Below are 57,671 nucleotides of genomic sequence, written 5' to 3'. Positions count from 1 at the left end.
CGGGGCGGGGGAGACACGGTATCTCCTCGACACGATCGATCGCTATTTCGCGCGCCGCACCACCGAGGCGGACATCGCATGGAGCTATGCCGGGATCCGGCCACTCTACGACAACAAGGCCGCGAACGCCTCCGCGGTGACACGCGATTACGTCCTCGACCTCGACACGGGCAGCGAGGGCGAGGAGCTCGCGCCGCTGCTGAGCATTTTCGGTGGCAAGATCACGACCTATCGCAAGCTCGCCGAGCACGCGATGCGCGACCTCGCACCGCTGCTCGGTGCCGCGGAAAAGCCGTGGACGGCGGGCGCCGTACTGCCGGGCGGCGACATCGCCGATGCCGATTTCGACCGCTTCCTTGAGACGGTCGAGCACGCCTATCCGGCCCTCCCCCAGACCATGCTGCGACGGCTGGCGCGCGCCTATGGAACGCGGGTCCGGATCCTGCTCGGCAAGGCCGCGCAGGTCGACGACCTCGGCACCGCCTTCGGTGGCGACCTGTATCAGGCTGAAATCGACTATCTGGTCGCGCACGAATGGGCGCGAACCGCGGAAGACATACTTTACCGGCGCAGCAAGCTTGGCCTGCACGTGCCCGCCGGAACCGCCGATCGGGTCGCCGCCTATCTGAAACCCGGGGCGCCCGCATGATCGCTGTCGGATCCGCCGACGTGGTGGCGGAGCGGCATGCGGCAATTCTGGCGATCGCACGCCACACCGGCAGCGTCACCGTCGACAGTCTGGCCGAGACGCTGTCGGTCACGCCGCAGACGATCCGCAAGGACCTGAACCTGCTCGCGCGGCGCTCGATGCTGGCGCGCGTCCATGGGGGCGCGGTGGTGACGTCGGGCATCGACAACCTCGCCTATGACGAACGACGGACGGTGGCCGCCGCGGCGAAGGCGAGCATCGGCGCCGCCGCCGCCGCGCTCGTTCCCAACGGCGCCAGTCTGTTCATCAACATCGGTTCGACGACCGAAGCGATCGCGCGGCATCTGATCGATCACCGCGACCTGATGGTGATCACCAACAACCTCAACGTCGTCGACATCCTGCGCGGTCATCCGACGATCGAGGTCATCGTCGCGGGCGGGCGCGTCCGGGCCGGCGACCGGGCGATCGTCGGCGCGCTCGCGATGGACTGCATCCGCGCGTTCAAGGTCGACTTTGCCTTGATCGGCGCGTCGGCGATCGAGCCCGATGGCAGCTTCCTCGACTTCGACCTCGACGAGGTGCGCGTGTCGCAGACGATCATCCGGCAGGCGCGCCAGGTCTTGCTGGCACTCGACTGCTCAAAGCTCGACCGCCCTGCCCCGGTCCGGATCGGCGGCATGGCGGACATCGACTTCCTCGTCACCGACCGCGCCGACCCCAGGCTCGCCGGCGCGTGCCGCGATGCGGGGGTGGCGCTGGTCGAGACGCTGCATGGCGGGCTGCGCTGACAATCGCTATTCCCCGATCCGCCGGCGCTGCGTAGGCAGGCGCGATGGCCGACAAGTCCTCCGCGCCGACGCCGCAGCGCCCGACCATCCGCGACGTGTCGCGGCTGGCAGGCGTATCGTTCAAGACCGTCTCGCGCGTCATCAACAACCAGCCTTATGTCAGCGCCGACAAACGGGACCGCGTGCGCACGGTGATGGCCGAGATCGGGTTCCAGCCAAGCCAGGCGGCGCGCGCGCTGGCCGGGCACCGCTCGCATCAGATCGCGCTGATCTGCGACAATCCGAACCCATGGTACGTGTTCGAAGTCCAGGCGGGCGTCCGCGAGCGCTGCGAGCGCGAAGGCGTGCGGATGATCGCCCAGCCCTATGACCGGGCGTCGCCGACGCTGTTCGACGACATCGTCGCGCTGATCGACCAGGCGCATCCCGACGGGCTGGTACTGACGCCGCCAGCCTGCGACGACCGGCAGGTCATGGACGAGCTGTCACGGCGCCGGATTCCGTTCGTCCGGTTGCAGCCCGGCGCGGCCACCGCCGGCGTGCCCGGCAGCGCGATCGACAACGAGGCGGCGGCCTATGACATGACCGCGTACCTCATCGGGCTGGGGCATATCCGGATCGGGTTCGTCGTCGGCGAGCGCAGCTATGCGACCTCGGGCCAGCGGCTTGCCGGCTATCGGCGGGCACTGGCCGAGGCAGCTATTCCCGACGATCCCGCCTGCGTGCGGCAGGGCGCGTTTGATTTCGGCTCGGGCAAGGCGGCGGCGGACGCGTTGCTCGATCTGCCCGATCCTCCGACCGCCATTTTCGCGGCGAGTGACGACATGGCGGCGGGCGTGCTGGTCGCGGCGCATCGTCGCGGGATCGCGGTGCCGGCGACGCTGTCGGTCGCCGGGTTCGACGATGCGCCGCTCGCGCAGCTGGTCTGGCCGCCGCTGACAACGATCCACCAGCCCGTTAGGCAACTCGCGGTGGAGGCGACGGATCTCCTGTTCGGCGAGGCCAAAGGTGTGCGCTGTCTCGCGCATGCCCTCGTCGTCCGCGAGTCGACCAGTTCGCCCCCCGGCTTGACGGATTCGACCGCAACGTGACACCGCTGCCTCAAGAAAATCGGAGAGGCCAGATGCAGGACCGCGTCGACGCACGGCGATGGGCGATTGTCGTTCTCGCCTTTACGGCGATCATGCTGAACTATGTCGATCGTCAGGTGATCGCACTCCTGAAGCCGATGCTGCAGGGCGAGTTCGGGTGGAACGACCGCGACTACAGTCACATGGCGTCCGCGTTCCAGTTCTGCGCGGCGGTGTCGTTCCTCGGCACCGGCTGGTTCATCGACCGGATCGGCCTGCGTCGCGGGTTCGCGATCGGCGTCGCGGCGTGGAGCATCGCCGGGATGGCGCATGCGTTCGTGACCAGCGTCGCGGGCTTCGTTGGCGTGCGCGCGCTACTCGGTGCCGCGGAATCGATCGGTACGCCCGCACAGGTCAAGACCGCCGCGACCTATTTCCCGCCCGAACAGCGATCGGTGATGCTCGGCATTGGCAACATGGCGTCCAATTTCGGCGCGGTTCTGGCCCCGCTGACGGTGCCCGCGCTGGCACTGTGGCTCGGGTGGCAGGCCGCATTCCTCATTACCGGCGGGCTCGGCCTCGTCTGGGTCGTCGTCTGGCTCGTCGTCACGCCGCGGACCGGCAGCGCGGCCGCCCCCGCCACCGACACGCCTGCGTCGCGGATCCCCTGGGGCGAACTGTTGCGCGATCGCCGGCAATGGGCGGTCATCGCCGCCAAGGCGCTGAGCGATCAGTGCTGGTGGTTCCTGCTGTTCTTCATGCCCGACCTGTTCCACCGGATGTTCGCGCTGTCGCAGGGCGAACTGGGGCTGCCAATCGCCTTCATCTACCTGCTCGCCGCGCTGGGATCGCTCAGCGGCGGGCTGTTGCCGACATGGCTGATGGCGCGCGGCGTTGGCATGAACCGCGCGCGCAAGGGGTCGATGCTGCTCTACGCTCTCCTGATCCTGCCCGTGCCGCTGGTCCTGTTCACGGGCGACGCCTGGGTCGCGGCGTCGCTGCTCGGCCTCGGGCTGTTCGCGCATCAGGGTTTCTCGACCAACGTCTTCGCGATGACCGCGGACATCTTTCCGTCGCGGATGATCGGCACCGCGATCGGGATCGGCGCCTTTGCCGGCAATCTGAGCGGGATGGCGATGATCGAAGGCGCGGGCTTCTCGCTCGACGCGGGCTATGGCTATGCGCCGATGCTGGTCGTCTGCGGCGGCTCGTATCTGATCGGTCTTGCGCTGGTGCACCTGCTGGTGCCCCGGCTGGTGCTCGCCGAGCCCGGCGCAGCGCGGACAACCGCGCCGGCGCATTGACGAAACCGGCCCCGGATCATGCCGGGGCCGCTCGGATCCAGGTCCCCGTCGTCAGAAGTTGATGCGCCCGGTGATCCCGTAATAGCGATCCGCATCGCGCGGGATCTGATAGCGGTACGAACCCGCTGGCCCGCCATTCTGGATCGCCGCAGCAAAGCTCTGGTCGAACAGGTTGCGGACCTGGAACGTCAGCCGGTAGCGGTCGTCCGCGTCGCCTACCCCCGCCGAGAGGTTGACCAGGCCATAGCTGTCGATCGTCCCCTGGCGCCGCTGGACCGCGTCGGGCGAGAACAAGGCGAGTTGCTTCGACTGGTAATTCCCCTGCGCGCCGAGGAAGAGGTCGACCGCGCCGCCGGTACGCCAGCGATAATCGGCGCCGAGCGACCCCTTCCACTTGGGCGCGAACGGCAGCGCGGTGCCAGCCGGGATCACCGCCGTGACCGCTGCACCGGGTGCCTGGAGGAACTGGTCGACGCGCGCATCGGTATACGCGATCCCGCCCGAGACCGAGAGATCGTCGACCGGGCGGAGCACGATGTCCGCCTCGGCACCGCGCGTCGAGACCTTCCCCGCATTGGTGAAGCGCGTCACGACCACGCCTGCGACCAGGTCGGGATTGTTCGCCTGGAAATTGTCGTACTTGGCGTAGAACGCGTCGAGATTGAGGACGAGCTTGCCGCCGAACAGCGTGTTCTTGAGCCCGACCTCGTAGCTGTCCGACGTTTCGGGCGCGATCACGTTCGTGCCGGTGGCGGTCAGGTTGAAGAAGACGTTGAACGCCGGCCCCTTATAGCCGCGCGTATACCCGCCATAGGCAGTCACGTTGCGTGTCACGTCGTACTGCAGCGACGCCTTGCCCGACAGGTTGGTGTTCGTCGTCTTGCCGGTGAACGCGGTTGCGGGGTTGCCCGTCCCGGTCGGCGTGGTCGGGAAACTCGGTTGGATTCCCGGCCCCGCCAGCGTCGTCGCACGGCTGTGAAAGACATCGAGCTGGTCGGCGGTCCAGCGCAGACCGCCGATGAAGCGGAACCGGTCGGTGACGTTCGCGGTCGCCTGACCGAAGGCGGAGATGTTCTTGAACACCGACCCGAAATCCGCACGCCCGAACGGCGTCGTGGAGGCCGGCGCGCCGGCGGTGTCGCACGACACCGGTTGTACCAAGCTCGTCGCGCCGTTGCAGACGATATCCGATCGCGAATAGATCCGTTCGGATTCGGCGCGCGAATAATAGAGGCCGACGACATAGGCGAGGAACTGGCGCGCGGGCGATGTCAGGCGCAACTCCTGGCTGAACGTGTTGCCCGTCTGCGGACCGGTATCGTGCAACTGGTTGAAGCCGACATAGGCGCGCGGCAGGAAATCGCCGTCGCGGATCTCGGTGTTGCGATAGTCGCGGTACGCGGTGATGCTCGTCACCGTCTGCGTTCCGAGCTCGGTATCGACCTGGACCGAGACGCCATAGCCCTCCTCCCTCGTGCGCGTGACGAGGTTCTGGTTGACGGTGCGCGTCCGGTCGCCGAGCGGCGTCGGCAGGACCGCGAAGACCGGGCTGGTGATCGGCGCGCCTGCAGCGTTGAGCGCGCCCGTGCCGATGACTTCGGCGCAGCAATTGTCGTCATTGCGGTGATAATCGCCGATCAGCGCGATCGTCGTGGCGCTGCTCGGGGTCCATTTGACCTGCGCGCGCGCGCCGTAATGCTCATAGCCGTTCACCCGGCCCCCACCCGTCGCAACGTTGCGGATGTTGCCGTCATAGCGGCCGTAAAAGCCGGTGAAGCGCGTCAGCAGATCCTCGCTGACCGGGATGTTCAGCGCGCCGCGGACGCGTCGCTCGTTGCCGTTGGTGAAATAGCCACCTTCGACATAGCCGCCCAGCTCGCGCGTCGGCTGGACCGACACGATGTTGACGACGCCCGCGGACGCGTTCTTGCCGAACAGCGTCCCCTGTGGCCCGCGCAGCACCTCGAGCCGGTCGATGTCGACAAGATCGCCGAACGCCTCGCCCGACCGTGCGAACACGACACCGTCGACCACGGTCGATACCGAGGGCTCGCCCGCGATCGAGAAGGTGGTCGTACCCACGCCGCGCAGGAACAGCGACTGGTTGAGCGTCGTGCCCGATTTCTGGAAATTGAGCGCGGGCACCAGCGTGACCGCCCCTTCGAGGCCCGGACGGCTGAGCGCCGCCAGCGCCTGCCCGCTGACCACCGAGACCGCGATCGGAACGTCCTGCAACCGCTCGCTGCGCTTCTGCGCCGTGACGACGATCTCGCCATTTTGTGCGGCAGGCAGATCCGCGGGGGGTGAAAGGGCGGCGGGCTGCTCGGCAGCGACGCCCGGCGCCGGTGGGGCCGCGGGTCCGGCCTGTGGCGCTGGGCTCGATGTCGGGGCCGATGGCGCGGCATCCTGCGCGTTGGCAGAGGCCGCGGTCAGCGCGGGGAGCGCCGCCCCCATCAGCATCAGGACCCGCGTCGTCGTCTTCATCGTCATTCTCCCCTGAGCCGCCAGCCGAGCCGCGACCTCCGAAACGGTCTCATACGCAGCACAGGCGAAGCCCGCGCCAAAGTATGTCTTTGGCGATCGCAACGTCGCCATTTCGGCTTTTCTTTACGCCCGTTTTTTCGCATAAGACAACGGTGTCTTATATCGCTCCCCCCGCTCGCACCGTCGCCCTTGGCGACACCGGATTGACCGTCAGCACGATCGCCTGGGGCATGTGGCGCTTTGGTGGAACCGATGTCGCGGCGGCGCGCGCACAGGTCGAGGCGGCGTTGGATGCCGGTGTCACGCTGCTCGATACGGCCGACATCTATGGCCTCGACAATGGCGAGTCATTCGGTGCGGCCGAAGCCCTGCTCGGTCGCGTGATGGCGGAATCGCCCGGCTTGCGGGACCGGATGGTGCTCGCGAGCAAGGGTGGCATCAGCATGGGCGTGCCGTATGATTCGAGCGCCGAATATCTTGCGAGCGCGATCGACGCGTCGCTGACGCGGCTCGGCTGCGAGCGGATCGACCTCTATCAGATCCACCGCCCCGACCTGCTCGCGCACCCGCAGGAAGTCGCGCGTGCGCTCGACGACGCGCGGTCCGCGGGCAAGATCGTCGCAATCGGCGTGTCCAACCATACGGTGGCGCAAACCGAGGCATTCGCATCGTTTCTGACCGTGCCGATCGCCAGTCATCAGCCCGAATTCTCCGCGCTCGAAACCGGTCCGTTGTTCAGCGGGCTGTTCGACCAGGCGATGACGCGCGGGATGGCGGTCCTCGCCTGGTCGCCGCTTGGCGGGGGTCGGCTTGCCGCGCCGCAGGACGCGCGGGCAAAGGCCGTCGTCGCGCTGCTCGATCGCAAGGCGGAGCAAGCCGGCGTCGATCGTACGGCGGTCGCCTATAGCTGGATCATGGCGCATCCCGCCCGGCCCATCCCGATCGTCGGGACGCAGAACCCCGCACGGATAGCCGCGATCGGCGATGCCTATACGCCGACCTGGACCCGCGCCGAATGGTATGCGGTTCTCGAAGCCAGCCTCGGAGAAAAACTGCCATGACGCGGCGCTGCGAGGTCAGCTGGTTCTCCGCGCTGTGCGATGACGATTACGAGTTTCTCGGCGTTCCCGATCCGAAGCTGATGTCGAGCTGGGAGCATTGCCGCGACATCGTGCTGCAGGCGGAAAGCGGCGGTTTCGACAATATCCTGCTGCCATCGGGCTATGCGCTCGGGATCGACACCACCGCCTTCGCCGCGGCGATCGCGACGATGGTCCGCCGCATCCGGCTGTTGATGGCGGTCCGGATAGGCGAAAGCTGGCCGCCGCAGCTGGCGCGCCAGATCGCGACGATCGACCGGATCCTTGGCGGGCGGCTGACGGTGAACATCATCTCCTCCGACCTGCCCGGCGAAACGCTGGCGTCGGCGCCACGCTATGCGCGCACGCTCGAGGCGATGCAGATCCTGCGGACGATGCTCGATGGCGAACCGCTCGATCACCAGGGCGAGTTCTGGAACCTGAAGCTCGATCCGCCGGCGGTCACCACGGTGTCGGGGAAATGCCCGCCGCTGTATTTCGGTGGCCTGTCGCCCGATGCGCGCGAAGCGGCGGCGCAGGGCTGCGACGTCTATCTGATGTGGCCCGACAAGAAGCAGGTCGTCCGCGAGATCATGGACGACATGACCGCGCGCGCCGCACGGCATGGCCGAACGCTCAAATTCGGGTATCGCGCGCACGTCGTCGTCCGCGATACCGAGGCCGAGGCACGCGCCGCCGCCGACAGGCTGCTGTCGAAACTCGACGCCGCGCAGGGCGAGGCCATTCGCAACAAGTCGCTCGATACCAACTCGGCGGGTGTCGCGGCCCAGGTCGCGCTGCGCGAAAACGCCACCGACGGCGGGTATGCCGAGGAGCATCTGTGGACCGGGGTCGGTCGGGCACGGTCCGGCTGCGGTGCCGCGATCGTCGGCGATCCTGACCAGGTACTCGCCAAGCTGCGCATGTATCAGGACATGGGGATCGAGGCGTTCATCCTGTCCGGCTATCCGCACGCCGCCGAAGCGGACCTGTTCGCGCGGCACGTGCTGCCGAACATGCAACATGGGCCGCTGACGCTCGACTGACAGCGCCGCACGCCGCACCGGAGAGACGATGATGGACGCCACGCCCCCCCGCCTCGACGATATTGGTGCTGCGATCTCGCTGCACCGCGCGGCAGCGGGCAATGGCTTCGACCTGTCGATCGGCGACACGCTGGTGATGCGCCATCGCACCGACGCGCCGGCGCTGTTCGTCGGGAGCGGACGCGCGGACGTCGACATGTACCGCGGGAATTATTTCCTGTCGGACCGGCTCGATGCGCGCATTCCGCTGACGCATGCGACGATCGACGGCGACACCGTGACGCTGTCCGCGGCAGCCGATACCGCGCCACGTCTGCGGATCACGATCGACGCCGCCGGCATTTGGTTCGCTGCGCTCGACCCTGCACTCAATCGCCTGTGGTTGCGCTGCGTTGCCGAGCCTGGTGAGCGGCTGTGGGGCGGCGGCGAGCAGCTGTCCTATTTCGACATGGCGGGACGACGCTTTCCGATGTGGACGTCGGAACCCGGCGTCGGCCGGGACAAGTCGACGCTGATGACGTTCCAGTGCGACCGGGACGGCCGATCGGGGGGTGATTACTGGAACACCAACTATCCGCAGCCGAGCTATGTCTCGTCGCGCCATTACGCGCTGCATTGCGATACGACCGCGTATAGCTGTTTCGATTTTCGCGATGCCGGTTTCCACGAGATCGAGGTCTGGGAGGTCCCTGAACGGATCGACCTGTTCGCCGCCGACCGGTTTGCAGGGCTGGTGTCGCAACTGTCGACGCGCTTCGGCCGCCAGCCTGTCCTGCCGGCCTGGGCATATGCAGGCGCAATCCTCGGCCTCAAGCAGGGCGAGCAGAGCTTTGCGCGGATGGAGGCGATGATCGAGGCCGGCGCCGTCGTCAGCGGATTGTGGTGCGAGGACTGGGTCGGCTTGCGCGTCACCAGCTTCGGCAAGCGGCTGTTCTGGGACTGGAAGGCCAACGAGACGCGCTATCCCGGGCTTCGCGACCGGATCGCCGCGCTTCGCGATCGCGGCATTCGGTTCCTCGGTTACGTCAATCCGTATCTCGCCATCGACGGCGCACTGTACCAGGACGCGCTGGCGGCGGGATATCTGGTCCGCCGGCTCGACATCGATGCGCCCTACAGCGTCGATTTCGGGGAATTCGATTGCGGGATCGTCGATTTTACCAACCCTGCCGCCGCGCAATGGTTCGCCGACGACGTCATCGGTCACGAGATGATCGATTACGGATTGTCAGGCTGGATGGCGGATTTCGGCGAGTATCTGCCGACCGACGTCCGGCTGCACGACGGCACCGAGGGGATGCTCGCGCACAATGCCTGGCCGACGATCTGGGCCGAGGTGAACGCCCGCGCGATCGAATCGCGCGGCAAAACCGGCGATGCGCTGTTCTTCATGCGCGCGGGCTTTACCGGCGTGGGTCGCTACTGCCCGTTGCTGTGGGCGGGCGACCAGTGCGTCGACTTTTCGCGCCATGACGGGATCGGCACGGTGGTGCGCGCAGCCCTGTCGTCGGGCATGCTCGGCAACGCCTATCACCACAGCGATCTGGGGGGATATACGAGCCTGTACGGAAACGTCCGGACGCCCGAACTGCTGATGCGGTGGACCGAACTCTGCGCATTTTCGCCGGTCATGCGCAGCCATGAGGGCAATCGTCCCGACGACAATCTTCAGCTCGACGGCGACCCGGCGGTGCTTGCGCACTTCGTCGCGATGACGCGCGTGCATGCGGCACTTGCGCCCTATGTCGCGACGCTGTGCGATACCGCCGTACAGACCGGACTGCCGCTGCAGCGCGCGTTGCTGCTCGACTGGGAGGACGACCGCGACTGCTGGGGGATCGAGACGCAATATGGCTATGGCCCCGACCTGATCGTCGCGCCGGTGATCGAACCCGGCGTCGACCGCTGGACAGCCTATCTTCCGGCTGGCGCAACCTGGGTTCATCTCTGGTCGGGCGAACGATTCACCGGCGGCAGCGCGATCGAGGTCGCGGCCCCGATCGGTCAGCCCCCCGTCTTCTGGCGCGAAGGCAGCGACCATGCCGCGCTGTTTGCGGGCCTGGTCGACGCCGCGTCCCGATGAGCGAAAGGTTCGCGCAGTTCGAGGCGGCGAATCTCTACAACGATCTCGATGACGAACCCCGCAGGCATTGGCGCGACCTGTGGCCGGGACTGAGCGTGGCGGTGCTGGCGACCATGGCCGCCGGGTTCGTCGCGGATCGCTATCATGCACCGCTCACGCTGATGGCGCTGCTGATCGGGCTGGCGCTGAACTTCCTCCGCGGCGACGCGCGGATGGCGCCGGGGCTGGGGTTCGCGTCGAGGACGCTGCTGCGTTGGGGAATCGTGCTGGTCGGCGCGCGCGTCACGATCGGGCAGATCGTCGGGCTCGGGCCGATGACGCTTCTCGCCGTCGTCCTCATCCTGCTCGCGACGTTCGGCGCGGGGATCGTCGTGGCGCGGGCGCTCGGGCTCACCGGTGCCTTTGGTATGCTGGCCGGCGGATCGGTCGCGATCTGCGGTGCATCCGCCGCGCTCGCGCTGGCGACGACGCTCGGCGAGCGGCGCGTCAATCAGGGGCAGCTGGCGTTCGTGCTGGTCGGCATTTCCGCGGCGAGCGCGGCGGCGATGTTCTTCTACCCGTTGATCGCCCATCAGCTCGGGCTGTCGGAACGGCAGGCCGGGTTCATGCTCGGCGCGTCGATCCACGATGTCGCGCAGGCGATCGGCGCCGGCTATTCCTTTTCGGACGATGCGGGCCAGATCGCGACCATCGTCAAGCTCACCCGCGTCGCGTTGCTTGCACCCGTGCTCGCACTGATCGCCACGTTCCTCCCCGCAGAAGGTGGCAAGCGGGCGCGGTTGTCGATCCCCTGGTTCGTCACCGGGTTCTTTGTCGTCGCGGCGATCAACTCGGTCGTCCCGGTACCCGCCATCGTCGGCCGGTCCGCGCAAGGCGTCGCGGCCGCATTCCTGGCCTGTGCCGTCGCGGCGACCGGGATCCGCGCGCCGATGCAGGCGCTGCTCGGCACCGGGACCCGGCCGCTGCTCGTGATCATGGCCGCGTCGCTGGTCGCGCTACTGCTGTCGCTGGCGGCGTCGGTGTTGCTGGTCTGAAGCGCGGGAAGATTTCTTCAAGACTTTCAGCGTATGTCGCGTCGACGCGAGACGCGGGCGTCGGCGCATTACGGGTTTTTCCTTAGGGATCCGACAATAGAGCCGAAACCATTCGACCGGCAAAAGCGGGGCTCACCGCCAGTCCGGGACGTCAAGCTATGTGGTCAAAGCGCATCAACGGCAGCATCGAGACCGAGACCTTCCCGGCTGCGCCCGATCTGGTGATGGTCTTCGGCCCGACCGAACGCCTTGCCGACCAAGCCTTCATCGATCGGCTTGCGCAGCGTTACGATGGCGCGATCCTGACCGGTTGCAGTTCGGGTACCATGGTCTCCGGCAACCAGATCGACGACGACGCGGTCGTCGTTCTCGGCATGGGATTTGACCATACCAGGCTCGCGCTGGCGGTGCAGCCGCTGCCCGACTCGGACCTGTCGTTCGCCGCAGGGGCTGGTCTCGCGCGGGATCTCGCCGACGATTCGCTGGCGGGGATTTTCATCCTGTCGAACGGCCTCAACGTCAATGGCAGCGCGCTGGTCGCGGGCATCCGCAGCGCGGTCGGCGATACCGTCGTCCTGAGCGGCGGGCTTGCGGGCGATGGCGCGCGGTTCAGCGACACCCGCGTGCTCGCACGGGGCGGGAACCCCTCGGACGTCGTCGCCGCGATCGGCTTCTACGGCGACCATGTCCGCATCGCGCACGGCAGCGCGGGCGGATGGCAGCCCTTCGGGCCATTGCGCACGATCAGCGATGCGGCGGGGTCTGAGTTGCGCGGCCTCGACGACGAGCCGGCACTCGCGCTTTACGAACGCTATCTGGGCGAGGAGGCGGCGGATCTGCCGGCATCGGGCCTTCTGTATCCGCTCGAGATCTGGGATCCGCAAAAACCCGACGACCGTGTCGTCCGCACGCTGCTCGCGATCGACCGCGACAAGGGCACGCTGACCTTCGCGGGCGACATGCCGCAGGGATGGAAGGCGCGACTGATGCGCGGGATGTTCGACGACCTGATCAACGGCGCATCGAGCGCCGCGCGACACGCCGCCGACCAGGCGGCAACATGGGGCGTCGCGCCATCCGCATGCCTTGCGATCAGCTGTGTCGGCCGCCGGCTGCTGATGGGGCAGCGCACCGAGGAGGAACTTGCGGCCGTCTCGACCGTGCTCGGCGCCGACATCGCGCTCGCAGGTTTCTATTCCTACGGGGAAATCGCGCCGCAAAATCTGACCGCGGTACCGTGCCTGCATAATCAGACGATGACGATCACCCTGATCGGCGAACGCACATGACCCTTTCGGCACTCCCGATACCGGTCGAACCGCCGGCGCCGCCGCGGCCGGCACTGCATCAGATCGCGGCGCGGCAGGCGGAGCGCGCGCGATTGCCCGATGGCGGCATCGATATCGATCGCCTGCTCGCGCTCGTCTCCGCGACCTATACCGAAACCGACGTCGATCGGCGCCGGTCGGATCGCGCGAACCGGTTGATGGCGGAGGAACTGGAGGTGGCGCTGGCGAAAAGCGCGCTCCAGAATCTGCGTTTCAAGGCCGCGCTCGACAACATGAACCAGGGGCTCGCGCTGTTCGACGCCGCCGGTCATCTCGTTCTGACCAACCAGCGGTTCCTCGACATATACGGCCTGAACCAGGCCACACCCGGGTCGACGCTCGACGAGGTTCTCCGCAGCAGCCCGTATCTGTCGGTCAGCACCGCCAGCGAACATCGTCGGCTGGTCAAGGAATATGACGGCGCCGCGTCGGCCTATGGAGCGAAGATCGAGCAGCGCTGGCCCGATGGGCGAACCATCACGATCGAACGCACGCGGCTGGTCGATGGCGGTTTCCTCGACACGGTTGCCGACGTCACCGAGGCCCGCAACGCCTCCGCGCAGATCGCGCATCTGGCGCGCCACGACGCGCTGACGGACCTGCCCAACCGGACGCTGCTGCGCGAGCGGCTCGACGAGATGATGCGCAACGCCCGCCGCGGCGATCGGTGTGCGATGCTGTGCCTCGATCTCGACCGGTTCAAGCTGGTCAACGACACGCTCGGCCACCCGGTCGGCGATGCGCTGCTGGTTGCGGTGGCGGAACGCCTCGTCTCCTTGGTGCGCCACCACGACGTCGTCGCGCGTCTCGGTGGCGACGAATTCTCGATCCTCGTTCAGCATGTGACGTCGGATCACGCCATCGAACAACTCTGCCGCCGCATCATCGACGAGCTGACGCAGCCGTTCGAGATTGCCGGCCACCATATCCAGATCGGCGCAAGCATCGGCGTCGAGACGGTCGATGTCGATTCGCTCGACCCCGACACGATGCTGCGCGATGCCGACCTGGCGCTCTACCGTGCCAAGAGCGGCGGGCGTGGCAATTACTGCTTCTATACGCCCGACATGCACGTGTTTGCGACCCGCCGCCGTGAGCTGGAGATCGAACTCCGGCGTGCGCTCAAGTCCGAAGAGTTCGAAGTGCATTATCAGCCGCAGATCGAGATCGGGTCTCACGCCGTCGTCGGCTTCGAGGCGCTGGCGCGCTGGTATCACCCCGAGCGCGGGATCGTCCCCCCGAACGACTTCATCACGGTGTGCGAGGAGATCGGTCTGATCGGCGCCGTCGGCGAGTTCGTCCTGATGCGGTCGTGTCGTGATGCCGCGTGCTGGCCCGAAAACGTCAAGATCGCGGTCAACCTGTCCGCACTGCAGTTCAAGTCAGGCACGCTGCCCGCCATGGTCGCCCGCGCGCTGCGCGTCAGCGGGCTCGATCCACGCCGTCTCGAGCTCGAGATCACCGAAAGCGCGATGCTCGAGGATACCGCCGGCGTGATCAAGCAGCTCCGCGAACTGAAGCGGCTCGGCGTGCTGATCTCGCTCGACGATTTCGGCACCGGCTATTCGTCGCTCAGCCATATCCGCAATTTTCCGTTCGACCGCGTCAAGATCGACCAGTCCTTCGTCCGCGACCTCGGTACCAACAGCGACAGCCTGGCGATCGTCCGCGCGGTGACCGGCCTCTGCGGCAGCCTCGGGATCATGTCGACCGCGGAGGGCGTCGAGACGCTCGATCAGCTGAACATCCTCGTCGCGGAGAAATGCGACAGCGCGCAGGGCTATTATTTCAGCCGCCCCGTCCCACTCGCCGACACGCTGCCGTTCGTCTCGCGCATGCTCGCGCTGCAATCCAGGGCAGCGTAAGCCCGTGACGGCGATCGGCCCGTATCGAACGTCGCCGTCCGGGAATTGCCCGGATAGTCCTCGCCCCCCGGATCGTGCAGACGGGGGCTGATGACGACGCTTGCCCGGCCCTTTGCACTGCCCCGCCCCTCTTCACGTCTTGCCGTGATCGTGCCGACGGCGGCGGACCTGCCCTGGCTCGCCGGATATGCGGTCGCGTTCTGGGTCGCGCATTACGTTGCCGCGGAATGGGGCGGCCGTGGCTTTTATTCGCTGCTCTATCCTGCGGCGGGGTTGCGCATGGCGTTGCTCTGGCGGCGCGGGCCGCGACTGGTCTTGGGCGTTGCCGCCACCGAAGTCGCCGTCCAGTTCGTCACCGGGATCATCGATCCGCTGTCGGCGGGCTTCGCCACGCAGCTCGGCGGCGTCGTGCGGCCCGCGCTTGCCTATGCGCTGGTCGTCCTGCTCGTGCGGCGGATGACCGATCATGCAACGACCAGCCTGAGCGTCGCGCCGATGCCGCTTGGGCTCGCATCGGTCGGTGCACCGGTTGCGGCGGCGATGGCCGCGCTGCCCTGGTCGCTGTGGCGCCCCGATCTCACCGGTGTATCCGGGATGCGCGAAGTCATCGCGTCGCTGACCGGGTTCATCGTCGGCGATCTGCTTGGCGTGCTGCTGCTGACGCCGCCGCTGCTGTGGCTCGCCGAGCTCGCGAGCGGCAGTGCGTCGCGCCCCGCCCGGCCGAACATCGCGGGCGTGGTCGAGGCGGTGCTCGTGCTGCTGTTCTCCTTCGCGAGCGAGGTCCTGCTCGCGTCGATCGGGCTGGGCACGCCGCATACCCCGCTGCTCCTCGCGGTGGCGTGGATCGGGCTGCGGTTCGGCCGTACCGCGAGCTGGCTCGCGATCGTCGCGGTCGCGGCGATGACGCTGCCGCAGACGGCGATGCCGATGCGCGTCGATGCGCGACTTGCGCTGCACATGAGCCTCGCCTCGATCATGGTCGTCGGGTACCTCGCCGGCAGCTTCTCAGATGCACAGGCGCGGACGCGCAGCGATCTGCAGCGCCGCGACCGGCTGTTGTTCCAGGCCGAGCGGTTGAAGACACTGCGCGCGATGTCGGTCGCGGTCATCCACGAGATCAGCCAGCCGCTGTCGACCCTCGCGATCGAAGCCAAGCACCTGCACGAGATCACCGTATCCGCCGATGTCGAGATCGCCAGCACCGCCGCGCTGATCGATCGCAAGGCAGCGGCGCTCTCCACGCTCGTACGCCGGCTTCGGCGCTTCGGCGGGCGCACGGTCGACAAGCCGACGCCGCTTCCGCTTGCGACGTTGATCGCCACGGCCGCCGCGCTCGCGGAGCCCGAAGCGCGGTCGCACGACGTCACGCTGACGATCGAACCCGTCGCCCCGGACCTCGTCGTGCTTGCGCAGGAAGTCGAGCTTGCACAGGCGATCGTCAATCTGGTGCGCAACGCGGTACAGGCCAGCGGCGACGGTCGTGTATCGCTCGCAGCGACGCAGGTCGGTGACCAGGCACGCATCGTCGTGACCAACCGATGCCGGCGCAATCGCCCCGATCAAGCCGGCATGGGGGTCGGCGTGCTGGTCGCGCGCGCGATCGTCGAGGCGCATGGCGGCAGCCTCGCGCGCGTCGGTGACGATATCGGCGAAGCGCGTGCGACGATTCTGCTGCCGCTGATCGGAGAGCCGCAATGACCGTGAGCGACGCACTGTCTGGCACCGTCTATGTGGTCGACGACGACGATGATCTGGGCGCCACGGTCGCGCGGTTGCTGTGCCGGCACGGGCATGTCGCCGAATCGTTTCTCGACCCGGTCGCGCTGCTTGACCTTTATCCCCAGGCGCCCGCGCACTGCGTGGTGACCGACGTGATGATGGGCGACATCGACGGGTTCGATTTCGCCGATCGCGTCCGGGCGCTCGATGCTGCGGTCGCGATCGTGTTCATGACCGCATGGCCGACCACCGCAAACGCGGTGGATTCGGTACGGCGCTACGGGGGCCTCGACTATCTGGAGAAGCCGCTCGACGAGGCCCGGCTTCTCGCCGCGGTCGCCGAGGGTGTCGCGTGGTCGCGTGCGCAACGCACCGCGATCGCGCGCACCGCAACGCTCACCCCGCGGCAGCGCCAGGTGTTCGATCTGCTCGTGAAGGGGCACAACAACCAGGCTATCGCCGCTGCGCTCGACATCAGTCCGAAGACCGTGGAGGACCACCGCGCCGCCATCGTCGCGAAGACGGGTGCGAACGGCATCGCCCAATTGATCGCGCTCGCCCGATGACCGTCGATCGCCACAGCCCGGCCGCAGGCCCGGACAGGCGGCGCGTGGGCATCGACGCCCGGTCGATCACGCCTGCAGAAACCGGATCGGATGTGTCGTGGCGGCGCTGAAGGAACTGTCGATACCGTGCCGGATCAACGTCGGCGGCAAATGGTCGAGCGGGTGCATTCACGACGTGTCCGACCATGGCCTGTTGCTGTCGAGCATCGCCCCGCCGCCGATCGGCACCTATGTCGACATCCGGCGCGGGACGCTGATCATCATCGGCCGCGTGAACTGGGTTGGCGGCAACCGCTTCGGCGTTCGCATGCAGGATCCCGTCGGTCTTGCCACGCTGCTGAGCGAACCCGTCCTCAACCGCCGCCCCGCAGCAGCCGAACGACGTAGCGAAACGCGCGACACCACCGTGCGTCGCACGGCCGAACAGGCGGATCGCAACCGTCGATTGTCCTCGACGTTTCAGTTCGCATGCCTCGTGATCATCGGACTCGGGGCCGCATGCTTTGCCGCGATGCAGTGCTACACGCTGCTCTCCAAGCCGCTGGTCGCGGTTACCGGCCTGCTTGCGCGGTCGGCGGCGTGATGCTGCAAACACTGAACGTAACGGGAACGAACGGCCTTGCGACGGCACCGCTTGCGGACTAGGACCCGCCCAGAAAGCGGGCAATCGCTTCGGCGGACATCAAACGGAACGCAAGGTGCAGAGGTAAGTCGTGGTGACGGACGAGGATCGAAATTACTATGAACGGCGCGCCGAGCGGGAAATCGCCATGGCCGCCGCGACCGACGATCCGAATGCGTGCGCGAGCCACTACGCGCTGGCCAACATGTATCTCGCGCTGGCGTTCGACGAGGAGCCCTGCGTAACGGGGTGACGTCGCGATCGATCGGCCCTCAGCCGCGCAGCGCGCCCGGCCGAAACGACCGGGGGGTCGCCGGGGCCTCCGCTTCCTCGCCACGATCGAACAGATGCTCGAGCATCGCGGCCATTGCGGTCAGACCGGTGTCGGTCAGCGTGACGTGGACGCGGCGATGGTCCTTCGGATCAGCATGCCGCGCAAGCAGCGCCGCCTGCTGAAGCCGGTCGATCCGCCGCATCGCGCTCGCCGGACTTTCCCCCGAAAGAAGGATCAGATCCTTGACGCAGAGCCGCTCGCCGGTGCCGGCGGCGATGAACAGGTCGATCATCATGTCCCACGCCGGATCGACCAGCAGGTCCTGCGGCAGGAACGCGCTCATCGTCGCACGCAGCCGACGCGCCTGGCGTGCCCGTGCAAGCAGGACCGGCGGGATCTGCGCGCGGTTCGTCCCTGGATCGGAATTGTGGAGACGGCGTGCGCTGTCGGTCATCGTTCGCGCAACGCCTCCTGTGCCCGGTTCAGCGGTTTGAGCAGATACTGGAGCACGGTCTTGCTCCCCGTGTGGATGTCGACGGTCGCAACCATGCCCGGCGTGATCGCGAACTGCCGGCCCGACTTGCTGGTCAGCGAATCCGCCTTGGTTCGCACGAAGACCCGGTAATACAGGATATCGGGCTTCACCTCGTCGCGGATCGTGTCGGGCGAGATGCTCGCGACGGTGCCGGCAAGACCGCCATAGATCGAATAATCATACGCGGTGACCTTCACGCTTGCGGGTTGGCCGGGACGGATGAAGGCGATGTCGCGCGGCTGGATGCGCGCCTCGATCAGCAGGCGCTCGTCGAGCGGGACGATCTCCATCAACTTGCCGTTGGGCGGGACGACGCCGCCGACGGTCGACACCTCGATGTTCTTGACGACGCCGCGCACCGGCGACCGGAAGGTCAGCCGTGACAGCGTGTCCGATCGGCCGCGGACGACGGGGGCGAGCGAATCGACCTGTTCCGTCACCTTGGCAAAATCCTGCCGCGCCTCGACCATATATTGCGATCGCAGGTCGGCCTTTTTGAGTTCGAGCTCGGCGCGCTGGCGTTGCAGCCGGAGCACCTCGACGTTGCTCGCCGCACCGACCGCGATCAAAGACTGGCCGATGGCCACCTCGCGCCCGATCAGCGACAGGCTCTGGTCGATCAGCTGCAACGAGGATTGAAGGCTGCGGCGACGGGTCTCGTACAGCCGGGTCTCCGCCGCCTTGAGATCGGGGAAGCGATCGAGTTCGGCGGAGAAGGTCAGCGAGGTTCCGTTCGCCTCCGCCTGGAGCCGCGCCGCGCTGGCGAGTGCCGCGCGATATTTCGCCGCACTCTCCTCGACGGTCGAGCCCGCCTGGGTCGGATCGAGCTGTGCCAGCAACTGCCCGGGCTTGACGATATCGTCCTGTCGCACCGACAGCTTGGTCAGGATGCCCCCCTCGAGCGACTGGATGACCTGTTCGCGGCTGGTCGGCACGACGCGCGCCTCGCCGGTCGCGACCTCGTCGAGCGCTGCGAACCAGGCCCAGGCGAGCGCCGCGACGAACAGAGCGGCCAGGATCCACACGAGCCGCGTCGCGGTCGTGAGCCGTGTCTCGCCCTCTCCCCCGAACAGATGGTCGTCGTCGATCGCGATCCCGGTCATGCCGCCGCACTCCGCGTTCCGCGCATCTTCGCAAGAATCTGGTCTCTGGGTCCGTCGAGAATCACCGCGCCATTGTCGATGACGATGATCCGGTCGACGATGTCGAGCATCCGCATCCGGTGAGTCGCCACGACGAGCGTCCGCGTGCAGCTCCAGGCACCGAGCTGCTCGATGAAATGTCGCTCCGTCCCCTCGTCCATCGACGCGGTCGGTTCGTCGAGCAGCGCGATCGTCGGCTGGCGGAGCAGCATCCGCGCGAGCAGCAGCGCCTGGATCTGGCCGCCCGACAGCCCCCGCCCGCCCTCCTGCACGACATGGCCGAGCCCGTCGCGCAGACGCCTGACCATCGCGCTCGCACCGACCATCGCGAGGCACTGGACGATCTCGGTGTCGGACGCGGCGGGCGCCCCGAGCGTGAGGTTCTCGCGCAGCGTCCCGTGGAACAGGCGGCTGTGCTGCGTGAGCAGGCCGATGTCGCGGCGAACGTCCGCGGGGTCGACCTGGTGCAGCGCGAGCCCGTCGATCAGGACTTCACCCGAGACGGGCTGGAGCATGCCCGACAACCCCTGAAGCAGCGTCGACTTGCCCGCGCCGTTGCGACCGAGCAGCGCGATCCGCTCGCCGGCGGTGATGTCCAGACTGGCGACGGTCAGCGCTGGCGGTGCATTGGGATCGGCATAGGTGAACACCGCCGACCGCAGCGTGAAGTCGCCCGTCGCCGCAGGCAGCGGGATACGATGATCGGCGTCCGCGCTGTCGACGGGGAGCGCCATGATCTGGTTGAGGCTGCCCATCGCGACCTTCGCGTGCTGGAACCGGCTGAGCAACTGCGTCACCTGCGCCATCGGCGCCATCATCCGCGACCCCAGGATCGAGGTCGCGACAAGCACGCCGGTGGTGATGTCGCCCGCGATGACCAGCGGCGCGCCGACGAAGATGATCGCGGCATAGACGCCGTTCTGCACGCTCTGCGTCCACACCGAGAGGCCATTGGTGAGCCCCCGCAGACGCAGTTGGGCCTCTCCGGCGACCGCGTTGTAATGGTTCCACTGATGATGGAAGCGGTCTTCGGCCTGCAGCGCCTTGACGTCCTCGATCCCCTGCACCGCCTCGACGAGCATCGCGTTGCGCAGCGAGGATTCGCGCATCGATTCGGTCGCGAGCAGGCGCAACCGGCGCTGCGCGAGAAGGCCGGGGAGCAGGAGCAGTATCAGCGCGGCAAGCGGCACGAGCGCGAGCGCGCCACCGACATACCAGAGCACGCCGAGGAACAGCAGGAAGAACGGCAGATCCGCCACCGTCGCCACCGTCGTCGACGTCAGCATGTCGCGGACCTGGTCGAGGTCGCGAAGCTGCGCAATGAAGGTCCCGGTCGAGGCCGGACGGGCGCGGTTGCGAACGCGCAGCGCATGGCCGAACACGCGGTCCGAGATGCGCAGGTCCGCGCGCTTGCCAAGCACATCGACGATATCGGTGCGCAGACGCCGCAACACGAAATCGAACCCGATCGCGATCAGGACGCCGACGAACAGGATGGTGAGCGTCGGGATCGACCCCGCCGGTACGACCCGGTCATAGACCTGCATCGAGAACAGCACGCCCGCCAGCCCGAGGCAGTTCGTCACCACCGACGCCACCATGACATGCGCATAGGAGCCGGCATCGGCCATCAGGATGTCGCGGAGCCAGTGATCTTCGAACGGGCGGATATAGGCGTCGACGCGTGCGTCCGGCGCCGAGCGCGACGGACGCGGGACAACGAAGCTGGTCGCCCCGTCGAGCACTGCGTCGAGCGACAGCCGCGCCTGCCCGCCGCGATCGCCGGGCATCGCGAGCCGCGCGCACCCATCCGCGTCGATCCCCTCGATCAGCGCGATCTCGCCGTCGTTCAGGCGCACGATGGCGGGCAGGCGCCAGCTGGTCAGCCGCATCGCGTTCGACGGGACGAACTGGACGCCGAGACCCGTCGCGCGGGCAAGCGTCCGGATCCGCGCCTCGTCATCGCCGCCGAGATCCCATTGCGCCGCCAGCCGCGCGCGTTGCTCGGACACCGGCAGGCGGTAATGGCGCGCGACCCGGCCAAGCAGATCGAGCCAGCCCTCGAGCGCGGGCACGCTTGCCAGTTGCGTGCTCACAGCATCACCCCGCGCACCGACGTGCCGGAAAGATGGAAGGCGTCGCGCATCCGTCCGGACAGGAAAAGGCAATCCACCTGGAGCCGCCGCAGGTTCTGCCGGATGTTCACCGCCTCGAACCGGACCTGCTGCAACTCCTGTTCGGCGTTGAGTAGGTCGACGAGCGTGCGGGTGCCCATTTCGAGATACTGGATGCGATAGAGACGCCCCGTCTCGCGCATGTTGCCCTCGCGCGATTCGAGCGTCGCGACGACCTGCGACAGGCTGTCGATCTGCTGGCGAGCTTCGGCGAAGCGCTGGCTGTTCTCGTTGCGTATCCGCCGGGTCGCCGCCTGCGCGGCCTCGAGCTCGTACGACGCGCCGCGCACGCGCGCGCGCGTGATGCCGCCGCCGAAGATGTTGCTGGAGACGCGCAGTCCGAAATTGAAGATGCCGCGGTCGCCGAACGGCGCGGTGATGTCGGTCGACGCGTCCCCGCCCAGCGATACGGTCGGGTAGCGATCCGCACGGCTGCGGCGCAGCGCCGCGACCGCGCGCTCGGCCTGTGCGTCCGCGGCCATCACCGACGGTACCGCATCCCATACCGGCGCAGGGCCCGCGCAACTGCGCATCAGCCAGTCGGGCACGTCGCCCGATACCGACGGCGGCGGCGTGGTGCGCCCGAGCAGGAAGGCCAGGTTGCTCGCCCAGCGCCGCTCGGCGGCCTCCGCCGTCGCGACGTTGGCGACCGCCGCCTCGACCCGCGCCTGCGCCTGCAGCGCGTCGGAGCGCGTCGCCGCACCGAGCGCGGCGCGCTTGCCGACCAGGTCGCCGATCTCCTCGACCCGCTGCGCCTGTTCGCGGGCGATGTCGCGCTGCGCCGCCGCGCGCTGATACTCGATGATCGCATAGCCCGTGTCGCGGATGAGCGCGTCGACCGCGAGCAGCATCTCGGCACGGCCGATCCGCGTACCTGCATTCGCCCCCGCGATCTCGCTCGACACCTTGCCGAAGTCGAACAGCATCTGCGACGCGCCGACCTGCGGCCGTGGACGCAGGGTTCCCGACACCCGGCTGTCATAGCCGCTGCCGACGCCAGCGCTGATCGTGGGGAGATAGCCGGCCCGCGCCGCCTTGACGTCCTCGCCCCGCGCCGCCAGCATTCCCGCCGCCTCGATCAGCGACGGATGCCATTCGACCGCCTCGCGCGCAGCGCCTTCCAGCGTCACCGGCGATGCATCCGCCGCACGCCCTGCCGCACACGGTGTGGCAACCAGCAGGATACTGAGAACAAACGGCATTGCGCCGGCAAGATTCGGGTTGATCACGATATCCCTGTCCCTTTCATGCCGACCAGAAAGGGACAGAGATCATTAACAAATCTTATAAAGTCTATCGACGATAAGATCCTGAATTGGGTCTATATTCTCCCGAGTTTGGACTTTTATACGACATGATTGGTGACAGTTCCGTTCTGGTCCTGATCGGGCAGCGTCGCGAGGAAGCTGAACGGGTCTTCGACCACCGGGAGCATCGTGTTTTCAACCGCAGCCGGATGAACGAATTCGGCTGTATCGCTTGCCGGATCAGCCTGCGGTTCTGTCAGATAGTGCCACAGTACGTCCTCCAATTCGCCTTTCCCCTCGAACAGATCATAGGCGGCCAGGCCGATTGCGGCGCCGTCGGGCGTCACGATCACTGATTCGCCGCTGTCGAGCGTCAGCGCGTCCAGCGGGATCGCGCCGTCCTCGCCCGCGGCGAATGCGGCGAACAGCGTTGCCGACACGGGGGCAACCGCAGGACCGTCCGCCGGCACGTCGATCGTCACCGTCAATACCGCGCTGGAAGCGACCCCGTTGGGCTGGACGAGCTGGTAGGTGAAGCTGTCCGTGAGATCGACCGCGGAATAGCCGAGCGACGCGCTTGGCTGATAGACATAGCCCCCCGTCTCGTTGACGGTCAGCGTCCCATATGTGCCGGTCAGCGTGACGGGTGTTGCGCCAATCTCCGCAAAACCCCCACCCGCATCGACGCGGATCGCGGCGAACGCCGTGTTCGCGCTGTCATTGGCGAGCAGATTGCCCGTCGCCGTTTCGGCACTCGCCAGCGTGAACTGATCGAGGAAGGTCGTGCTCGAACCGAGCGACACGTTCGTCGCGAAACTGCCCAGCGACAGCGTGCTCTGGCTCGCGACGGTATAGGTGTACGCGCCGCTAGGAAGATCGTCGAAGGTGAAGGTCGATGTGCCCAGAAGACCGTTCGCCACCGCGGTCGCCGATGCCGTTCGCACGGTCGCGCCGCTCGAATTGCGGATCGTGACCGTGTATTGCGGCAGCACGCTGAGCCCGAGACCCGCCTGACGATCCGCAACGATCGTGATGTCGCTCGACGTGTTCGGAGCGACGGCGAAGCTGCCGCTGCGCGAACCGGTAAGCCCGGCGGAGAACGAGAACGCCTGCGCCGGCGGCAATGTCGTCACCACATTCTGGAACGTGACGTCGGCGAAGGCCTGGTCCGCGACCGCGACCGGCGCGCCGCCGATGTCCGGGCTGCCGATCGTGATCGACAGATTGGCACTCGCACGCTCCCCGTCGGTCGGATCGATGAGCGTATAGGTGAAGACATCGGTCTTCCCGATCGTCGCCACATCCGCTGTCGGCGCATAGCTGTAGCTGCCATCGCGGTTCATCGTCAGCGTTCCCCAGGCACCAGTGACCGTGCTGCCGTCGGGCGCGAGTTCGGTCGTGACGCCGTTGACGGTCACGCTGACCACGCGGGTACCCGGACCGACGATGTCGAGCTCACCGCCCGGTCCCGCCTCGGTGATGACGTTGCCGGTCGCAGGGATCGGGGCAGCGCCGGCGACCGCGGTGAAATTCGAATCGACACCCGTCACGTTCAGCGTGCTCAGCAAGGCGACACCCGCGGCCCCGCCCTGCACCGTCGCGAAGGCGCGATACTCGCCCGGCCCCAGCGTATTGGTCGCGACGAGATCGCCGTTGATCACGTTGATCTCGAGCAGCGATGCCGCACCGGTCCCGTTGACCGAGACCCAGCGACCGTTTTCGAGCCGCTGGACCGCGACCACATAGGACCCCGCGACTTCGATGTCGGCCACGGTGCCGAAGGTGAATACGGCATCGAGGCTGTGCCCCTGCTGGACGCTGAACCGGACATTGCCCGTCGTCAGTACTTCGGCCTGCAGGTTGACGACGTTCAGCGACACCAACGCCAGATAGTCCGCCTGGCCGAGGTTCACCGCGGTCGTGGCCGGCAGCAGGTCGACCGCCGCGGTATCGACATTGTCGAATGCCGAGATATCGAACGGTGCGACGATCGTCGACGGCAACGACACGTTCCCGGCGAGATCGGCCTGCGTCACGCTCAGCGTCGCGCCCGCGGTCTGTGCCGGGACGAGACCGACGGCGAAGCTGCCATCCGCGTTGACGGTCGTGGTGCCTAGCAGCGTGGCGTCAGGCGCACGCACCTCGACGCGCGCACCGGCTTCGCCACGGCCCGTCAGCGCCGTGCCATCGTCCGCGATGACCGTCACGGTCGGCGGCGGCGGCGCGGTGAGGTCGGGGGCGACCGCGGTCGCGCTGCCCGAGATGTTCCCGGCCCCGTCGCTCTGCGTCGCGACGACGGTCTCGCCGTTACGCTGGGCGGTTGCGAGCGTCACGACATAGGCACCTGCGGTGCTGACCACCGCCGTACCGAGCACGACGCCGCCAGACGAGGTGATCGTGACGGTTGCGCCCGGCTCGCCGCTGCCGACGACGACAGTCCCCTCGCTGCCGACGACGGCGGCCGGCGCAGCGGGCGCGGTCGTGTCGGGGGCGACGGCTGGAATGCTCGGCGAAAAATTGCCGGCGATGTCCGCCTGGACGACGCCGAGCAGTTCGCCGTTGCGCTGCGGCGGATCGAGCGGCGCCGAGTAGCTGCCATCGGCAGCGACGATCGCGGTGCCCAGCACCAGGCCAGCGGCGTTGGTGACGGTGATCGTCGAACCCACGATCCCGACCCCGACCGCCGCGGTGCCGTCTGCGGTGATGCTCGCCGTCGGCGCGAGTGGCGCGGTGCCGTCCGGGGCAATCGGCGTGGCGGGCAACGAGACGTTGCGCGCGCTATCGGTCAACGTCACGCTCAGCGTCTGGCCATCGATCTGCGGAGATGACAGCGCAACCGCATATGTCCCCCCGGCCCCCACGGTCGCCGTGCCGAGCGTTCCGCCGCCAGCGCCGGTAACAGTCACCGTCGTCCCGGGCTCGCCACGGCCTGTGACGAATGTCCCGTCCGCGGACACGATGGCGACGGGGACGTCGGGGGCCGTCGTATCCGGCGCGAACACCGACGTTGTCGGCGACGCATTCCCGTTCAGGTCACGCTGGCTGGCGCTGAGCAATTCGCCATCGGTCTGCGAGGGTGACAGCGTCACCGTATAGCTGCCATCGATCGCAACGACCTGGCTTCCCAGCAGCACGCCGTCGGCATCGCGGATCGTCACCGTCGCACCCGCTTCGCCCACACCCGTCACGCTTGCCCCGTCGATCGCGACAATTGCCGTCGGCGCCGCCGGGGGCGTGACATCGGGTGCCGTGACCGGCGTGTCGGGCGACACATTGCCCGCCGGATCGCGCTGGCTGACGAGCAACGCCTGACCATCGGCTTGCACCGAACCGAGCGCGATGGAATAGCTGCTGTCCGCGGCGACGATGCCGCTGCCCAGCGGCACGCCGCTGACGCCTCTGACCGTTACCGTGGCCCCAGGCTCGCCGACGCCCTGGACCGTCGTTCCATCCGTCGTGATGGCCGCAGTTGGTGCGGCCGGCGCGGTTGTGTCGGGCGCGGCATCGAACGCGGCCACCGACACGTTGCCCGTCGCATCGGCCTGCGTCACCGACAGGATTTGGCCATCAAGACGTGGTGGCGAAAGCGCGAAGGTAAAGCTGCCGTCGCCGGCCGCCACGACGCTGCCGATGACGCTGCCATCCGGGTTGCGCAACGTCACCGTCGCGCCTGCCTCGCCGACACCGCTGGCCGAGGCGCCGTCGTTCGCGACGATAAGCGTCGGGACCGGAGGCGCGGTGAGGTCGGGTGCGACCGCGACCGCGGGCGGCGAGATATTGCCACCGCCATCGGTTTGCGTCGCCGTCAGGCGTTCGCCGTCCAGCAATGGTGGATCGAGCCTTGCGCTATAGCTGCCATCGTCCGCAACGACCGCGACGCCGACGACCCCGCCTGCCGCGTTGGTGACGACGATCCGCGCGCCGACTTCACCAGTACCGACGACGCTGGCGCCGTCCTGCGCAACCGTCGCCGTGGGTGCAGCGGGGACCGTGAGATCGGGTGCGACGATGATCGCGGCTGCCGACACATTGCCCGCCGGATCCGCCTGGGTGACGGTGATCGTCTCGCCATTGACCTGCGCCGGGCTCAGCGTGGCGGTGAAACTGCCATCGCCGGCAACTGGCGTCACGACGGTGACGGCACCCACGACGATGGTCACGCTCGCCCCGGCCTCGCCGGTTCCGGTTACCGTAATGCCGTCATTCGCGATCTGCACCACCGGTACCGCGGGCGCAGTGATGTCGGGCGCCGCGAGCGGAACCGCTGCGGAGGCGTTGCCGGCGGCATCCGCCTGAACGACACTGATCGTACCACCATTCGCCTGCGCCGGGGTCAGCGTCGCGGTAAAGCTGCCATCGGCCGCAACCGTCGCCGTGCCGATCACCACGTTCGCCGCATCGCGCACCGTCACCGTCGCGCCCGCTTCGCCCGTACCCGTCACGACGCTGCCGTCGCCGCCGATCTGCACCACCGGTATAGCGGGAGGCGTGATGTCGGGCGCGGCAAGCGGAACCGCTGCGGAGGCGTTGCCGGCGGCATCCGCCTGAACGACGTTGATCGTACCGCCATTAGCCTGCGCCGGCGCCAGCGTCGCAGTGAAGCTGCCATCGGCCGCTACCGTCGCCGTCCCGATCACCACGTTCGCCGCATCGCGCACCGTCACCGTCGCGCCCGCCTCGCCCGTACCCGTCACGACGCTGCCGTCATTCGCGATCTGCACCACCGGTACCGCGGGCGCGGTGATGTCGGGGGCCACGAGCGGAACCGCTGCGGAGACGTTGCCGGCGGCATCCGCCTGGACGACGCTGATCGTGCCGCCATTCGCCTGCGCCGGCGTCAGCGTCGCGGTGAAGCTGCCATCGGCCGCCACCGTCGCCGTTCCGACCACCACGTTCGCCGCATCACGCACCGTCACCGTCGCGCCCGCCTCGCCCGTCCCCGTCACGACGCTGCCGTCGCCACCGATCTGCACGACGGGTGCCGCGGGCACGGTGAAGTCGGGTGCGCGCAAGGCGATCGGTTGCGACGCGTTGCCCGCCACGTCGATCTGCGCGACCGACAGCGCCTCGCCATCGATCTGGATCGTGGTCAACGTCGCTGCATAGGCACCGTTGGCGCCGACCGTCGCGGTGCCGACCAGCGTAGTATCGGCCGCCCTGATCGTGATCGTCGCGCCGGGCTCGCCGGTGCCGGTGACGACCGCACCCGTATTGTCGATCGCCGCCGTCGGTGCGGCTGGCGCGGTCAGGTCGGGGGCGGTTGCGGTCGCAGGCGGCGACACGTCGCCATCGGCGTCGGTCTGCGTCACGCGCACGATCTCGCCGTCGATCCGCGCGGGGTTCAGCGCTACGGCATAGCTCCCGTCCGGGTTTGCGACACCCGTCCCGATCTGGGTACCCGTCGCATCATAGACCGTGATCGCGGCGCCGGCGACCGCCACGCCGCCGACCGATGCGCCATCGCTACCCACCGTTGCGGTCGGCGCGTCGGGGGCCGTGTCCGCCACCAGATCGGGGGCGACCGCCGTCGCGATCGGCGAGACATTGCCGGCAGCGTCGGTCTGGCGAACGACGAGCACTTCCCCATCGATCTGCGCGGGTGTCACCGCGACCGAATAGCTGCCGTCGGCGTTGACGATCGCGGTGCCGACGACGCCCCCGAGAGGCGTGCGGACGACGACGGTCGCGCCCGGTTCGCCGGTCCCCGTCACCGTGCCGCCATCGGCACCGACCTGCGCAACCGGTGCGCCCGGTGCGGTGATGTCCGGCGCGGTGAGGCCGGTGGCGGGCGACAGATTCCCCGCGGCATCGCGCTGCGCGACGCTCAGGGCCTGGCTGTCGATCTGCGGCGTCGACAGCGTGATGCTGTAATTGCCCTGCGCGGTGACGACCGCCGAGCCGAGCAGCGTTCCCGCGCCGTCGACGACGGTGACGCGCGCGCCGATCTCGCCCGTTCCCGTGACCACCGCACCACTGGGGTCGAGAGTCGCACCGGGGGCCGGCGGCGCGGTGATGTCGGGCGCGGTCAGCGGCAACGGCGCCGACGCATTGCCCGCGGCATCGGTCTGGACGACGCGCAGCGCCTCCCCATTGGCCTGGGCGGGATCGAGCGGGGCCGTGTAGCTGCCGTCGCCGGCGACGACCGCCGTGCCGAGCGTCGCGCCGGTCGCACCGGTGATCAGGATCGCGGCACCGGGCTCGCCGGTTCCGCTGACGCTGGCGCCATCCCCGGCGATCGTCGCGCTGGGCTGTGCGGGGGCGGTGAAGTCGGGCGCGACCACCGAGGCCGATGCCGAGACGTTGCCCGCGGCATCGACCTGCGACACGCGGACCGTTTCGGCGTTGGTCTGCGCCGGGGTCAACGTGACCGAATAGCTGCCATCGGCCGCGACGATCGCGGTGCCGATGACGGTGTCGGCGGCGTCGCGGACCGTGATCGTCGCCCCGGGCTCGCCCGTACCCGCCACCGTTCCGCCATCGCCGTCGATCTGCGCCACGGGGAGTGCCGGGGCGGTGATATCGGGCGCCGTGACGACCGTCGCGGGCGAGACGTTGCCGCCTGCGTCGCTGACGGTGACGCTCAGCGTCTCGCCATTGGCCTGTGCCGGCGCGATGCGGACCGTGAACGCGCCATCGGCGCCAGCCGTCCCGCTGCCCAGCACGACACCCGAGGCATCGCGCACGACGACGGTTGCGCCGGCTTCGCCACCACCCGTCACCGCGCCACCATCGGCCGTGACGATGGCCGTCGGTGCGAGCGGAACGGCGAAATCCGGGGTCGCGATCGTCGACGGTGCGGACACGTTGCCCGCGCCGTCCGCCTGGGTCACCGCGACGCTGGTGCCATCGGTCTGCGCAGGCGTCAGCGCCACCGCAAACGCACCGTTCGCGCCGGCCGTCGCGGTACCGATCACGGTCCCGTCGGCGGCACGCACGGTGACGGCGGCGCCGACCTGTCCCGTCCCGGTGACGACGGTTCCCGTCGCGTCGATGACGGCGACGGGCGCATCGGGCGCGGTCAGGTCGGGCGCGATCGCCGTGACGGGCGGCGAAACCGCGCCATTGCCGTCGGTCTGCGTGACGCGGATCGTCTCGCCATCGGTGCGCGGCGGCGCGAGCGCGATGCCGTATCCCCCGTCGGCACCCGCGACGCCCGTTCCGATCACGTTCCCGGCCGCATCGAACACCGTGACGGTCGCACCCGCAGCGGCGGTCCCCGCCACGCTGGAACCACCGGCACCGACGGCGGCGGTCGGCGCATCGGGACCGGCCGTCACGACGAGATCGGGCGCGGCGGCGTCCGCGGGCGGCGACACGTTCCCTGCGGCGTCGGCCTGGCGGACGCTCAGCACCTCGCCATCGATCTGCGCAGGCGACAGCACCGCGACATAGCTGCCATCGGCACCCACGACGGCGCTTCCGACGACCGCGCCAACGGGGCTGCGGATCGTGATCGTCGCACCCGCTTCGCCGGTGCCCGCGATGCTCGCGCCATCGGCCGCGACGATCCCGGTGGGCGCGGCGGGCGCGGTGATATCCGGCGCGGTCAGCGACGTGCCGGGCGACACATTGCCCGCGGCATCGGTCTGGGTCACGACCACCGCCTGACCGTCACCCTGTGGCGTCGACAGGATGATGCTGTAGCTCCCGCGCGCATCGACCGTCGCGGTGCCGATTTCGCCGCCGCCCGTGGTGCTGACGGAAATGCGCGCGCCGGGCTCGCCCGTCCCGCTCACGATCGACCCGGTCGCATCCAGCGTCGCCACGGGCGCACCGGGCGCGGCCAGATCGGGCGTCGCGACGGTCACGGCGGCGGACGCATTGCCGGCGGCGTCCGTCTGGTTGACGGTCACCGGCGCGCCCGAGTCCTGCACCGGCGACAGCGAGGCGCTGTAGGATCCGTCCGCTGCAACCGTCGCGGTCGCGACGACGGTGCCAGCGGCGTCGCTCACGGTCACGCTGGCCCCCGCCTCCCCGGTGCCGGTGATGCTCGCCCCGTCCGCGCCGATCGCAGCGGTGGGTGCGCCTGGCGCGGTGATGTCGGGCGCCGAGACGGTCGTGGGCGCGGAGACATTGCCCGCCGCATCGCTCTGCGTGACCGAAACCGTGCCGCCATTCGCCTGCGCGGGCGTCAGTGTCGCGGTGTAGGTGCCGTCGGTGCCGACGATCGCGGTGGCCACCACCGCACCCGAGGCGTCGCGGATGGTGACGGTCGCACCGGACTCGCCCCGCCCCGTGATCCCCGCGCCATCCGCGCCGATCTCTGCCGTGGGCGCCGCGGGGGCCGTCAGGTCGGGCGCCTGAGTCGATGTCGCCGCGGACACGTTGCCGGCAGCGTCGGTCTGCGTGACGACGAGCGGCTCGCCGCCCGTGCGGGGCGGCGACAGCGTGACGGTGAAGGCGCCATCCGCGCCGACGACGCCGGTGCCGACGACGACGCCGTCGGGACCGCGCACCTGAACCGTGGCACCGGCCTCGCCGCGCCCGGTGATCTGCGCGCCGTCACCGCGCACGGTCACGCTCGGCGCGGCGGGAGGATCCCGATCGGGTGTCGTGCCGCCGGTTCCCGGCGCAGGCTGGCCCGGCGTGGTCCCACCGGCATTGCCCCCGGTATTGCCGCCGGCATCATCGTTGCCGCCGCCACCCGCCGCCGCCGCAGCGGCACCCGCCGCAGCCGCACCCCCGAGCAACGCCGCCGGGAGTGCAAGCGACGATCCGCCACCCCCCACCGCCTGCGCCGCGAGGAGATCGTCGAGGTCCTGCAGCGCGGCATAGCGCGGGACGCCGGTGACCGTGCGCGCATGCCAGAGCGTCCCGTCGTTTTCGCGCAGCACGAGGTCGTGGGGGACCGCGGCATCGCCCTCGGGATAGAAGTCGGCGACGCGCATCTGTTCGCCATTGGCCAGCCGCATGACGAGGTCGCTGCCCTGACGCTCCATCGTGGCGACATCGGCGCGGGCCAGATCGAGGCGGACGATGCTCGGCGCAGTCAGGTCGACGACGTCACCCGAAACTTCGGTTACGGCACCAGTCGACTTCAGGATCACTTCGGCGTTCATCGGACTCTCCCCTTTTGGTGCACGATCGTCGGACTGCGCCGCGGCCGCTCCGCGCGTCGGCGACGCGCGATCATTTCATTGTCTCGGAACCAGAAACGGGGGTCGCGGACGCCCGGCCGCGTCGATTCCGTTTTCGGAATCAATTCGGTCGGCGCCCGCGTGTCGGGACGGCGGCGGCAGCGAATATGACGCGGCACAGCGGCTGAGCGCGCCGGGCGATGGCCCGCGCGACGTCGTACCCGGTTGGCACATGTGCCCGGAATTGCAAAAAAATGGAGAGTTCCGGAGCGGGCGCCGCTCTTGCTACGCGCAGATCGACATTGCTCGGTGGGTTGCGACGACGACCGCTTTGCAAAAGCAGGGGCAACGGGGACGAATGATGGCGAACGCAACACCGATCACGCTCGACGGGAATCTGAACGACTGGGCGCCAGGCGACCGGATCGATCGCGGGCTCGGGACGGGATACGCGATCTATGCGCGGAGCGACGGTGCCGATTTCGCCTTTGCGATGACGGCGCCGACCGCGATCGGCGCGAACACGACCGCCTGGCTCAATACCGATCGCAACGCCGCGACGGGGCATCAGGTGTTCGGCTTTGCAGGCGGTGCCGAATACAACGTCAACTTTGCCGCCGACGGGACCGTCTCGCTATACAGTGGCGGCGCGGGCGAAACGCTGGTGGCGAGCGGCCTGAAGGCGGCATGGTCGGCGGACCGCATGACGGTCGAGTTCCGCGTACCCAAGGTCGCGATCGGCACCCCGCAGGCGATCGATACGATCTACGACGTCAACGACACCGCGTTCCTGCCGGGCAATTATTCGAGCACGCCGTTCACGGTGTTCAACGACACGGGTCTCGTCGCCGACCCTGCGCACCGCGTTGCGATCGTCTGGTCCGAAACCACCGCCAACGCCTATTTCAGCAAGACCGCCTATTCGCAGCTGTTCATGGCGGCACAGAGCCAGGCGATGCAGGCGGGCGTGCCGTTCGACGTGCTCAACGAAAGCGACCTGACCAGTCTGGCGACGCTCGCCAAATACGACACGATCATTTTCCCGTCGTTCCGCAACGTCGATGCCGGCAAGGCCGACCTGATCGCGCAGACGCTCGAACAGGCGACCAGGCAGTTCGGGATCGGGCTGGTCGCGGCGGGCGAGTTCATGACCAACGGCGCGGATAACGCCGCACTCGCCGGCGACTCCTATTCACGCATGAAGCTGTTGTTCGACGCGACGCGCGTGACCGGCGGTTTCCCGGCCGACGTGACGCTCAAGGCGAGCGACGCGGCGCATCTCGTGCTCGACGGCTATGACGATGGTCAGGTGATCCGCCAATATACCGGGATCGGCTGGAACGCGTTCACCAGCGTCAGCGGCACGGGGACGACGATCGCAACCGAGACCGTCAACGGCCAGACCTATGCGGCCGCGCTCGCGACGCAGACGGGGGGCCGCAACGTCCTGTTCTCGAGCGAAGCGGTCATGGCCGACGACAACCTGCTGCAAAAGGCGATCGATTATTCGGTCCACGGCAATGGCCTGTCGGTCGGATTGCAGATGACCCGCCAGTCCGGGCTGTTCGCGTCGCGCGTCGACATGGATCAGAGTCAGGAGGCCGCGGAGGTCAATCCGGCGAACAACGCGCCCGGCATCTACGACAAGCTGATGCCCATCCTGACCGAATGGAAGACGGCGTATAATTTCGTCGGCAGCTATTACGTCAATATCGGCAACGACCCCGCAAACGGCCAGTCGACCGACTGGGCGGTGTCGCTGCCCTATTACAAGGCGTTGCTCGATATGGGCAACGAGCTTGGCTCGCACAGCTATACGCATCCGGAGAACACCAACCTGCTGACCGACGCGCAGATCGCGTCCGAGTTCGGCCAGTCGCGCGCCGAGCTCGAGAAACAGCTGAGCGCGTATCTCGGCAAGGCCGTGACGGTCGGCGGCGCAGCGGTGCCCGGCGCGCCCGAGCAGATCGCCACCAGCCAGGAAATCCTGAAATATGTGACGTATCTCAGCGGTGGCTATTCGGGGGTCGGCGCGGGCTATCCCAATGCGATCGGCTATATGACGCCGCAGAACGCCGCGGACGACAAGGTCTATATCGCGCCGAACACGTCGTTCGATTTCTCGCTGATCGAGTTCCAGAAAAAGACGGTGGCCGAGGCGAGCGCGGCCTGGGCGAAGGAATTCAGCGCGCTGACGAGCGGTGCGGACGCGCCCGTGGTGGTATGGCCATGGCATGATTACGGCCCGACGATGTGGACCAGCGACGGCACCGTCAGCCCCTATGCCAAGCAGATGTTCACCGACTTCATCGCGCGTGCCGCCGGAGCCGGGCTTGAGTTCGTGACGCTCGCGGATCTCGCGACCCGGGTCAGCGCGTTCCAGGACGCGACGATCGCCTCGACCGTTACCGGCAACACGATAACGGCGACGGTCGGTGCGACCACGGGCACCTTCTCGCTCGACATCGACGGACAGGCGAGCGGACAGGTGATCCGGAACGTTGCCGGCTGGTACGCCTATGACGCCGACACGGTGTTCCTGCCCAGGACTGGCGGAACCTATGCGATCACGATGGGCGCGGTCGCCGACGACGTGACCCACATCACCGCGCTGCCGATGCGCGCGACGCTGGAAACGCTCAGCGGCGACGGACGCGATCTGGCGTTCACGGTCGAGGGCGAAGGCAAGGTGACGGTCGATCTCAAGGCGCCGGGCACCGACTGGACGACCGTTACCGGCGCGACCATCGCCAGCCAGATCGGCGAGATCCTGACGATCGACATCGGTGCGATCGGCGTCCATGCCGTCAGGATCGGGCATCAGACCAATGTCGGCCCGGCGATCACGTCGTTCGGCGGCGGCACGACGGGGATGCTGTCGATCGCCGAGAACGGCACCGCGCTGACGACGATCGCCGCGACCGACGCCAATATCGCGCTGGGCGATTCGATCCGATACTCGATCGCCACGGGCGGCGACGGCGCCAATTTCTCGATCGATGCGACCACCGGCGTACTGAAGTTCGTGACCGCGCCCGATTTCGAGACGCCGACCGACGCGAACCGTGACAATGTCTATGCGGTGACGGTGGTCGCCACCGACACCCGGGGCGCGGTCGACACGCAGATGCTGTCGATCGGCGTGACCGACATCGTCGGCATCACCCGCACGGGGACGATCTTTGCCGAGACGATGAACGGCACGGGCGAACAGGACGTGCTCGACGGCAGCTGGGGCAACGACGTGCTGAACGGTCTCGGCGGCAATGATCGCCTGATCGGTGGTCTGGGCAACGACACGCTGAATGGCGGGGCGGGCAACGACACGCTGATCGGCGGCACTGGCCGCGACACCCTCGCCGGGGGTGACGGCAACGATATCCTGAGCGGCGGCGACGATCAGGACGTGATGACCGGCGGCGCGGGCGCGGACATCTTCAGGTTCGAGGCGAAGGGCGACAGCCCGGCATCCTCGCTGCGCGACGTGATCAACGATTTCACGGTCGGACAGGACAAGATCGACCTGTCGATGATCGACGCGAACAGCTCGATTTTCGCGCGCGGCGACCAGTCGTTCAACTTGATCGGAACGGGCGCACGCTTCACCGCGCCGGAACAGCTCCGCTACAGCTATCAGATGATTGGCGGCCGCGAATACACCGTCGTCGAGGGCAATACCGATACCGGATCCGCAGCCGACTTCTCGATCGCGCTGCTCGGCCACCACTTCCTGAGCGCGAACGATTTCTTCATGTAGCGCAAGGCATAGCCGGCGATGGTATGGCAGGCATAGGCTTCCAGTTGGCGAGGACCGCGCGTGAAGGCGGGGTTGGCGGGATCGTCGGTGCCGCCGCGTTCGGCGCGGTCATCAGCGCCGGCCCCTGGCTGATCACGGCGATCGCGATGGCGATGCTCAACCGCTGGTCCGCGGCGCATCTCGGCAGCGACGCGGCACGGACGGTTCAGACGATCCTCGTCTACAGCTTCAGCCTGTCGGCGCTCGCCGCAGCGCCGGTGGGTATCCTGGCGACGCGGCTGGTGGCGGATCGCATCTTCGCGCGCGACGCAGGCGGCGTATCGGGGATCATGCTCGTGGCGCTGGCGGCGGGCGGCGGGTTCGCGCTTGCGATCGGCACGGTCACGTTCGGCCTGCTGGGCCGATTGCCGCTCGCGCAGGCCGTGCTCGCCACGCTGATCCTCGCCTGGCTCACGCAGATCTGGATTGCCGCGCCGCTGCTGACCGCGCTGCGCCGCTATCGCGCGATCCCCCTCGCCTATCTCGCGGGCATCGCGCTCGCCGCGCTCCTTCTCGCAGCGTTGCCACGCCCCGGCGTGATCATGGTACTCGCGGTCATCGCCGCCGGCATCGCCACGACGCTTGCCGCGGTCATGTACGTCGTCCGCCGCCATTTTTCCGCAGCGCCGATCCTGCCCGACCGGGCCGCGATGGCACCGCGGCTCGCGCAGATCGTCGCGGCGGCCGGGGTCCTCGGCGTGGTCGCGATCTGGATCGACAAATGGCAATTGTGGTTCGGCCCCGCGAGCATCCCGACCATCGGCCTGCTACGCCTCAACCCGATCAACGATCAGGGGAGTTTCCTCGGTCTGCTGACGATGGTGCCCGGGCTGACCTTGCTGCTGATCGTCACCGAGACCCGGTTCGACCGGGCGTTCGAGGGCATGATCGTCCGGTGCACCGGGACGTCAACGCTGCAGCGGATCGAGGAGGCGCGTGGCGACGTCGCGCGCGCCATGCTCGACGGGCTGCGCATCCTGGTGCTGGCGCAGGCGCTGGTCGCGGCATTCGCCTGGGTCTTCGCGGTGCCGTTGTTCGAGGCGATCGGCGCGGATGCGCGCGCGATCTTCGCGTTCCGCCAGACATCGCTCGGCACCGTGTTCCACCTCGTCGTCATCGCGACGACGGTCGTGCTCGCCTATTATGATCTGTTCGGCCGCATCGTGCTGACGTGGTTGGCATTCGCGATCGGCAGTGCGATCGCGACGATCCTGCAATGGGACATCGGCTTCGCGGCGTTCGGATGGGGCTATATGGCCGGCGCCGTGGTGGGGGCGTCGGTCGGTCTCGCGCTCGTCGCCGAGGCCACGGTCAACCTCACCTATCTGCTGTTCGTCGGCAACAACCCCTCGGTCGTCGGCCAGGGCGGGCGTTTCCTGTGACGCGTCTCACCGATCTGGCGCGGCGACGGATGCTGGCGCTCGGCGCGCTAGGCCTGACGTTCGGACTGCGCGCACCGCTCGATGCCGCCGCCGGACCGGCACGGCGCTCGGACGACGACGATGCGCGCTGGGCGATAGACTATGGCGCGGCGACGGACCCCGCACTCGCGCGCGCATGCCGGTTGCTCGTGCTCGAGCCGCATCACCCGCGTCCGATCGCACCACTCCGCGGGCCCGGCAGCAGCCTGCTCGGCTATGTCAGCTTCGGCGAGATCGAACGGTCGCGACCTTATTTCGCCGACCTTGAACGAGCCGGTGCGCTGGGTCCCGCGAACCCGAACTGGCCCGATGCGCGACTGGTCGACCTGCGACATCCCGCATGGCGGGCGGCAGTCATCGACCAGCTCGTGCCGGCGATCCTCGCGCTCGGCTATGACGGAATCTTCATCGATACGATGGATAACGCCGAAGCGATGGAACGGCAGGATCCGGTCGCGAACAAGGGCATGATCGCCGCGGGAGCCGCGTTGATCGGCGCGGTACGCACGCGGTTCCCCAAGATCCGGATCATGCTCAACCGCGGCTATGCGGTACTGCCCGACGTCGCGCCCAAACTCGACTATGTCCTCGGCGAAGCGATGGCGTCGCGCTGGAACTTCGCTGCCAAACGCTATGAAATGCTCAGTGATGACGACTGGGAATGGCAGGCCGCGCGTTTGCGGGTCGCCAAGGCGCGCAATCCCGCGCTCGAGCTCATGACGCTCGACTATTGGGACCAGGCCGACGTCGATCATGTCAGATCGCTCTATGCACGCGAACGCAGGGCCGGCTTTCGCCCCTATGTTGCGACGCTCGCGCTCGACCGCCTGTGGCCGGAGCCGACCCGATGAGGGTCGACCGCCAGAACGGCAAGCTCGCGCTGATCCTGCCCGCGGTGGCCGGCCTCGGTCTTCTCGCGGTGGGGCTCATGCTGCTCCCCAGCCAGCGTGAGATCCTGCCCGCCGAACGCCGCGCGCAGCCGCTGTCCGGTGTCAGCAGCACCCTGCCGTCCGCAACACCCGCGCCGGCGCCGGCGTCGGCACCGCCGCACCCGGTCATCGCCGCCGAAATCAGGACCGCGACCGCCGCCCGGCTCGCCGCGTTGACGGCGCGGCTGATTGCCGACGGCGTTCCAGTCACCACGGCGCAGATTGCCTTTGATCTGGTGGCGGCAGGGCGGCCCGCGGTTGCGCTCGCCTATCTCGCCGCGCGCCCCGATGGCAGCGCCGTCGCAACGTGGCGATTGCGCGTGGACCTGCTGAACCGGACGGGTCGGAAACCCGCCGCAGCCGCGCTGGTTGCGGCGGCAGCGCGGACGCGCGGCGCGGTGCCGCCCGCCGATCTGGTCGCCGCGGCCTATGCCATCGATCGGCCCGATCTCGTCGTCCTGGCCAGCGCGAAGGGCGTCATTCCGCCCCCCGATACGCGTCTCGCGCTCGATCTCGCACGCCGCGCCGACGCCGCCGGTCGCGGCGATCTGATCGCATTGCTCGACCAGGCCACGCGAGCGGACTGGCGCGCGGCGGACCCCTGGCTCGCGATCCGCCTCGCCGCGCGTGACCGGGACGTCGCCGCCGGCCTGCGCGCGGCAAACGGTCTCCCGGTCGACCAGCGCGCCGCGGCGCGCGAGGCGATCCTGACCGAGTCGGGCGATCGCGAGGGGTTGCGCGCCGAACTGGTCGCGCACGCCGCGATCCCGGGCGCCCGCCCCGATGCGAGCGCGGAACGGCTGCTCGCGGCGGGCTATCGCGACGACGCGATCGCACTCTTGCGCCGTGCCGCGTCCGGACAGCCATCGACCGCCGCCGTGTCGCGCCGGTTGCTCTATCTGATGGGACCGCGGCCCGGTGCGGACGATGTCGCATGGCTGCGGCAGCAGACGATGCAGGGCGATACGCAGCAACAGCGCGGCTGGCTGTCGTCCTATGTCGAGCGCGACCGGCCAGCCGCCGCGCTTGCCTTCGTGTCGCGGCACCCGCTCGCGGCACAGACCGATGTGATGCTGATGCGGCTGTCGCTCGCCCGCGCCGCGCACGACGACAGCGAGGGACGCGCCGCGCTGGCGGCATTGCTCGACGGACACCCGCTCGACCCGGGACAATTGGCGGCGCTGTCTGCCGCAGCGCCCGCGCGGATCGGTCCGGCACAGGCGGCGGAGATCGCGCGGCGGCGCATCGCGGCGGGTGTCGCCGGGCCACGCGACCAGCTCGACCTGGCCTGGACGGCGTGGAACGCCGGCGATGCAAAGGCTGCCGCGAAATGGCTCGATGGACAGCTGGCGAGCACCCCGACCGACCTGCCGACGCTGCGACTGATGGCCGATGTCCAGTCGCGGATCGGCGGCGACCGCGCGGCGCGTCCATGGCTCGAGCGCGCGCTGGCGCAGACACCCGACGAGACCCGCGCGCGCGCCGAACTGCTCAATACGCTGGGTCGCCGTGCCGAGGCGGTGGCGCTCGTCGAAACGCTGCGCGCCGATACGCCCGACGACCCGGCGCTCGCTGCGCTGCACGCGCGGCTGCTGATCGCCCGGGGTCAGCCGGGCCGCGCACGCGCGCTCCTCGCACAATGATCGCGCTGTTGCTCGGCATGGCGGATGCGCCTGCGCTGACCGTCCCGCGCACGGTGTTCGCCGACGCGCGCGTGCTGGCGCCCGATGCCAGGCTCGGCTGGCCCAGCGATGCGACGCTCGATATCCAGGACGCCGGCGACGAAGTCGTGATCCGCTTCGACCGACCGATCGCGCCCGAGCCGATCGCGGCATTCCGCGATGCCGCTGGCGAGGCGGTCGGCGACCTGCGGTGGAACGACACGAGCCTGGTGCTCCGGCCTGCACCGGGCTGGATCATGTCATGGCGACGGACGGGATCCGAACTCGCCTTTGCCTTCGTCCCCACAACACCCGACGAGACCGGCGCGGATCAGAGCGCCGGCGACGCGCCCGAGACGGACATCGCGGCGATCGAAGCGGCGATAGCCGCGGGCTATCCGGGCCGGGCGCTGCAGGCGGCGAACCGGCTCGCGCAACGCTATCCGCGCGATCGCCGCGTGGCACGGCTGCTCGCCGACGTTCGCCTGGCGGATGGCGATGTGCGAACCGCCGGTCGCGGGTATCGCGCGCTGGCCGCCAACGATCCCGCCGCGCGGCGTGCGATCGCCGCCGCAACGGGTACGGCGAGTATCGGCGTCAGCGCGCGCGACGGCAGCGACCTGTCGCAGGTCGAATATGCCGCACGGATCGACGCTGCGATCGATGACCGCTTTGCCGTCGGCGGCGGCCTCCGCCACATCGAAAGCCGGGTCGCGACGATCGGACGCGACGTGCGCAGCGGCGCCACGGTCGTCGACGCCACGCTGGCCGCGGCGTTCGACGGGGCGGTCCGCGTGCAGCTGATCGCGTCCGCGGCGCTGGACGATGCGGTCACCGGCGGCGGCGCGAAATTCGTCGCAGGGTCGGCCGACGCGCAGGTCCGCGGCAGCGTGATGCGGCACATGCCCGATTATTCGACGCCCGCGCAGGTGCTCGGCGGCGGCTATCTGTCACGCGCATTACTGGGCGTCACCTATCGGCTGACCCCGGGCCTTGTCGCGCAGGCGGACATCGGCGCCAACCGCTACGGGATCGAGGGCGACGATGGCGCGAGCGATACGCTGGTGGCCAATGCGGGCGCGGATTACCTGATCCGCCGCCAATTTCCCGCGCTCGGCCTGACCTACCGGTTCGAGGCCGAATATGTCCGGCGGATGATGCTCGGCGCGAACGGCACCGCGATCATCCCGCTCGCCAGCCGCGAGAACCATACGCTGCAGGGCCTGGTCAGCGGCGCGCTGGGAGCGGTGCAGCTCACCGCGCTCGCGGGCTGGACGGTTGACCGGTTCGGCGGCGACGGCCCGACCGCGAGCATCGGGCTGGCCGCGCCGATCGCGATCGCCTGGCGCGTCGAGGGGGGCGCCGGGATCACCTCGATCACGCGACCCGGTTTTTCGGGCCGTCAGCTTTTCGCGCGCGCGCAGGTGACGCGCAGCCTGGGGGATACGCAGTGACGCAACAGCCGCGACAACGATCCTGGCGAAGCGGCTGGCGGCGCACGGCGCGGATCGCGCTGGAACTGCTGCTCGCGGTCGCGATGCTCGTGGCGATCGACCGGTGGCTGACCGGGGGCACCGGGTTCGCGCAGGTCCAGCCCAATCCATACTGGCTTCCCGTGCTCGCGATGGCGCTGGCGTACGGCACCGGGCCCGGCGTCCTCGCCGCGGCGATCGCCTCCGGGGTGTGGCTGCTGTACGCACACGAGAATGCGGGCGAGCGCGACTATCTCGACCATCTCTTCCATCTGTCGCTGCAGCCGCTGATGTGGTTCTCCGCCGCGGTCGCGATCGGCGAGGTCACGATCGTGCGGACCACGCGCCATGCCCGTCTGGAAAAGCACGGCCAGGTCGCCGCGCGCAACCTCGCCCGGCTGACCGAGGCCTTTGCGGCGCTGTCCCACACCAACCGCCGGCTTCAGGTGCAGATCGCCACCGAAGCGCATACGATCGGGCATGCGATCGATACCGCGACGCGCGTGTCGTCGATCGATCCCGCCGCGCGGCGCGGCGCGATCGGCGAACTGATCACGCTCGCCGCGCGGACCGCCGATTTCACCTGTTACCGCGTCGCCGGCGGCGAGGCCCGCGCGTGGCTGCACGGCGCGATGACCGTACGCCACCGCGACGTCCTTCCCGCCGGGCTCGTCGCCTGCATCGGACGGCCGCGAGCGATCCTGCACGTCGCCGACACGCAGGACCGGGCGATGCTCGAGGACGTCGGCGTCGCCGCGGTCGCGCTGCTCGACCGCGCGGGCGGCGATCTCGTCGGATGCCTGGTGCTGCACAGCCTGCCCTTCGACGCGCTCAACGCCAGCCGCACCGCCGAACTCTGCGAGATCGCGTCGTGGCTCACGCCGTTGCTCGCGGACAGCGCGCGCGCGACGCACCCGACGGTACGGCCCGCCGGACTGGTCGCGTGATCGCCGTCCTGCTGCCGCTCGCGGTGGGTGACGTACTGTTGCTGCCGGCGCATCTCGTCTTGAGCATGGGGGTCGGCTGGGTGATGGCGGTCCACAGCGCGCTGTCGATGCTCGCGCTCGCCGTCTGGCTGCGTCGCGGTGCGGCCGGCGGGTTCGCGTCGGCGATGCTCGGCGTGCTCGGGCCGATCGGACTCCTCGCCGCGCTGCCGCTCGGGCGGCTTTCGCGTGCCGGTGTTCCCCGCGCGAGCGACGACCTCTTCGGGCGCGTCTCGCCGCGGATGGCGCGGCGCGGCGCACGGCTCGCGGTCGCGCGCCTGCTCGACGGCCGGATCCGGCATGCGACACCCGAGACGCTCGGCTCGCTCGTCACGATCATGCGGCACGGCAATGTCGCGGCGCGCCGCCGTGCGCTCGAAACCGTGGTGCGGTCGTTCGAACCCGCGCTGTCGCCGCTGATCGCGCTCGCCCTGACCGATCGCGACCAGACGATCCGCGCGCTCGCCGCCGCCGCGTCGGCACGCGTCGTCGAGAATCTGGCATCCGCGCGCGAAAGGCTGTCCGCGCGGATCGCGCTGGCGGCGGAAGGGCCCGACGGGACCGACCCCGACGCCGCGCAGACGCTCGCCAGGCTGCTCGCGGATCATGCCCGCGCAGACGTCTTGTTGTCCGATTCGCAGCGCATCCACCTGCGCGAGGATGCGGTCGCGACGATCGCTTCCGGCACGCCGGATGGCGGCGGGACCGCGGACGCGCGCGACCGGCAGACGATGCTGCTCGAAACATTCTGGGCGAACGGCGACTATGCCGCGATCGACACGATGGTCGCCGCGATCGAGACGCAGCCGGCGGACGCATCGACCCGCGACATGGCCAGGCTCGCCCAGTGGTGGCGCGCGGGGGCAACCGCATGATTCCCCTGACGGCGTTCGCCGAGCCGACCGGCGCCGCGCCAGCAGACGCCGCAGAGGCGGACGTCTGCCTGATCGTCGAGGGCGCCTATCCCTATGTGATCGGCGGCGTGTCCGGCTGGTTGCAGGACCTGATCACGCACACCCCCGATGTGCGGTTCGTGATCGCGGCGATCAAACCCGACGGCGCACCGTTGCCGTTCCGGTTGACGCCGCCACCCAACGTCGTCGGTGTCGTCGAGATCGGTCTGGCGCCCGCCGCCGCGATCCCGCGGACGATCCCGGACCGGATCGCGGTCCCGATCGCGGACGCGCTCATCGCGTTCGTCGCGGCGGGCGGTGCACCGCGCCTGAGGATCCTGATCGACCTGCTCGGCGCCACGCCGCGGACGCTGGCACCGGGCGACATCCTGTCGCATCCCGCGGTGTTCGCGCGGTTGCGACGCCATTATCAGGCGACGCTGCCCAAGGCGTCCTTCCATCATTATTTCTGGGCGATGCGCGTGCTGCTCGGCGGGCTGCTGTCCGTGCTCACCGCACCGCTGCCGCCAGCGCGCGCCTATCACACGATATCGACCGGGTTCGCGGGCCTGCTCGCCGCACGCGCCGCGCGTCAGACCGGACGCCCCGCCTTCATCACCGAGCACGGCATCTATCTTCTCGAACGCCAGATCGAGGTGATGATGGCCGACTGGATCGGCGATCAGGTCGACACGGGGCTCGAACTCGACCGCAGCGTCCGCGATCTGCGCGACCTGTGGGTGCGCGCGTTCACCAGCTATGCGAGCGCCTGCTACGACAGCTGCGATCCGATCGTCGCGCTCTACGGCGAGAACACCGCGGTCCAGCGTCGCCTGGGTGCGGCCGCCGACCGCGTCCGCGTGATTCCGAACGGGATCGATTCGGGGCGGTTCGCGGCGCTGCCCGACCAGCGCGATCCGGCGCATCCGCTGGTCGCGCTGCTCGGCCGCGTCGTGCCGATCAAGGACGTGAAGACGTTCATCCGCGCCGCCGCGATCGCGCACGCCGAACGCCCCGAGCTGCGCTTCGTCGTGCTCGGCCCCGAGGACGAGGATCCCGAATATGCCGCCGAGTGCGCGCGACTGGTGCGCGATCTCGATCTCACGCCGGTGTTCAGCTTTGCCGGACGCGTGCGGATCGAGGACTGGATGGCGAAGATCGACCTGCTCGTGCTGACCAGCCTGTCGGAGGCACAGCCGCTCGTGATCCTCGAAGGGGGGGCATGTGGCATCCCCGTCGTCGCGCCCGACGTGGGCAGCTGCCGCGAGATGATCGAGGGTCGCGGCGGCGTCGACAGCGGGCATGGCGGGATCGTCACGCCGCTGGTCAATCCCGCGGCGACGGCGGCCGGAATCGTCGCGATCGCGGGAAGCCCCGAGCTGCGTCGCACGATGGGCGAGACGATGCGCGAGCGCGTCCGCCGCGATTATGATCACGCAACGATCATCGGCGCCTATGCCGACCTCTACCGGACGCTGATCGCCCGATAGGGGTGCCACAAAGGCTTACAGCTCGCCGCCATCCCGTCCCGCGGCGGCGGCAGCCGCGTCCCCGTCTCCCTGCTGCTTCCCGGAGATCCACGCGAAAACCCGCGGCACGGGTCCGTTCCGCGTCATCCAGGCGCTGTACGCCTGATAGTCGGGATCGAGCCCCAGATGACGCTCCTCGGTCCGCGCGCGCCAGTAATAGACGCCGCTGACCGCCGCCAGGATCAGCGTCGCGCGCATCGCATCGACGGGCGTTCCCATCGTCAGAACGGGCATTGTCGACAGCCACCAGAACAGGTTCTTCGACAGATACGCCGGATGCCGCGACCAGGCATAGGGCCCGTGCGTCAGGATCCCGCGGTTGGTGAGGTTGGAAAAGCGCAGTCCGAACGCCATCGTCGCCCAGGCATAGATCGCGGTCAGCGCCACCAGCGCGGCACCGACCAGCGCGAGCAGCACCGGATGGTACTGAAACCAGTAATCCCATTCGCGCGTGCCCGGATGATAGTCCAGCGGCCCGCCGTCGCTCATCAGGATGATCGGCGGATAGCACATCAGCGCCGCCATCCACGCGGCCGCGAACGGATTGGCGCTGCGGATGTGCGAATCGAGCGGACGCAGCGTCAGGACATAGCCGACCGTCGCGAACGCGACGTCGATCAGGAACATGAAGGTGATCAGCCATTTGGCGAGCGCGACCGGATCGCGCATCAGCACCGGCACGTCGCCGCGGATGAACTCGCCGAACCCCCCGGGCACGATCGCGAGCATGAACGCGAGAAAGAACGCCTTCACGCCCCAGCTGCGCAGGTGATTGTGGATCGCTCGCTGGTCGACGCCCGCCTGCCCCGTCAGCCACGCGCCAAGCGACCAGGCGCCGTCCTTGGGCTCGACGAGATACCGGTCGAGCCAGATCACATAGGGGACAGAGGCGACGAGGAGGATCGGCGCGACATTGGTGAAGCACCACATCGCGAAGGCGAAATTGCCCTCCCAGTAGAACCGGCCGGTCCCGTAGATCACCGCGATCGCACCCCAGGTCGCCCAGAATGCGGCGAGCTTGGTCAGGCTGAGGTCGATCGTCTCGCGCCACGGCCGCGCCAGCGACCAGTCGATCCCCGTACTGGGACGCCGGTGCACCTTGTCGACGATCAGCGACCACAGCACCATCGGCACGCCGCACGCCACAAGGTCGACCAGCGCCGCATAGGGCCCGTCCATTCCCCACGTCCGCGCGCATCCGACCCAGACGAGCACGCCGACGAGCCCGGCCAGCCCCGCGCCATGGCTTACCGCAGACGCCGGACGCGGATCCGCCCCGCGGTGCTGCGACGCCGGCATGGGGGCTTGGACGGGCAGGGAAACGTCGGACATGCCGCCGGGTTACCCGATTTTGGTAAGCAAGCCATGAAACATCCCGCCCGGCCCGACTTGCACCGCGCCACGCGTTTGAATAAGAGCGCGAGGCCCGCCTCGTTCCGACGTTGGAATTCCAACGAAATGCGTATCGGAATGGACGCGGGCCCCGACTGAAGAACCCCGGTTTTTCAACGTCGTGCGGGTATAGTACAATGGTAGTACAGCAGCCTTCCAAGCTGAATACACGGGTTCGATTCCCGTTACCCGCTCCAACGCTTTCCCTCCTATAAAAGCAACTCATCGGACTGATGTCCGCTTTTGGTGTAAAGCGGATCGACCGCTTTTGAAGCCGAACCTTGGGAAACTGACCAGTGAAATGGCTTCCGAATGCGTCAGCTTTTTGGCATCGGCCGATGCCGTAGCTTCCTGCCTTTTCTCGGTTGATGCAAAATTTGTGGATTTTGCATGAGAAGCAACAAAGGCCAGGGGAGGGCGAAACCGCTAAGCCCTAATCGATGCGAGTCACGACTTGTTAGCCTTAGTCGTTTAGCTCGGCAGGGCACGGGAGCGAGCCATGGCCGGAATTGTTATTCTTCTCTGTCTTTTGCTTCTCTTGGCCATACCGGTTCTCGGGCTGTACTTTTTGTATCGGTGGCTCCGCGCGAGGTGGGTTAATGCGGGCAACGAGCATCCCGGTGAGAGGATAGCGATCGTTTTAGCCGGCGCTTTGGCAATCAGTTCACCGTATTTGGCCTTCAAGGCCTTTGAAATCCGTTTGGTGTTGTCCCAAGTTCCTGAGCCACTGCATGTCTCATGGATTGAGTATCGGCTCGAAAAATCCTGGGGCATTGGCATGCCGGGAGACAATGAGACCGGGTTTATCGTCTACCGAATGACGAGCGGAAGCGCCGATTGGGCTCGAAAACAAGGACAGCATCTTGGAGCTACGCTCCCAGGTGGCTTAGCAAAGTGGCATCCAACGCCGGTTGATGATAGCGGAGCTCATAATAGCTGGCACCAGTATGACAGCACTTCCGAACCGCGCGGTCACAAAGCAAATCTCGTCGAATATCTCGACAAGTACGGTTTTTCGATACCTATCGAGAAAGGACGGGATGCCGAAATGAACTACGCAATACAGAATCCAGGCTCATTATACTCCTACCAACGCGGTGGAGGTGTAACGGTCATTGATCCAAGACGAGGTAAGATATACTTCGCTTATGCAGGATGAGTTTCATGCATAGTACTCGAGCTTAATGCACGAGTTTTGACTTTTCATCATGTCATCACTCATTTTGACACCATTGTGATGAACAGATGTCCGTTTTCGAGACCGCGAATTGTTCACCGGAACGTCCGGGTGTGGGCGTTTTCGACCGTCCGTTAACGAACCATTCCCGTTACCCGCAACGCTTTCCTTTTGATCCCGACACTCTCGATACCGCATATCGGCCGGCGGCATGGTGCTCGCCGCGACGTGCGTGGCCCCAACCATGGTCGTTCCGCACTCGCAATTCCCGGCACGCCCCCCCCTTTGGAGGGCGTGCCGACCGGTCAAAGCGCGAGGTCGGGGCTGCGGTCGACCTTGACGCGTGCCGCGGCGGGGCGGGGCGTCGTCGCGATGTGGACCGCGGGTGACTTGACCGCGAGCTGCAACGTTGCAGCGGTGCGGTCCCAATGCTCCGCGAGCAGTTCGGGATGCTCGTTCAGCTTGATGCCGTAGCTCGGCACGATCTCCCGGATCTTGGCCTGCCAGCCCGCGCTCGACAGCCGGTTCGGGAACACCTTCTTCAACAGGTCGAGCATGATCGACGGCGCGGTCGATGCCCCCGGCGATGCCCCCAGCAACGCCGCGATCGAGCCGTCCTTCGACGCGACGATCTCGGTGCCGAGCTTGAGGACGCCGCCCTTTTCGGGGTCGCGCTTGATGATCTGCACGCGCTGGCCCGCCTGCCACAGCCGCCAATCGCCATCCTTGGCACCGGGGAAATATTCGCGCAGCGCGTCCATCCGGTCCGAATCCGACATGATCAGCTGCCCCGCCAGATATTCGACGAGCGCGAAATCGTCCCAGCCGACCGCGACCATCGGGCGGAAATTGTCGATCGTCACCGATGCGGGAAGGTCGAAATAGGATCCCTGCTTGAGGAACTTGGTCGAGAAGGTCGCGAACGGCCCGAACAGCAGCGCCTGCTTGCCGTCGAGATAGCGCGTGTCGAGGTGCGGCACCGACATCGGCGGCGACCCGACCGCGGCCTTGCCGTACACCTTGGCGAGATGCCGATGCGCGATCGCGGGATTGTCCGCGACGAGGAACGAACCGCCGACGGGGAAGCCCGCATAATCGTCCGCTTCGGGGATCCCCGACTTCTGCAGGATCGGCAGCGCACCGCCACCCGCGCCGCCGAAGACGAAGCGCGCGTTGATGATCTGCTTGTCGTCGCTCTTCATGTTGCGCGCGGTGACCTGCCAGCCGCCCTTGGGATTGCGCTCGAGCGAGCGGACCTCATGCCCCGTCGTCAGCGTGAATTTATCCTGCTTGTCGAGCGCGGCGATATATTGGCGGGTGACCGCGCCCCAATCGCAATCGGTCCCCAGCGGCGATCGCGTCGCCGCGAGCTTCACCGACGGGTCGCGCCCCTGCATCATCAGCGGCACCCAGCGCGCGATCTCGGCGCGATCGGTCGAGAATTCCATCCCCGAGAACAGCGGGCTGGCGCCGAGCGCTTCCCAGCGCTTGCGCAGGAACGCGACGTTCGCATCGCCCCACACCAGGTTCATGTGCGGCGTCGAGTTGATGAACGACCGCGGGTTGCCAAGCATCCCGGCCTCGACCTGGTGGCTCAGGAACTGGCGCGTGACCTGGAACTGTTCGTTGATCTCGACCGCCTTGGCGATCTCGACCTTGCCGTCGGCGGCGTTGACCGGCGTGTAGTTGAGCTCGCACAGCGCGGAATGCCCGGTGCCCGCGTTGTTCCAGCCGCCCGAGCTCTCCTCTGCCACCTTGTCGAGCCGTTCGACGAGTTCGATCGTCCAGCTCGGCTCGAGTTCGCGCAGCAGCACCGCGAGCGTGGCGCTCATGATCCCGCCTCCGATCAGCAGCACGTCGACGTTGCGCGTCGCGGTGGCGGCCTCGGCCTGGACCGCGGGCAGGACCGATGCCGTCCCCGCGACGATCGCCGAGCCGAGCAAATTGCGGCGCGTCACGCCCCCGGCGGGATTGGCCGCGTCGCTGGAAGTATCGTTACCCGGCTGCGGGGAGATGCCGTCGTCGTTCGATCCAAGTCGCACAGAAAAACCTCTTCGTTGCCGCCCGGCCACGCCGGTTTCGCCGATGGGCAAAAACCTGGCAGGAAACCCGGAAACCGGACTGTCGTTTGGGTGTGCAACGGATGCCGGAAGACGCACAGGGCGATCACCCGAGCGCTCGCGCTGCTCGAAGTCCTCACCAGAGTCTGCTTCGTTTATTGGGCTATCATGCGCGGTTCAGCGCGCACCGTTTCCAGCCCCTACATGGCACCCCGGGCGTCCGCCGACAAGATGGCGGCCCCGGAAAGGCATGAAAAGCCCTGCTTATCCTGACCGCATCGGCGCGGTCTTGGCCGCGCGCGCGACCCGCTGTCGTGCGCCGCGATCGTCAGCGCGACGGCAGGTCCATCAGCAATTCGGTCATGCGCTGACGCCCCGTCGCGGACAGATGGATATGCGAGCGTCGCCCATCGCTTTCGTCGCGCGTGCGGATCACCAGACCCGCCTCCTGCAGGATCGCGAGATAGCGGAGCGCCGTCGCGGGTGGCGCGCAGGCACCGATGCACACCGCGGACACGCTCAGCTGCCGCCCCGCATGATGCGAGATGAACAGATCGAGCAGGATATCCCAGGCGGGCTCGGAAAACAGCGACACGCCCAGCGTCTGATCGCGCTGCCGCCGCAGCGCGTACAGCCGCGTGGCCACCGCGACGACGCCTTCGGGTGTGTCGGACGGTCTGGCCACGGGAACCAGGCGAAGGCCGTTCACCGGCCGGACGAAGGGAATTGCATAGGACATCGTATGTCTCGACTGCCTTGTCAGCGCATCGTCGGGTCCTGGCGACTCCAGTCCAGATCCCTGCCTTGCGACCGGATCCGCCTGGAATGACGAAGCGTGCCGACGATGAGCAAAATCAAAATGGGATAGCTCCAGACGACCGACATCACGGCATAGGCCAGCCGGATCACGTCTGGATTGATGGCCTTGGCGAGATGGGCTCCCGTCCCCAACGCGTGGAGCGCGGTGACCCAGGCCGGCCAGAACCGATCGGCGGTGAGCGTGATCGCGATCATCACGCCCAGCAGCACGAGGTCGACGGTCATGATGCCGATCTCGACATCGACGAACATCGTCGCGCCCATGAGGTGAAACATGCGCGTCGCCATCGCCGCCACGAGCAGCGCGACACCGACCAGCCGTTCCGGCGCGCCACCGCGCCAGACCGCATAGACCGTGACCGCCACCTGGAGGGCGTTGAAGATCCAGACGCGTTCCACCTATCGGTTCAACCGACCACCGCCGCTTGCGGGATCACCGCGGGCATCAGGCCGCGGCGACGATGCGTACGGGCGGGAACGCCTCGACACCGGAGCGGAGTGCCCCGTCGTTCGGCGGACATTCTCCCTCGTCGCCATAGCCGTAATAGGCGGCCAATCCGATTTCGGTGCGAACCCCGACCAGCGCCCGATGCGCGTCGACGAAGCGCTGGCGGGCCTTGATGATATCCGACGCCGCATCGGACACCAGTTGCAGCGCGGCGCTTCCCGTCGCAACCGGAAGATTGGCGGCGACGCGTTGCTGCAGCAGCGTCGCCACGCACGTGCTGGCAAGCAGCGCGGCCTCGTCGACCGCCGCCTCTGCGCGCAAGAAGTCCCGTGTGACGGTATCGGTCGCCTGCCGGCGTTGCTTCAACATTCCTGCTTCCCCACCCCAAAAGGCCGATCGCTCGACCAGTTTGCGAGACCCGGCATCACCGCGGAACTGACGGAACAGGCTGGTCACCGTCGTCGTCATGGTGAGCAGCGCCACCGTGGTGACCGCCAGCAACGCCATGATCCCGATCAGGCGGATCAGCCTGTCCCCCTTGGACAGACGGTTACGCGCCGTTCCTCCCGGACCGCTCACGGGCATCGTTCCCATGAAGCGGCGAACGAGCCCCCATGGCTCGATCTGATCCATTCCTGATCGATTTGTGTCGGTTCGGGGAAGGTCGAATGGCTCGGATGGCAGCCGTTCGTACGTCGGACGCGGCTGGATCGGCACGTCTTGTACCGAAAGCTCGATGCCAGGCGTGGGAGCAGTCGATCCGGTCGCCTCGCGCGACGCCGCGGGCTCATCGCCGTCGCGCGGATCCCCGTCCAAAGCGGATGCAATCGGCGGCGGTTCAGCCGCGATGTCCGCGCTCTCCTCGTGCTGCTGCAAGGCGCGCGCGGCCTCGAATCGCGATCCGACGCGCAGGATCTGGATCGCCCGCTCGATCCGCTTGTCGATCGCCGACGGCGAGACCCCGAGGATCACCGCAATCTCTTTGGAGCTATGATGCTTGAGAACGAGTCGGAGGCAGGTTTTCTGCGCTTCGGTGAGGTGATCGATGCGACGCGTCGGCATGCCGCCATGTTAGGCATAAACCGCGACGTGCACACCTGTTTGATGGCGCGCGCGATGCTGCGCGCGGCGGCCGCACCGCTAAAATGCGCGATCGTTCAACGCGCGCGCTGCCAGAAATCCCAGCCAGACGGCGCATTCCCGCGCTCGCAGCGTGCGTGGTGGCAGCGCCAATGCCTCTGTTTTCACAGACCCGAATGTACAAAAAACACAAGTTCACCCGGCACTACGGCTTGCCTATTCTCGCTTTCCGCCGTCTACATCGACATCTGATCAGGATAGGTCCGGAATGAAGTCACGCTCATTCCTCTGTGGGAAAGACTAGGCGCATGGAACTGACCTTCATCGGCATGTTCATCATACTGGTCAGCATTCCGATCATCCTTGGTGGCGGCCTCGAGGCAATGTTCATCCTCATGCTGCTGTGCGGCCCGATGAACGGCTCGGCGGCTATGTATCTCTCATCGTCGTCGATCACCCCGGTTCACTTCGTCCTGGCACTCACCACGATACGGCTGCTGATGTCCCCGCCGGCATTTCAGCGCGATAACATACCGGCATTGCTGCATAACTGGCCGCTGGTCGCGTTCACGTTCTATGGCGTGGTCATGGCCGCGCTGGCGCCGCGGATCTTCTATCATGCGGCCGACCTTCCGAGCCTGCGCGGGATCAAGCTGCGCGGGCTCTACGACACGGTACAGCTCGCCCCCTCGATGCAGAACATAACCACGTCGATCTATCTGATCGGCACGATGGTCGCCGCGATGGTCGCGCATGTGCTGTTCTCCCGCCCGGGAAACGCACGGCTCCTTGTCAAAGGGGCGATCGTCATCGGCTGGATCAACCTCGCCATCGGCATATTGAGCGTGCTGGCGGGGCCGAGCGACGCACCGACGTTCCTGCGCCCGGTGTTCGAACTGTTTCGCAACGGCGCCTATGCGCAGCTCAACCATGAATTCAAAGGCTATGTCCGGGTCACCGGGCTGTTTCCCGAGGCATCGGCCTATGCCGCCTACACCTTCACATGGTTCTGCTTCATCTTCGAATGCTGGCTGCGCGACGTCCAGCCCCGCCGGACGGGCCCGCTCGCGCTGACGATGTTCGTGGTTTTGCTGATCAGCACCTCGTCGTCGGCCTATATCGGCCTGACGGCCTTCTCGGTCGTCCTCGTCATACGGCTGATCCTGTCGCCGACGCTGATCTCGTCGTCGAAGATGGGCGTGCTCGCCGCCGCCGGACTGGCGGGGCTGATCGGCTCGATCGGCGCGATGGTCGCGGTGCCCCATTTCGCCGAAGGGTTTGGCGACATGCTCGAACATATGACGGTCGGCAAATCGACGTCGACATCGGGGCTGCAACGCGCCTTCTGGGCGCGCAAGAGCGTCGAGGCGTTCCAGGTGTCGGGAGGGCTGGGCGTCGGGCCGGGCAGCCTGCGCTCGTCGGGGCTGTTCACCGCGATCCTGGGGTCCTCGGGCGTGATCGGGCTGAGCCTGTTCCTGACGCATCTCTACCGCGTGCTCCGCCCGCTCGCCTCGTCGACCTACACACCCGTCGCCGACGAGGATTCGTCGGTCGGTGTCGCCGCCGCCTGGGCCGCCATCCTATGCGTCATCCCGCTCGGCATTGCCGCCTCGTCGCCCGACCCGGGTCTCGATTTCGGGTTGCTCACCGGCGCGGCGCTGGCACTGCGCAACCGCGCGGGATCGGCGCTTCGCACCCTCCCCGCACGCCTCCCCTATCGACCGCTGCCGGGACTGACCCCGCCTGCTCAGGCTGGCGCTCCCCGGCAGGCATAGCGCGCGTGCGCGAGCCGGGCGATGCGGTAGCGTCGGCGCTGGTCAATTTCGAGCTGGGGAATTGCGGCTTGCGGCGTCTGGCCGCGAAGCCTTGGTGGACAGGGCTGGATTCGAACCAGCGTACGGGAAACCCGGGCAGATTTACAGTCTGCTGCCTTTAACCACTCGGCCACCTGTCCAGATAGGCCGCTCTTGTTTCAAGCGAGGCGGCTCAATGGCGAAGCTTGTCGGCGCTGTCAACGCGGGTTGCGCCAACTTCCGCGCCCGCATAGCCTTTCCACGACAAAAAAACGCATCAGGGGGACATTCATGCGTCGATCGCACCTATTCCGGCTTGCCGCTGCCACCGTCACGGCCACGTGTCTGTCGATCGTGCTGCCCGGCCTCGCCGCGGCCAAGGACGCGGCGCCTGGCAAGGACATGGTGCCGGTCAACCGGATCATCGACGAGGGGACGAATCACAGCCAGGTCATGGTGACCGTCCAGCATCTGACCGACGTGATCGGCCCGCGGCTGACCAATTCGCCCGCGATGCGCACCGCGGAGGCATGGACGCAGCGTCAGTTCACCGACTGGGGCCTCAAGAACGTCCACAAGGAAGGGTTTGCGTTCGGCCGCGGCTGGTCGATCGAGCGGTCGAGCGTCCGCATGATCACGCCGCGCGTCGTCCAGCTGACGGCGATCCCGGTCGCGTGGACGCCCGGGACGACGGGCGCCGCGCTGACCGCGCCGGTCATCGTCGCGCCGATGACGCGCGAACGCGATTTCGCCAAATGGCGCGGCAAGCTCGGCGGCAAGATCGTCCTGCTCACGCTGCCCGGCACCGGCGACGAGCCGGGCGAGCCCGCCTTCAAGCGGCTGAGCGGCGAAGACCTCGGCAAGCTCGACCGCTTCCAGCAGCCCCGCTACGATCCGGAGGCCGCCGACCGCCGGCTGAAACGTCTCGATTTCGCGAAGAAGCTCGATGCGTTCCTGAAGAGCGAAGGCGCGGTGGCGACCGCGACGATGGCCTATCGCGACGGCAAGCTGGTCAGCGGCGAGGGCTATCTGTTCGGTGTCGGCGACACGCCCGCGCTGCCGGGCGTGCAGATCGCCGCGGAAGATTACCGTCGGCTTGCGCGTCTCGCCAAGTCGGGCCCTGCCCCGACGCTCGAGATCGTCAGCGACGTCCGCTTCGACGACAGCGACCCGCAGGCCTATAACGTCATCGCCGAGATCCCCGGGACCGACCCGAAGGCGGGTTATGTGATGGCGGGCGCGCATCTCGACAGCTGGGTCGCCGCCGATGGCGCCGCCGACAACGCGGCGGGCTCGGCGATGATCATGGAAGCCGCGCGGATCCTGGCGGCGACGGGCGTCCGGCCGAAGCGCACGATCCGGTTCGCGCTCTGGGCGGGCGAGGAACAGGGCATTCTCGGCTCCATGGCCTATGTGACGCAGCATCTCGCGACGCGGGGCGGCCCGAACGATCCGCCGCAGACGGGAATGCAGAGCTATTACGGCTTCTCGCAGAAATGGCCGATCACGCCGCTGCCGGGCTATGCGGACCTCGCGGCCTATTTCAACATCGACAACGGCTCGGGCAAGTTGCGCGGGCTGTATGCGGAGACCAATCCCGCGGCGGTGCCGATCTTCCGCGACTGGCTCAGTCCGTTCGCATCGATGGGCGCGTCGACCGTCGTCGTCCGCCCCACCGGCGGGACCGATCACGTCTTCATGCAGCAGATCGGCGTACCGGGCTTCCAGTTCATTCAGGATCCGCTCGACTATGACAGCCGGATCCACCACACGTCCGCCGACACCTTCGACCATCTGAAGGCGGACGACATGCGCCAGGGGTCGATCGTGCTCGCATCGGTGTTGCTCAGCGCGGCGAATGCGGACAAGGCGCTGCCACGCACGCCACTGCCGACCAAACCGGTGGTGGCCGACCCTTATGGATATAGCGATGACGATGACTGATAGCATGACAGGAGCGCTCTGATGGCAGCACGCAAGGGCCATCGGCCGAGCAAGGCCCCCGCGGGACGTCCGCGGTTCTGGGGCAAGCACGCGGTGGGCGCGGCGCTCGCCAACCCCGAGCGCACGGTCCGCAAGATCCTCGGCACGCGTGAGGCGCTGGCAGGCTTCGAATTGCCCGCCAACGTCCCCGTGACCTTTGCCGAGGCCGCGGACCTCGCGCGGCTCGTCCCCGGCGATGCGCCGCACCAGGGCGTGGTGATCGAGGTCGAGCCGCTCGAGGACATGTGGCTCGCCGACCTGCTCGAGCATGGCCGGGACGACAATCGTCCGCTCGTCATCCTCGACGGCGTGACCGATCCGCACAATGTCGGCGCGATCATGCGCTCGGCGGCGGCGTTCGACGCGCTCGGCATCGTCACCCCCGACCGCAACGCCCCACCCGAATCGGGGACGATCGCGCGCGCCGCGTCGGGCGCGCTCGAGACGGTGCCGTGGATCCGCGTCGTGAACCTCGCCCGCGCGCTCGAGGAGATCGCCGAAGCCGGGTTCTGGCGGATCGGCCTCACCGGCCATGCGACGCAGACGCTGTCCGAGGCGATGGGGACGCAGCGCATCGCGATCGTGCTCGGCGCCGAGGGCGAAGGCATGCGCAAGAACACCGAGGAGCATTGCGACGAACTCGCCAAGCTCCCCATCTCGGAAAAGGTCGAGAGCCTCAACGTCTCGAACGCCGCCGCGATCGCGCTCTACGCGGTCACGACGCGCTGACTCTCTCCCTCTCCCCCCGGGGGAGAGGCAAGGGGCCCGCCGCGCAGCGGTGGGAAGCGTGAGGGGCGTGGGGCCAGAAACCCCCGCCCCGACCGCCCTTCCCTAGGCACCGGCGGGTCAATCCTCGGCGGCGATCCGCACCTTCAGCCCGTCCAGCGCGTCGGTCATGTCGATCTGGCACGACAGCCGCGAGAATTCGTCGCGGTCGCTGGTCGAATCGAGCAGGTCGTTCTCGTCCTCGCTCATCGGCTTGAGTTTGGCCGCAAAATCCGGGTCGACATGGACGTGGCAGGTGGCGCACGAGCAGCAGCCGCCGCACAAGGCGAGGATCTCGTCGATCCCGGCGTCGCGGATGACCTCCATCACCGAAAGCCCCGCATCGCCCATGATCTCACGTTCTTCCCCCTCGCGCGTAACGACGATAAGCTTGGGCATGTCAGTCTCCGAAAAATCCTCGCAATCCCATGCCGACAGTGCGCAACGCGATCAAGCATCATGGGGCTGAACGCCGACCAGCTGGAGCACGCGATGGCGGCCTTGTGCGCGATCGAGCCCGCGTTCGCCGTCGCGGTGGCCAACAAGGGCCACCCTGCCCCGCGCATCAGCGAACGCGGCTTTGCCACCTTGTTGCGGACGATCGTCGGACAACAGGTCAGCGTCGCCTCGGCGCAGGCGGTCTGGACCAAGCTCGATACCGTGGTCGGGGGCGCCGACGATCCCGCGCGGATCGCCGCCGCCAGCGACGAGACGCTGCGAAGCGCCGGCCTGTCGCGGCAGAAGCTCGGCTATGCGCGCAGCCTCGCCGACGAGGTCACGAGCGGCCGACTCGATCTCGCCAACCTGCCCGAGGACGATGAGGAGGCGATCGCGGCGCTCGTGCGCGTCAAGGGCATCGGCCGGTGGTCCGCCGAGATCTACCTGCTGTTCGCCGAGGGCCGCACCGACATCTGGCCCGCGGGCGATCTGGCCATCCAGATCGAGGTCGGCCGGATCCTCGGCCACGACACGCGCCCCAGCGAAAAACTGACCCGCAAACTCGCCGAGGCCTGGCGCCCGCACCGCGGCGCGGCGGCGATCTTCGCGTGGCATCACTATCAGGCGGAGATGAAGGTGATCTGAGCGCGGCCCGTGAACGCCCGCGCGCCGCCGTCCCGACCAAAGTCCTGCCCCGGCGCCAAGCCGCGCGGCGTTCGGGGCGCTGGATCCTGACTTTCGTCAGGATGACGGGGGGGCAGAACCAGCGCCACGCCGCCTCACCAGGACAGCCCGCACCCCTCACGTCATCCTGACGAAAGTCAGGACCCAGAGCCAGACAGCCCAGCGTCCGTAACCCTGGATCCTGACTTTCGTCAGGATGACGGGAACAGGCCGGCGCACCACCCCCTGCCGGCCCCCCTCCACCCGCAAACACCACGGC

At 67.9% G+C, this 57,671-nt stretch carries 39 protein-coding genes, 2 tRNA genes and 1 pseudogene (1 of these 42 running past the window's edge); 28 read left to right on the top strand and 14 right to left on the bottom strand.

The window, feature by feature from the left end:
• The 4 genes in view from AC0CH3_RS16285 to AC0CH3_RS16270 are tightly spaced (at most 44 nt apart) and all read left to right on the top strand, a layout consistent with a single transcriptional unit that may run on beyond the window.
• Positions 1-649, top strand: the 3' portion of a protein-coding gene (locus AC0CH3_RS16285) for a glycerol-3-phosphate dehydrogenase (RefSeq protein WP_354303694.1). The gene continues 872 nt to the left of window position 1, outside the view; 649 of the gene's 1,521 nt are visible here — the last part of the coding sequence; its start codon lies beyond the left edge, outside the window; it ends in the stop codon at positions 647-649.
• Entirely contained in the window at positions 646-1,440 is a 795-nt protein-coding gene (locus tag AC0CH3_RS16280; protein WP_056017164.1) for a DeoR/GlpR family DNA-binding transcription regulator, read from the top strand. The genes AC0CH3_RS16285 and AC0CH3_RS16280 overlap by 4 nt, the downstream gene beginning before the upstream one ends.
• Positions 1,441-1,484: 44 nt before the next feature.
• Positions 1,485-2,531, top strand: coding sequence for a LacI family DNA-binding transcriptional regulator (locus AC0CH3_RS16275; RefSeq protein ID WP_354303691.1), 1,047 nt, complete (start codon positions 1,485-1,487; stop codon positions 2,529-2,531).
• 32 nt (positions 2,532-2,563) lie between these two features.
• Positions 2,564-3,814 (top strand): MFS transporter, encoded by a 1,251-nt coding sequence (locus AC0CH3_RS16270; protein ID WP_354303689.1) that lies wholly within the window; start codon positions 2,564-2,566, stop codon positions 3,812-3,814.
• Between the two features lie 51 nt (positions 3,815-3,865).
• On the opposite strand, the gene AC0CH3_RS16265 is transcribed toward AC0CH3_RS16270, so the two are convergent.
• Positions 3,866-6,298 carry a TonB-dependent receptor gene (locus AC0CH3_RS16265; protein WP_465238069.1) on the bottom strand — a complete coding sequence of 811 codons (2,433 nt, stop codon included), beginning with the start codon at positions 6,296-6,298 and terminating at the stop codon, positions 3,866-3,868.
• A 152-nt stretch (positions 6,299-6,450) separates the two neighbouring features.
• Between AC0CH3_RS16265 and AC0CH3_RS16260 the strand changes: the two genes are divergently transcribed.
• The 10 genes from AC0CH3_RS16260 to AC0CH3_RS16215 all read left to right on the top strand — a co-directional run bounded on the left by AC0CH3_RS16260 (position 6,451) and on the right by AC0CH3_RS16215 (position 17,893).
• The gene (locus AC0CH3_RS16260; protein WP_465238068.1) at positions 6,451-7,359 is read left to right on the top strand and encodes an aldo/keto reductase; all 909 of its coding nucleotides are present in this window, start codon (positions 6,451-6,453) and stop codon (positions 7,357-7,359) included.
• Positions 7,356-8,423: an LLM class flavin-dependent oxidoreductase gene (locus tag AC0CH3_RS16255; protein WP_354303686.1), complete on the top strand. Its 1,068-nt coding sequence runs from the start codon at positions 7,356-7,358 to the stop codon at positions 8,421-8,423. Before AC0CH3_RS16260 ends, AC0CH3_RS16255 begins: the two co-directional genes overlap by 4 nt.
• Before the next feature lie 31 nt (positions 8,424-8,454).
• Complete coding sequence (locus tag AC0CH3_RS16250) at positions 8,455-10,506, top strand: alpha-glucosidase (protein WP_354303684.1); 2,052 nt, start codon at positions 8,455-8,457, stop codon at positions 10,504-10,506.
• Positions 10,503-11,540 carry a YeiH family protein gene (locus tag AC0CH3_RS16245; protein WP_354303682.1) on the top strand — a complete coding sequence of 346 codons (1,038 nt, stop codon included), beginning with the start codon at positions 10,503-10,505 and terminating at the stop codon, positions 11,538-11,540. Before AC0CH3_RS16250 ends, AC0CH3_RS16245 begins: the two co-directional genes overlap by 4 nt.
• A gap of 158 nt (positions 11,541-11,698) precedes the next feature.
• The gene (locus AC0CH3_RS16240; protein ID WP_465238067.1) at positions 11,699-12,829 is read left to right on the top strand and encodes an FIST signal transduction protein; all 1,131 of its coding nucleotides are present in this window, start codon (positions 11,699-11,701) and stop codon (positions 12,827-12,829) included.
• The gene (locus AC0CH3_RS16235) at positions 12,826-14,733 is read left to right on the top strand and encodes a putative bifunctional diguanylate cyclase/phosphodiesterase (RefSeq protein ID WP_465238066.1); all 1,908 of its coding nucleotides are present in this window, start codon (positions 12,826-12,828) and stop codon (positions 14,731-14,733) included. Before AC0CH3_RS16240 ends, AC0CH3_RS16235 begins: the two co-directional genes overlap by 4 nt.
• Positions 14,734-14,823: 90 nt before the next feature.
• Positions 14,824-16,431, top strand: a complete 1,608-nt coding sequence (locus AC0CH3_RS16230) for a sensor histidine kinase (protein WP_354303677.1) — start codon at positions 14,824-14,826, stop codon at positions 16,429-16,431.
• On the top strand, positions 16,428-17,018 hold the full coding sequence (locus AC0CH3_RS16225; protein WP_056017188.1) for a response regulator transcription factor: 591 nt from the start codon (positions 16,428-16,430) through the stop codon (positions 17,016-17,018). Before AC0CH3_RS16230 ends, AC0CH3_RS16225 begins: the two co-directional genes overlap by 4 nt.
• 97 nt (positions 17,019-17,115) lie before the next feature.
• Entirely contained in the window at positions 17,116-17,601 is a 486-nt protein-coding gene (locus AC0CH3_RS16220) for a PilZ domain-containing protein (protein WP_465238065.1), read from the top strand.
• Positions 17,602-17,731: 130 nt separating this feature from the next.
• Positions 17,732-17,893, top strand: coding sequence for a hypothetical protein (locus AC0CH3_RS16215; RefSeq protein WP_200916158.1), 162 nt, complete (start codon positions 17,732-17,734; stop codon positions 17,891-17,893).
• Between the two features lie 19 nt (positions 17,894-17,912).
• Here the strand turns inward: AC0CH3_RS16215 and AC0CH3_RS16210 are convergent, their stop codons facing one another.
• From AC0CH3_RS16210 to AC0CH3_RS16190, 5 genes are all read right to left on the bottom strand, one after another.
• Positions 17,913-18,368, bottom strand: coding sequence for a MarR family transcriptional regulator (locus AC0CH3_RS16210; RefSeq protein ID WP_354303674.1), 456 nt, complete (start codon positions 18,366-18,368; stop codon positions 17,913-17,915).
• Positions 18,365-19,552: an HlyD family type I secretion periplasmic adaptor subunit gene (locus AC0CH3_RS16205; RefSeq protein ID WP_354303672.1), complete on the bottom strand. Its 1,188-nt coding sequence runs from the start codon at positions 19,550-19,552 to the stop codon at positions 18,365-18,367. Before AC0CH3_RS16205 ends, AC0CH3_RS16210 begins: the two co-directional genes overlap by 4 nt.
• Positions 19,549-21,687, bottom strand: a complete 2,139-nt coding sequence (locus tag AC0CH3_RS16200) for a type I secretion system permease/ATPase (RefSeq protein WP_354303670.1) — start codon at positions 21,685-21,687, stop codon at positions 19,549-19,551. The genes AC0CH3_RS16205 and AC0CH3_RS16200 overlap by 4 nt, the downstream gene beginning before the upstream one ends.
• The gene (locus AC0CH3_RS16195) at positions 21,684-22,994 is read right to left on the bottom strand and encodes a TolC family protein (protein WP_333995119.1); all 1,311 of its coding nucleotides are present in this window, start codon (positions 22,992-22,994) and stop codon (positions 21,684-21,686) included. Before AC0CH3_RS16195 ends, AC0CH3_RS16200 begins: the two co-directional genes overlap by 4 nt.
• Positions 22,995-23,110: 116 nt before the next feature.
• Positions 23,111-32,071, bottom strand: a complete 8,961-nt coding sequence (locus tag AC0CH3_RS16190; protein ID WP_465238064.1) for a BapA/Bap/LapF family large adhesin — start codon at positions 32,069-32,071, stop codon at positions 23,111-23,113.
• A gap of 379 nt (positions 32,072-32,450) precedes the next feature.
• Between AC0CH3_RS16190 and AC0CH3_RS16185 the strand changes: the two genes are divergently transcribed.
• From AC0CH3_RS16185 to pelF, 8 genes are read left to right on the top strand one after another with little or no spacing between them, the layout of a single operon-like run.
• Positions 32,451-35,846 (top strand): M10 family metallopeptidase C-terminal domain-containing protein, encoded by a 3,396-nt coding sequence (locus AC0CH3_RS16185; protein ID WP_354303666.1) that lies wholly within the window; start codon positions 32,451-32,453, stop codon positions 35,844-35,846.
• Between the two features lie 23 nt (positions 35,847-35,869).
• On the top strand, positions 35,870-37,267 hold the full coding sequence (gene pelG / locus AC0CH3_RS16180) for an exopolysaccharide Pel transporter PelG (RefSeq protein ID WP_354303664.1): 1,398 nt from the start codon (positions 35,870-35,872) through the stop codon (positions 37,265-37,267).
• A complete protein-coding gene (locus AC0CH3_RS16175) occupies positions 37,264-38,157 on the top strand; it encodes an endo alpha-1,4 polygalactosaminidase (protein ID WP_465238063.1) in 894 nt (297 codons plus the stop codon). Before pelG ends, AC0CH3_RS16175 begins: the two co-directional genes overlap by 4 nt.
• Positions 38,154-39,878 (top strand): tetratricopeptide repeat protein, encoded by a 1,725-nt coding sequence (locus tag AC0CH3_RS16170; RefSeq protein WP_465238062.1) that lies wholly within the window; start codon positions 38,154-38,156, stop codon positions 39,876-39,878. The genes AC0CH3_RS16175 and AC0CH3_RS16170 overlap by 4 nt, the downstream gene beginning before the upstream one ends.
• The gene (locus tag AC0CH3_RS16165; RefSeq protein ID WP_354303659.1) at positions 39,875-41,350 is read left to right on the top strand and encodes a hypothetical protein; all 1,476 of its coding nucleotides are present in this window, start codon (positions 39,875-39,877) and stop codon (positions 41,348-41,350) included. The genes AC0CH3_RS16170 and AC0CH3_RS16165 overlap by 4 nt, the downstream gene beginning before the upstream one ends.
• Positions 41,347-42,315, top strand: a complete 969-nt coding sequence (locus AC0CH3_RS16160) for a hypothetical protein (RefSeq protein ID WP_354303657.1) — start codon at positions 41,347-41,349, stop codon at positions 42,313-42,315. The genes AC0CH3_RS16165 and AC0CH3_RS16160 overlap by 4 nt, the downstream gene beginning before the upstream one ends.
• Positions 42,312-43,226, top strand: a complete 915-nt coding sequence (locus tag AC0CH3_RS16155; protein ID WP_354303655.1) for a hypothetical protein — start codon at positions 42,312-42,314, stop codon at positions 43,224-43,226. Before AC0CH3_RS16160 ends, AC0CH3_RS16155 begins: the two co-directional genes overlap by 4 nt.
• The gene (gene pelF, locus AC0CH3_RS16150; RefSeq protein ID WP_354303653.1) at positions 43,223-44,734 is read left to right on the top strand and encodes a GT4 family glycosyltransferase PelF; all 1,512 of its coding nucleotides are present in this window, start codon (positions 43,223-43,225) and stop codon (positions 44,732-44,734) included. Before AC0CH3_RS16155 ends, pelF begins: the two co-directional genes overlap by 4 nt.
• Positions 44,735-44,749: 15 nt before the next feature.
• On the opposite strand, the gene AC0CH3_RS16145 is transcribed toward pelF, so the two are convergent.
• Positions 44,750-46,105, bottom strand: coding sequence for a methyltransferase family protein (locus AC0CH3_RS16145; RefSeq protein WP_354303651.1), 1,356 nt, complete (start codon positions 46,103-46,105; stop codon positions 44,750-44,752).
• A 183-nt stretch (positions 46,106-46,288) separates the two neighbouring features.
• Here AC0CH3_RS16145 and AC0CH3_RS16140 point away from each other — a divergent pair.
• Both AC0CH3_RS16140 and AC0CH3_RS16135 read left to right on the top strand, forming a co-directional pair.
• Positions 46,289-46,362 (top strand) — tRNA-Gly (locus AC0CH3_RS16140).
• Positions 46,363-46,664: 302 nt separating this feature from the next.
• On the top strand, positions 46,665-47,324 hold the full coding sequence (locus AC0CH3_RS16135; protein WP_354303649.1) for a hypothetical protein: 660 nt from the start codon (positions 46,665-46,667) through the stop codon (positions 47,322-47,324).
• Between the two features lie 323 nt (positions 47,325-47,647).
• Here AC0CH3_RS16135 and mqo read toward each other — a convergent pair whose 3' ends face one another.
• The 5 genes and pseudogenes from mqo to AC0CH3_RS16110 all read right to left on the bottom strand — a co-directional run.
• A complete protein-coding gene (mqo, locus tag AC0CH3_RS16130) occupies positions 47,648-49,384 on the bottom strand; it encodes a malate dehydrogenase (quinone) (protein WP_354303647.1) in 1,737 nt (578 codons plus the stop codon).
• A gap of 346 nt (positions 49,385-49,730) precedes the next feature.
• Positions 49,731-50,141, bottom strand: coding sequence for a winged helix DNA-binding protein (locus tag AC0CH3_RS16125; RefSeq protein WP_465238061.1), 411 nt, complete (start codon positions 50,139-50,141; stop codon positions 49,731-49,733).
• Between the two features lie 20 nt (positions 50,142-50,161).
• Complete coding sequence (locus AC0CH3_RS16120; protein ID WP_333995148.1) at positions 50,162-50,620, bottom strand: hypothetical protein; 459 nt, start codon at positions 50,618-50,620, stop codon at positions 50,162-50,164.
• Between the two features lie 46 nt (positions 50,621-50,666).
• Entirely contained in the window at positions 50,667-51,545 is an 879-nt protein-coding gene (locus AC0CH3_RS16115; protein ID WP_465238074.1) for a hypothetical protein, read from the bottom strand.
• Positions 51,546-51,608: 63 nt separating this feature from the next.
• Positions 51,609-51,731: pseudogene (locus AC0CH3_RS16110) on the bottom strand (sigma factor-like helix-turn-helix DNA-binding protein); the annotation flags it as partial.
• 326 nt (positions 51,732-52,057) lie between these two features.
• On the opposite strand from AC0CH3_RS16110, the gene AC0CH3_RS16105 reads away from it, so the two are divergent.
• A complete protein-coding gene (locus tag AC0CH3_RS16105; RefSeq protein WP_354303642.1) occupies positions 52,058-53,524 on the top strand; it encodes a hypothetical protein in 1,467 nt (488 codons plus the stop codon).
• Positions 53,525-53,616: 92 nt separating this feature from the next.
• Here the strand turns inward: AC0CH3_RS16105 and AC0CH3_RS16100 are convergent.
• Positions 53,617-53,703 (bottom strand) — tRNA-Tyr (locus AC0CH3_RS16100).
• 130 nt (positions 53,704-53,833) lie between these two features.
• Between AC0CH3_RS16100 and AC0CH3_RS16095 the strand changes: the two genes are divergently transcribed.
• Together AC0CH3_RS16095 and rlmB are read left to right on the top strand one after the other, a co-directional pair.
• Positions 53,834-55,486 (top strand): M20/M25/M40 family metallo-hydrolase, encoded by a 1,653-nt coding sequence (locus AC0CH3_RS16095; RefSeq protein ID WP_465238060.1) that lies wholly within the window; start codon positions 53,834-53,836, stop codon positions 55,484-55,486.
• A 21-nt stretch (positions 55,487-55,507) separates the two neighbouring features.
• Positions 55,508-56,254, top strand: a complete 747-nt coding sequence (rlmB, locus tag AC0CH3_RS16090; RefSeq protein WP_465238059.1) for a 23S rRNA (guanosine(2251)-2'-O)-methyltransferase RlmB — start codon at positions 55,508-55,510, stop codon at positions 56,252-56,254.
• A 117-nt stretch (positions 56,255-56,371) separates the two neighbouring features.
• Here the strand turns inward: rlmB and AC0CH3_RS16085 are convergent, their stop codons facing one another.
• Positions 56,372-56,689 (bottom strand): 2Fe-2S iron-sulfur cluster-binding protein, encoded by a 318-nt coding sequence (locus AC0CH3_RS16085; RefSeq protein WP_056017257.1) that lies wholly within the window; start codon positions 56,687-56,689, stop codon positions 56,372-56,374.
• 60 nt (positions 56,690-56,749) lie between these two features.
• Between AC0CH3_RS16085 and AC0CH3_RS16080 the strand changes: the two genes are divergently transcribed.
• A complete protein-coding gene (locus tag AC0CH3_RS16080; RefSeq protein WP_354303638.1) occupies positions 56,750-57,373 on the top strand; it encodes a DNA-3-methyladenine glycosylase family protein in 624 nt (207 codons plus the stop codon).
• Positions 57,374-57,671 lie beyond the last annotated feature (298 nt).

The organism is Sphingomonas sp. AC449, assembly GCF_979253475.1.
Note: the sequence above shows the minus strand (reverse complement) of the source record. Positions and strands in the feature narration are given on the sequence as shown.

Excerpts from the sequence above, each read along its gene's own strand:
- AC0CH3_RS16280 (WP_056017164.1), top strand. The coding sequence starts at position 646 with ATGATCGCTGTCGGATCCGCCGACGTGGTGGCGGAGCGGCATGCGGCA.
- AC0CH3_RS16275 (WP_354303691.1), top strand. The coding sequence starts at position 1,485 with ATGGCCGACAAGTCCTCCGCGCCGACGCCGCAGCGCCCGACCATCCGC.
- AC0CH3_RS16270 (WP_354303689.1), top strand. The coding sequence starts at position 2,564 with ATGCAGGACCGCGTCGACGCACGGCGATGGGCGATTGTCGTTCTCGCC.
- AC0CH3_RS16265 (WP_465238069.1), bottom strand. The coding sequence starts at position 6,298 with ATGAAGACGACGACGCGGGTCCTGATGCTGATGGGGGCGGCGCTCCCC.
- AC0CH3_RS16255 (WP_354303686.1), top strand. The coding sequence starts at position 7,356 with ATGACGCGGCGCTGCGAGGTCAGCTGGTTCTCCGCGCTGTGCGATGAC.
- AC0CH3_RS16250 (WP_354303684.1), top strand. The coding sequence starts at position 8,455 with ATGGACGCCACGCCCCCCCGCCTCGACGATATTGGTGCTGCGATCTCG.
- AC0CH3_RS16245 (WP_354303682.1), top strand. The coding sequence starts at position 10,503 with ATGAGCGAAAGGTTCGCGCAGTTCGAGGCGGCGAATCTCTACAACGAT.
- AC0CH3_RS16240 (WP_465238067.1), top strand. The coding sequence starts at position 11,699 with ATGTGGTCAAAGCGCATCAACGGCAGCATCGAGACCGAGACCTTCCCG.
- AC0CH3_RS16235 (WP_465238066.1), top strand. The coding sequence starts at position 12,826 with ATGACCCTTTCGGCACTCCCGATACCGGTCGAACCGCCGGCGCCGCCG.
- AC0CH3_RS16230 (WP_354303677.1), top strand. The coding sequence starts at position 14,824 with ATGACGACGCTTGCCCGGCCCTTTGCACTGCCCCGCCCCTCTTCACGT.
- AC0CH3_RS16225 (WP_056017188.1), top strand. The coding sequence starts at position 16,428 with ATGACCGTGAGCGACGCACTGTCTGGCACCGTCTATGTGGTCGACGAC.
- AC0CH3_RS16210 (WP_354303674.1), bottom strand. The coding sequence starts at position 18,368 with ATGACCGACAGCGCACGCCGTCTCCACAATTCCGATCCAGGGACGAAC.
- AC0CH3_RS16205 (WP_354303672.1), bottom strand. The coding sequence starts at position 19,552 with ATGACCGGGATCGCGATCGACGACGACCATCTGTTCGGGGGAGAGGGC.
- AC0CH3_RS16190 (WP_465238064.1), bottom strand. The coding sequence starts at position 32,071 with ATGAACGCCGAAGTGATCCTGAAGTCGACTGGTGCCGTAACCGAAGTT.
- AC0CH3_RS16185 (WP_354303666.1), top strand. The coding sequence starts at position 32,451 with ATGGCGAACGCAACACCGATCACGCTCGACGGGAATCTGAACGACTGG.
- pelG (WP_354303664.1), top strand. The coding sequence starts at position 35,870 with ATGGCAGGCATAGGCTTCCAGTTGGCGAGGACCGCGCGTGAAGGCGGG.
- AC0CH3_RS16170 (WP_465238062.1), top strand. The coding sequence starts at position 38,154 with ATGAGGGTCGACCGCCAGAACGGCAAGCTCGCGCTGATCCTGCCCGCG.
- AC0CH3_RS16165 (WP_354303659.1), top strand. The coding sequence starts at position 39,875 with ATGATCGCGCTGTTGCTCGGCATGGCGGATGCGCCTGCGCTGACCGTC.
- pelF (WP_354303653.1), top strand. The coding sequence starts at position 43,223 with ATGATTCCCCTGACGGCGTTCGCCGAGCCGACCGGCGCCGCGCCAGCA.
- AC0CH3_RS16145 (WP_354303651.1), bottom strand. The coding sequence starts at position 46,105 with ATGTCCGACGTTTCCCTGCCCGTCCAAGCCCCCATGCCGGCGTCGCAG.
- AC0CH3_RS16135 (WP_354303649.1), top strand. The coding sequence starts at position 46,665 with ATGGCCGGAATTGTTATTCTTCTCTGTCTTTTGCTTCTCTTGGCCATA.
- AC0CH3_RS16125 (WP_465238061.1), bottom strand. The coding sequence starts at position 50,141 with ATGTCCTATGCAATTCCCTTCGTCCGGCCGGTGAACGGCCTTCGCCTG.
- AC0CH3_RS16105 (WP_354303642.1), top strand. The coding sequence starts at position 52,058 with ATGGAACTGACCTTCATCGGCATGTTCATCATACTGGTCAGCATTCCG.
- AC0CH3_RS16095 (WP_465238060.1), top strand. The coding sequence starts at position 53,834 with ATGCGTCGATCGCACCTATTCCGGCTTGCCGCTGCCACCGTCACGGCC.
- rlmB (WP_465238059.1), top strand. The coding sequence starts at position 55,508 with ATGGCAGCACGCAAGGGCCATCGGCCGAGCAAGGCCCCCGCGGGACGT.
- AC0CH3_RS16085 (WP_056017257.1), bottom strand. The coding sequence starts at position 56,689 with ATGCCCAAGCTTATCGTCGTTACGCGCGAGGGGGAAGAACGTGAGATC.
- AC0CH3_RS16080 (WP_354303638.1), top strand. The coding sequence starts at position 56,750 with ATGGGGCTGAACGCCGACCAGCTGGAGCACGCGATGGCGGCCTTGTGC.